We start from the raw sequence: 55,971 nt of genomic DNA, 5'->3' as shown, positions 1-55,971 counted from the left end.
CTTCTGGTGGCCCAAGTTCACCGGGAAGATGCTGGACGAGCGGCTCGGCAAGATCACCTTCTGGACGCTGTTCGTCGGCTTCCACGGCACCTTCCTGGTGCAGCACTGGCTGGGCGTCGAGGGCATGCCGCGCCGTTACGCGGACTACCTCGCGGCCGACGGCTTCACCGCTCTGAACACCGTCTCGACCATCAGCTCCTTCCTGCTCGGACTGTCGATCCTGCCGTTCCTCTACAACGTCTGGAAGACCGCCAAGTACGGCAAGAAGATCGAGGTCGACGACCCCTGGGGCTACGGACGTTCACTCGAATGGGCGACCTCCTGCCCGCCGCCGCGGCACAACTTCACCACCCTGCCGCGGATCCGTTCCGAATCGCCGGCCTTCGACCTGCACCACCCGGAGATCGCGGCTCTCGAGCAGCTCGAGAACCACGGTGCCGGTGACAAGGTCCTCGCCGGTGGCAAGGAGACAGGCAAGTGAAGATCCAGGGAAAGATGTTCCTCTGGCTGAGCCTCTTCATCCTCGCCGTGGCGATCGTCTACGGCGTGTGGTCGAAGGAAGCGGCCGGAACGACGGCGCTCTTCATGGCCTTCGGGCTGAGCGTGATGATCGGCTTCTACCTGGCCTTCACGGCCCGGCGGATGGACGCGATCGCGCAGGACGACAAGGAGGCCGAGGTCGCCGACGAGGCGGGCGAGGTGGGCTTCTTCGCCCCGCACAGCTGGCAGCCGCTCTCGCTGGGCGTCGGTGCCGCGCTGGCCTTCCTGGCGGTGGCCATGGGCTGGTGGCTGCTGTACTTCTCGGCGCCGCTGATCGTGGTGGGGCTGTACGGCTGGGTCTTCGAGTTCTACCGCGGTGAGAACCAGAACCAGTAACGCGCATTTCGCACGTCGAACGAGGGGCCCGGACGCCATTCAGGTGTCCGGGCCCCTCGTTTGCAGTCATCCGGCGTGCCGCTGCCGGGCCCTCTTCATACCGTGTGCTCATGAGCCAAGTACCCCGATTCCGTACGGTCCTGAGCTGCTCGCTGCTGGTCGTCTCGCTGGGAACAGCGGCAGCCGCCTGCAGCGGATCCGACAGCAATCCGCTCGCCTCGACGCCGTTCGACGCGGGAGGCCAGATATCCTTCAGCGGCTCCAAGGGCCACGGCAAGGCCGACCCGAACAAGCCGCTGGAAATCACCACCAAGAACGGATCCGGCCGGATAACCGACGTGACGGCCACGGACGCCTCAGGGCGCCGACTGGCGGGCGAACTCTCCGCCGACGGCACCCGGTGGCACAGCACGGCTCCGCTGGCGGCAGGCGCGCACTACACGTTGCGGGTCGCCATCGAGAACGGCCGCGGCCGGCCGGGCAACCGCAAATTCACCTTCGACACCAAGTCGTCGTCCCATCGGCTCAACGCCACCTTCGGCCCCGAGGCCGGTGCCTACGGCGTCGGCCAGCCCATCACGGCGAAGCTCTCCGCCCCGGTCAAGGCCAAGGCGGACCGCGCCAAGGTGGAACGTGCCCTGAAGGTCGACTCGGTGCCGGCGGTGGTGGGGTCCTGGTACTGGGTGGACAGCAAGACGCTGCACTACCGCCCCAAGGAGTACTGGCCCGCGCACTCGAAGATCAACGTGCACAGCAACCTCAACGGGATAAAGATCACCGACAAGCTTTACGGCGGCGCCGCCAAACCCCTGAAGATAACCACCGGGGACCGCCTCGAGGCCCTCACCGACGCCGGCTCCGACGTGATGACGGTCAAGCGCAACGGAAAGGTGATCAACACCATTCCGGTCACCCTGGGCAAGCCGGGCTTCTCCACCCGAAACGGCGTCAAGGTCGTGCTCGGCAAGGAGTACTACGTCCAGATGAAGAGCACGAGCATCGGGATAGCCGCCGGCAGCTCGGACTCGTACGACCTGCCGGTGTACTACGCGACCCGCGTCACCTGGAGCGGTGAGTACGTCCACGCGGCGCCCTGGTCCGTGGGATCCCAGGGGGTCGCCAACACCAGCCACGGCTGCACCGGTATGAGCACCGCCAACGCCACCTGGTTCTTCAACACCTTCCACAAGGGCGACCTCGTCAGTGTCGTCGGAAGCGCCGGCGACACGATGACGCCGTTCGACAACGGCTTCGGCGACTGGAACCTGTCCTGGGACAAGTGGCGCAAGGGCAGCGCGCTGGTGGCCGGCAAGCAGGCGGAAAGCAGCCCGACCGACACGGCCCGGCTGCGGCCCGTCGCCTTCTGACCGTCAGGCCCGGGTGGAACCGGAGGCCGACGCCAGCCGGCTGCGCAGCAGGGCGGCCAGCGCGTCGGCGAACTCCACCGGCTCGACCGGCAGCGTCACCGCGGTCTCCGCGCGGCTCCAGGTGGCCAGCCAGGCGTCCTGCGGCCGACCGATCAGCAGCAGGACGGGCGGACACCGGAAGATCTCGTCCTTGATCTGCCGGCAGACGCCCATGCCGCCCGCGGGGACCGCCTCGCCGTCGAGCACGCAGACATCGACGCCGCCGTTGTCCAGGGCCCTGAGCACGGCGTCCAGGGTCGCGCACTCCAGGTACTGCACCGGCGGCACGTCCGCGGCGGGCCTGCGGCCCGCCGCGAGCCGTACCTGCTCCCGGGTGTTCGCGTCGTCGCTGTAGACCAGGACCGTGGCGCTCGGCTGCATTGTTCCTCCGTGACGACTGTGTCTTCGGGGTCTGAGGTGGCTTGCACCCTGGCGCGGATGCTACTCCGTCCGACACCACGTCAACACCGTTGAGCGACCCCCGGCGATGGGCTGTTCGGGCAGGACACGGGGTGCTGACACACCGAACGGCACCCCCCGAGGTGAGGGCCGGATAAGCGACCGACATAATGTCGGTCGTGGCGACAGCAACGACAGTAGAAACCGGGCACGCGCACCCGTCGGTCAATCGGCCGAACCTCACCAGCGTCGGAACCATCATTTGGTTGAGTTCCGAGCTGATGTTCTTCGCGGCCCTCTTCGCGATGTACTTCACCCTGCGATCGGTGACGGGTCCCGACCACTGGAAGGGTATGGCCGACGCGCTGAACGTTCCGTTCGCGGCGTCGAACACCACCATCCTTGTGCTCTCTTCTCTCACGTGCCAGCTCGGCGTCTTTGCCGCCGAGCGAGGCGATGTGAAGAAGTTGCGCTCGTGGTTCTCGATCACGTTCGTGATGGGTGCGATCTTCATCGGAGGCCAGATCTTCGAGTACACCAACCTGGTGAAGGAAGACGGCATCTCGCTGTCCTCCGACCCCTACGGTTCGGTGTTCTACCTGACGACCGGCTTCCACGGCTTGCACGTGACAGGCGGCCTGATCGCCTTCCTGTTCGTTCTGGGCAGGACGTACGCAGCCAAGAGATTCACCCACCACCAGGCAACCGCCGCCATCGTCGTGTCCTATTACTGGCACTTCGTCGATGTCGTCTGGATCGGCCTCTTCGCGACGATTTACCTGATCCAGTAAGCGGGCCCGAAGCCCCACTCATCCAGCAAGCACCGACGCAGAAGATCCTGACACCGGGGTAATCCGTGAAAAAGCTCTCCGCACGACGACGCCACCCGTTGGCGGCGGTCGTCGTCCTACTCCTCGCGCTGGCGGCCACCGGGGGGCTGTACGCCGCGTTCGCACCCGCGGGCAAGGCACAGGCCGACGACACCGCCCAGTCCCTCTCCATCACGGAGGGCAAGAAGCTGTTCTCCGTGGGCTGCGCAAGCTGCCACGGCATGGGTGGCCAGGGCACGACCGACGGGCCGAGCCTGGTGGGCGTCGGCGCGGCCGCCGTCGACTTCCAGGTCGGCACCGGCCGGATGCCCGCTCAGCAGCCCGGCCCGCAGGTGCCGAAGAAGAAGGTCATCTACACGCAGGCCGAGATCGACAAGCTCGCCGCGTACGTAGCCTCCCTCGGCGCCGGCCCCTCCGTGCCGACCGCGGAGCAGTACAGCGTCGACGGTGCCAACATCGCCAAGGGCGGCGAACTGTTCCGCACCAACTGCGCGCAGTGCCACAACTTCTCGGGTGAGGGCGGCGCGCTGACGCACGGCAAGTTCGCCCCGAGCCTGGAAGGCGTTGACCCGAAGCACGTCTATGAGGCCATGCTGACCGGCCCGCAGAACATGCCGTCCTTCCCCGACACGACGATGAACCAGCAGAACAAGCAGGACATCATCGCTTACGTCAAGACCGTCAATGGCGACAAATCCGCAAACCCCGGCGGCTTCAAGCTGGGCGGCCTCGGTCCGGTCAGTGAGGGCCTCTTCGGCTGGGTCTTCGGACTCGGTGCGCTGATCGCAGTTGCCATCTGGGTCGCGGCCCACACCGCTAAGGCCAAGAAGTCATGAGTAGCAATAAGAATTCCGAAGAGACCCTGCCCAGTGAGCAGGCCGCCGACCAGGCGGGTGCCGGTGCGGTGGAACACGCGGACGATCCGTTCGCCGATCCGGGCCTGCCGACCCACCGGCCACGCGTCCAGGACATCGATGAACGGGCAGCCAAGCGCTCCGAGCGGATGGTCGCTCTCCTGTTCACGATCTCGATGCTGGCCACGATCGCCTTCATCGCGTCCTATGTGATCTTCCCGATCGACAAGCTCATCTACATCTTCCCGTTCGGCCATGTGAGCGTGCTGAACTTCTCCCTGGGGCTGACCCTGGGTATCGCGCTCTTCTCGATCGGCGCGGGCGCGGTCCACTGGGCCCGCACGCTGATGTCGGACGTCGAGGTGGCGGACGACCGTCACGCGATCGAGGCCCCGCCCGAGGTCAAGGCGAAGGTGCTGGCCGACTTCGCGGCCGGTGCCGCCGAGTCCGGCTTCGGCCGCCGCAAGCTGCTCCGCAACACGCTGTTCGGTGCGATGGCCATGGTGCCGCTGGCCGGCGTGGTGCTGCTCCGTGACCTCGGCCCGCTGCCGGAGCAGAAGCTCCGCAAGACCCTGTGGGCCAAGGGCAAGGTCCTCGTCAACATGAACACCAACCAGCCGCTGCGTCCCGAGGACGTCGCTGTGGGTTCGCTGACGTTCGCCATGCCCGAGGGCCTGGACGAAAGCCAGGAGGACTTCCAGAAGCAGATCGCCAAGGCCGCCCTGATGATCGTCCGCATTCAGCCGGAGGAGATCAAGGACAAGCAGGAGCGCGAGTGGGCCCACGAGGGCATCGTCGCGTACTCGAAGATCTGCACCCATGTCGGCTGCCCGATCAGCCTGTACGAGCAGCAGACGCACCACGTGCTCTGCCCGTGCCACCAGTCCACCTTCGACCTGTCCGACGGCGCACGCGTCATCTTCGGCCCGGCCGGCCACCCCCTTCCGCAGCTGCGGATCGGTGTGAACGGCGAGGGTAACCTCGAAGCGCTCGGCGACTTTGCCAAGCCCGTCGGTCCTGCATTCTGGGAGCGCGGATGAGCACCGTGACGGATCCACAGCGCAAAGCGCCCGCCGGCGAGCGGGTGGCCGACTGGGCGGACGGCCGCCTGGGCATCTACGGCCTGGCCAAGACCAACATGCGGAAGATCTTCCCGGACCACTGGTCCTTCATGCTGGGTGAGATCTGCCTCTACAGCTTCATCATCATCATCCTCACGGGTGTGTACCTGACGCTGTTCTTCCACCCCAGCATGAACGAGGTCGTCTACGACGGTCCGTACGTGCCGCTGCAGGGTGTGCGGGTGTCCGAGGCGTACGCCTCGACGCTGCACATCAGCTTCGAGGTCCGCGGCGGTCTGCTCATCCGGCAGATCCACCACTGGGCCGCGCTGATCTTCCTGGCCGGCATGCTCGTGCACATGATGCGGGTGTTCTTCACGGGCGCCTTCCGCAAGCCGCGCGAGATCAATTGGCTGTTCGGCTTCCTGCTGCTGGTGCTGGGCATGTTCACCGGCTTCACCGGCTACTCGCTCCCGGACGACCTGCTCTCCGGTACCGGTGTGCGGTTCATGGAGGGCGTGATGCTCTCCATCCCGGTGGTCGGCTCGTACGCCTCGATGTTCCTGTACGGCGGTGAGTTCCCCGGCGGTGACTTCGTCGCCCGGTTCTACTCGGTCCATATTCTGCTGCTGCCCGGCATCATGCTGGGTCTGCTGGTCGGCCACCTGATCCTGGTCTTCTTCCACAAGCACACGCAGTTCGCGGGCCCCGGCAGGACGAACAAGAACGTCGTCGGTATGCCACTGCTGCCGATCTACATGGCCAAGGCCGGAGGCTTCTTCTTCCTGGTCTTCGGTGTCATCGCCGCCGTCTCCGCCATCGCCTCGATCAACCCGATCTGGGAGATCGGCCCCTACCGTCCGGACCAGGTGTCGACCGGCGCCCAGCCCGACTGGTACATGGGCTTCTCCGAGGGCCTGGTCCGCATCATGCCGGGCTGGGAGATCAGCGCCTGGGGTCACACCCTGGTACTGGGCGTTTTCGTGCCCATCGTGATCTTCCCGCTGGTCCTGGTCATGATCGGGGTCTATCCGTTCATCGAGTCCTGGATCACCGGTGACAAGCGCGAGCACCACATCCTGGACCGCCCGCGCAACGCCCCGACCCGTACCGGCCTCGGCGTCGCCTGGATCACGCTCTACGCGATCCTGCTGGTCGGTGGCGGTAACGACATCTGGGCCACGCACTTCCACCTGTCGATCAACGCGATCACCTGGTTCGTGCGGATCGGTATGTTCGTCGGACCGGTCATCGCCTTCATCATCACCAAGCGGTGGTGCATCGGTCTGCAGCGCCGCGACCGGGAGAAGGTGCTGCACGGCCGCGAGTCCGGTGTCATCAAGCGCCTGCCGCACGGTGAGTTCGTCGAGATCCACGAGCCGCTCAACCACCGTCAGCTGCACTCGCTCACCGCGCACGAGCAGTACAAGCCGTTCGAGATCGGCCCGTTGGTCGACGAGAACGGTGTCGAGCGCAAGGTGTCCCGTCTGACCAAGCTGCGCGCCAAGCTGAGCAAGGGCTACTACGGCGAGCACAACCAGATCGAGAAGCCCAGCGCGGAGGAGTACAAGGAGATCACCAGCGGCCACGGCCACCACTGATGCCTTGGCTCGGAACAGCCTGACCTGAACGGGTCGCCACGGCGGGAGCCCCGTCCATCTCCTCTGATGGACGGGGCTCCTTGCCGTCCGGGGGGATGGATAAGGTGGAGGCATCCCTATTGGCTGTGGACCCAGGAGCGGACCATGAACGTTGTGACCCCGGTTGGCGGCGACAGCGTGGCGGCCTACTCCTGGCCGGTCGTCCTCGACTCCCTGCTCGGCGGAACCGACCAGAGCGCGGAGGCCACCGCCTGGGCGATGGACCGCATCATGCGCGGCGAGGCGACCGACGCGCAGATCGCGGGTTTCGCGGTGGCGCTGCGGGCCAAGGGCGAGACGGTCGCGGAGATCACGGGTCTGGTGCGGAGCATGTACGAGCACGCCCGTCTGATCGAGGTGCCCGGGGACACCGTGGACATCGTCGGCACAGGCGGTGACGGCGCCAAGACGGTGAACATCTCCACCATGTCGGCGATCGTGGTGGCCGGCGCGGGGGCGAAGGTCGTCAAGCACGGGAACCGGGCGGCCTCGTCGGCGAGCGGTGCGTCCGATGTGCTGGAGAAGCTCGGCGTCAATCTGGAGCTGACCCCGCGACGGGTGGTCGAGGTCGCCGACGAGGCCGGCATCACCATGTGTTTCGCGGTGAAGTTCCATCCCGCCCTGCGGTATGTGGCGGCGGCCCGGCGCGAGTTGGGCATCCGCACCACGTTCAACGTGCTGGGCCCGCTCACCAACCCGGCGAGGGTGAGGGCGCAGGCGACCGGGGTCGCAGACGCCCGGATGGCACCCATCATGGCCGGCGTGCTGGCCGAGCGCGGCTCGTCCGCGCTGGTGTTCCGGGGAGACGACGGGCTCGACGAACTGACCACCACGGCCACCTCACGGGTGTGGATCGTGGCCGACGGTGCGGTCCGCGAAGAGGCCTTCGATCCCCGCGACGTGGGCATCCGGCTGGTGCCGGTGGAGGCACTGCGCGGCGCCGACGCCTCGTACAACGCCGACGTCGCCCGTCGGCTGCTGGCCGGTGAAACCGGACCGGTGCGCGATGCGGTGCTGCTCAACTCCGCGGCGGCGCTGGTCGCGCTGCGGCCGGGCACCGGCTCGCTGACCGAGCAGATCGCGGCCGGTATCGAGCGCGCCGCGGAGTCCGTGGACTCCGGAGCGGCGCGCGGCGCGCTGGACAGATGGGTCGCGGCGAGCAACGCCTGATGCACCCCGCGCCACCCGGTGTGACGTACGGCGCGGTCCGGAATCCGGACCGCGCCTTGCGCATCCCGCATCTTGTGGCAAGCTACTTGCCAGGTCATGAGTGACAGCGACTACGGCCCCAGCCCGCTGTCCGGCAACCCTCCGTCCGTGGCGGGGTGCCCTGGGTGAAGACCGGGCCGCAGACAGCACAGTCCGCGGCAAGCGCGGATCCCTCGCCAGGGATCCTGGTCATCGAGGGAGTTCTTCCATGGTTCAGCGAATGCGATAGGGCAGTAGCCCCCCTCTCCGCACACCCCTTTCCGCACTGTCCGGTGCTGCCCCGATGCGCGGCGCCCCCAGTGAATTCGCCTGCCCTTTCCGGGAGTTCGCCATGTCTGTTGCCACCGCTGCCTTCACCTCCGCCGCTGCTACGGACGCCTGTACGGGTGCCCCGCTGCCGGTCCTCGGGCGGGATGTCTCGGTGCCGCTCGTCACCGGCGGCGAGGTCGGCTACGCCGCGCTCGACTACGCGGCCAGCGCCCCCGCCCTGCAGCGGGTCTGGGACGACGTGGCCGCCTATGCGCCGTACTACGGCAGCGTGCACCGCGGTGCCGGCTACCTGTCGCAGCTCTCCACCGACCTTTTCGAGAACAGCCGGTCCACCATCGCCGCGTTTCTCGGCTGCCGCGAGGATCATCAGGTCGTTTTCACCCGGTCGACCACCGACTCCCTCAACCTGCTGGCCGCTGCGCTGCCGGCCGGCTGTGAGGTCTTCGTCTTCGAGACCGAGCATCACGCCTCGCTGCTGCCCTGGCGCGACGCCACCGTCACCTACCTGGACGCACCGCGCACCCCGCAGCAGGCCGTCGAGACCCTGGAGCGCGCCCTCGCGGCCCGTGCCGCCGCCGGTCCTGCTCTGGTGTGCGTGACCGGGGCATCGAACGTCACCGGTGAGCTGTGGCCGGTGGCGGAGCTGGCTGCCGCCGCCCACGCGCACGGCGCGCGGATCGTGCTGGACGCCGCGCAGCTCGCCCCGCACCACCCGGTGGACATCGTGGCTCTCGACGTCGACTGGGTCGCTTTCTCCGGGCACAAGCTGTACGCACCCTTCGGCTCCGGCGTCCTCGCGGGCCGCTCCGACTGGCTGCAGGACGCGGAGCCGTATCTGGCCGGCGGCGGTGCCTCCCGCCAGGTGAGCAGGCGCGCCGACGGCGGTGTGGACGTCGAGTGGCACAGCACGGCCGCCCGGCACGAGGCCGGCTCGCCCAACGTCATCGGGGCCTACTCCATCGCTGCCGCCTGCAAGGCGCTCACCGAGGCCGGTTTCGACTCGCTGGTCGAGCGGGAGCAGGCACTGATCGCCAAGGTCCGCGAAGGCCTCGCCGAGGTGGACGCGGTGCGAGTGCTCTCGCTCTTCGGTGACGAGGCCCCACGCGTCGGCGTCATCTCGTTCGTGGTGGAGGGCTGGAACAGCTCGCACTTCGCCGCCGCGCTCTCGGCCGAATACGGCATCGGGGTGCGGGACGGCCTCTTCTGCGCCCACCCGCTGGTGCGCACCCTGCTCGGTGGCGACCCGCAGGACCAGGGGGAGTGCGGCGCGCCCGAGGGCGCGCCCGGCGCCTCGCTCAACGCCATCCGGGTGAGTTTCGGCGCCGGTACACCGGACGAGCACGTGGAGCGTTTCGTCTCCGCGGTCAAGGAGCTGGTGCGGGACGGCGCCCGCTGGAACTACCGCACCGAGAACGGCCGTTGCGTGCCGGCCGTGTGAGACCGGTGCCACCCCGCCCTCGGCCGGCCGCGCGGCCGGGGGCGCCGGCCGCGCGGACGGGGATGCCGCCCTACGCGTCGAGCCCGATGGCGAAAGCCGCTTCCAGATCGTGCTGCGAGTACGTCCGGAACGCCACGTGGGTGTCGGTGGCCTCGACGCCGGGGATCTTGCTGATCCGGCCGGGGATGATGTCCGCGAGATCGTCGTGCCGGGCCACCCGGACCAGCGCGATCAGGTCGTACGTTCCGGTGACGGAGTAGACCTCGCTGACGTTCTCCAGCGAAGCGAGTGATTCGGCGATCTCGGGGATCCGGTCCACGCTGGTCTTGATGAGCACGATCGCGGTGATCACGGCTTGCGTTCTCCCTCGGTGGCCGTCGCTGGGGTCCTCACTCTAGTCGCATGCCAGTACCGCGCCGTGGCGTAGAGGAAGCCGAGCGAGAACCCCGCCAGATGTGCCGTGTAGGCGACCCCCGGGCCGGTCCCGTGCTGCTGCCGGGCGGCCAGCCACTGCAGGGCGAACCAGAAGACCAGCACGATCCAGGCGGGGAAGCGCAGTGGCAGGAACAGCAGGAACGGGAAGATGCTGGTGACCCGGGCCTTCGGGAAGAGGCTCAGGAAGGCACCGAGCACCGCCGAGATCGCGCCCGACGCACCGACCAGGGACTGGTCGGACGAGGGGTGCGTCAGCGCGTAGGCGAACAGGGCGGCATAGCCGCCGACGAGATAGAAGACCGCGAAGTGCAGCCGGCCCATCCGCTCCTCGGCCATCGCACCGAAGACGTACAGAAACAGCATGTTGCCGAGCAGATGCACCCAGCCGGCATGGACGAACAGCGCGGTGAGCGGGGTGAGCAGGGCCGGCCCGGTGCCGCTCATCAGTTCGGTGGGAACGACCCCCCAGCGTTCGAAATAGGCGCTCTGGGCGGCGAGGAGATCGTCGCCCGTGCCGTAGCCGGTGTTGAACCCCGAGGCCGGGCTGATCAGGAAGATCAGGCAGCAGAGGCCGATCAGGCCGTAGGTCACCACCGGGCCGTCGAACGCTTCCCACCGCTTGCGCATGGACCGAGCATGGCCCAACAGGGGCGAATGGGGCAGAGTGCCTCGCCGGAGCCCCGGGGGGCCGACCGGTCGCCTCCGGCGGTGAGTGCGAGGCCGTAGGGTTGCGGGGAGGACATCCGCAGTTCGATGACGCACCGCGACCCAGGTACACGAACGTAGAGGACGGCATTATGACGACGGTTCCCATGCCGACCGCCGGCACCCGGTGGCGCTGCACGCTCTGTGGCAATCTCACCCGCTTCGATGTGACCCGCTCGTCGAAGGTTGTCGAGTACATGCATCTCGACCTGGCCGGTGAGCCCAAGGTCGAAGAACGCGAGGTGGTCAGTGAGAGCATCGAGTCGGTGCGCTGCCGCTGGTGCAATGCGGTGGACCAGATCGAGCTGGTGGACAGGCCGGGCAGCGGCTCCTGAGGGAGCCCGCCGAAGAGCGACAGTGGGGTGACGGATCGTGGAGCCTGAAAGCGGCACGGAGCCGGCCGGTGGGGCCGGCGACGCCGCCGAGGCACTCGACCGTCCGCTGCCGGAAGGGGTGCGGCGCCGGGTCGTCGCGCTGGTGTCCGACGCGTTCGGGGGTCTGACGGTCGCCGAGCTCCCCGCGCAGCTCCGGCAGTACGCCCGGTTCACCCCGACCCGGCGGGCCAAGTTCGCGGGCACCGCGATGGCGGCCGCGCTGGAGAGCGATCCGCTGTTCCGCCAGCGCATCGGGGAGCGGCTGAAGGAGTCCCAGGCCGAGCTGGCCGGGGCGCTGGAAGCCGGTTCGCCGCCCGCCGCCGCGGATCCCGTGGATGTGGCCGCCGCCGCCTATGTGCTGCGTCCGGTGGGCTGGGTGAAGCTGGTCGCCGCCGCGGGCGAGGAGGCCCAGCGGGTCGACGCCGAGCGGGCGGGCGATGCCGCCAGGCGGGACATGGAGCGGCTGCGCGAGGAACTCGCCGAGGCGCGGGCGCATACGAAGACCGAGAACGAGCGGCTGCGTACGGAGCTGGACGCGGCCCGCAAGGAAGCGGAGTCGCTGCACCGCAAGCTGCGCAGCGCGCAGAGCGACGTCAAGCGCGGTGAGGCCGCACTGCGCCGGACGCGCTCCGAGATCGATGTCATCAAGTCCGAAGCGGCGGCCAGGGTGGCGGCCGCGGAGAGCGAGTCGCGCCGGCTGAAGGCGCGGCTCGGCGAGGCCGAGGCGGCGGCCGAGGCCGGTCGCCGCGCGGTACGCGAAGGGCGCTCGGTCGAGGACATGCGGCTGCGGCTGCTGCTCGACACGGTGCTCGAGGCCGCCCAGGGACTGCGCCGCGAACTCGCCCTGCCCCCCGCGTCACTTCGGCCCGCCGACTCCGTCGACGCGGTGGAACCCGGCCGGATGTCTCCCAAGGACGTGGCGGCCAGGGCGCTTTCGGACACCGACCCGGCGCTGCTCGACCAGTTGCTCTCGCTGCCGCAGGCGCATCTGGTGGTGGACGGATACAACGTCACCAAGACCGGCTATCCGCAGATGCCGCTGGAGAAGCAGCGGCTGCGCCTGCTCGGTGGTCTCTCGATGCTCGCCGCCCAGACCGGCGCCGAGATGACCTGTGTCTTCGACGGTGCGGAGCTGGCGGCGCCGGTGCTGCTCGCGCCACCGCGCGGGGTGCGGGTGCTGTTCAGCAAGCCGGGCGTCACCGCGGACGAGCTGATCCGTCAGCTGGTGCGCGCGGAGCCCTCGGGGCGTCCGGTGGTGGTGGTCTCCACCGACCGCGAGGTGGCGGACGGGGTGGCCAGGTCCGGAGCGAGACCGGTCGCGTCCGTCTTGTTGCTGAAGCGGCTTTCGCGCGTCTAGTAACTGCTGTGCACCTTGCCCGACTTCGGGAGATGCGAGGGCGAGCAGAGGGTCAAGTCCCCATCACTGCGCGTGTTATATATGTGAAGAAACCACTGGCGACCGTAATTTTTGCCATTCAGAATTTGAACTGATCACAAGAAGGTCACTAAGGTTTGGCCTCGAACCTTCGCGCGGTTGATCACTCATCCGGGGTGTCAGCGGAGGAACCGCCGAGGACCACGTGGCCCGCCATGTGGTCGGCGGCTCGAGGAAGAAGGAGCTCGCCTTCGTGGCGTCCCACCGTCGTCCCAAACAGCCGAGCCGCACTCGCGTGACCGTGCTCACCGCAACCGCCGCCGCAGCCGTGGTCCTGTCCTCCCAGGCCGCGCACGCCGATCCGAAGCCGACCAAGAGCGAGGTCAAGGCCAAGGTCGACAAGCTCAATCAGGACGCGGAGAAGGCCACCGAGCATTACGACGGGGCCAAGGAACAGCAGCAGAAGCTCAAGAAGGAGGTCGACGACCTCCAGGACAACGTCGCCCGGGGTCAGCAGGACCTCAACAAGCTGCGGGACCAGCTCGGTTCGCTGGCGAGCGCCCAGTACCGCTCGGGCGGTATCGACCCGTCCGTACAGCTCTTCCTCTCGTCGGACCCCGACAACTTCCTTGACAAGGCCACCGCGCAGGACCAGCTGAGCAGTCAGCAGGCCGACGCGATCAAGAAGATCCAGGCCAAGCAGCGGTCACTCGCGCAGCAGCGTCTGGAGGCCCAGGACAAGCTCAAGGACCTGTCCGCGACCCGTAAGAAGCTCGGCGAGAACAAGAAGCAGGTCCAGAGCAAGCTGGCGGCCGCCAACAAGCTGCTCAACAGCCTCACCGCCGCCGAGCGCGCCGCGCTGCAGGCCGACGACGCTCGCGCCAACCGCGCCAGCGACCGTGCGAACCTCGGCAACGCGCTTCCCGCCTCGGCCCGCGGCGGCGCCGCCCTCGCGGCGGCGAAGACGCAGCTCGGCAAGCCGTATGTCTACGGCGCCACCGGCCCCAACTCCTTCGACTGCTCCGGCCTGACCTCCTGGGCCTACGCGCAGGCCGGCGTCACTCTCCCGCGCACCTCGCAGGCCCAGGCCAACGCGGGCACCCGGATCTACTCGTCGAGTGCGCTCAAGCCCGGCGACCTGGTCATCTTCTACGGCGACATGCACCATGTCGCTCTCTACGCGGGCAACGGCATGGTGCTGCACGCCCCGCGCACCGGCACGAACGTGCGGTACGAATCGATGGGCAACATGCCCTTCCAGTTCGGCGTCCGTATCTGATCCGGTCCGGCCCGCACCGTGGTGTGCCGCCCATTCGGGCGAATTACCGCGCCGCATACTGACACTCCGCCCCGTCGGTGACCTTGTGGTCTCCGGCGGGGCGTCACTTTGTGCGGCTGCCGGGGCTTTTGGCCGGTGCGTGGTCGCCCGGCTACCCTCCGTCGACGCAGTTCCCGGCAAGGGTCCGCCATCGGGGCGGGGCAGGGGCTGCGCGCAGCGGAAGGAGCGCGGCTGCTGTGGCGTCCCATCGCCGTCCCACCCAGCCCGGCCCCACCCGGAGTGCCCGGGTCACTGTTCTGTCCGCCGCACTGGCCACAGCGGCGGCAGCCCTGGGGGCTGCCCCGGCGGATGCCGAGCCGGGGGCCACGGTCACCCCCAGGGCCGCACGGAGCACGGTGGACGGGTTGTTCGACCAGGCGGAGCAGGCCACCGAGTTGTACGACAGGGCCACCGAGCGCGCGGACCTGCTGCGCGCCCGGCTCGCGCGCACCCAGGACGGCATCGCCCGCGGCCAGCAGCGTCTCAACCTGCTGCGCGGTGCACTGGGCGCGCTGGCCGGTGCGCAGTACCGTGCCGGAGCCATCGACCCGTCGCTCGCCCTGCTGCTCTCCTCGGACCCCGACACGTACCTCGACAGGGCGGCGACGCTGGAGCAGGCAGGTGTTCTGCAAGCCGGTGATCTGCGCCAGGTCCGGCAAGCCCAGCGCGCGCTGGCGCAGCAGCGCGCCGACGCCCACCACGACCTCGACGAGCTGCGCCGCAGCCGCACCCAAGTCGCCCGCCACAAGCGGGCCGTCCAGGAGAAGCTCGACCGGGCGCGCAAGCTGCTGAAGACGCTGCCCACGGCGCAGCGCGCCGTCTACGACCGGGCCTCGCGCTCGGGCGGAGGCGGGCTGCCTCCGCTGGGCGCCCTGCCGGTCTCCGGCCGGGCCGCCGCCGCTGTGCTGGCGGCCCGCGGCGCCGTCGGCCGGCCGTACGTCTGGGGCGCCAACGGGCCGCACGGCTTCGACTGTTCGGGGCTGATGCAGTGGGCATACGCGCAGGCGGGCGTCGCGCTGCCCCGCACCTCGCAGGAACAGCGGTACGCCGGCCGGCAGATCCCGCTGTCCCAGGCCAGGCCCGGCGACCTGGTGGTGTACCGAAGTGATGCCGGCCATGTCGGGATGTACATGGGCAACGGCCAGGTGGTGCACGCTCCGTATCCGGGCGCGCGAGTGCGCTACGACCCGGTCGACATGATGCCGATCTCCTCGGTGACACGCGTCTGAGAGCGGTGCACCCGGGCCACGTACGATCGGCGGCGTGGCAGGCCGGCGGTGTGCGAGGGGACGAAGGCGGGTGGCGGGATGCGGCCTGGCCGTGCTGCTGCTTGCGTCCGGGTGCGCGGCGCCCGCGACGACCGGCATCACGGACCGCGGCATCCAGCAGACCCTCGACCGCCGGGCCGCCGCCGTCCTCGGCCATGACGAGAGCGGATACCTGTCGGCGACCGACCCCGGGGCGACGGGACTGCGGGTCGCGCAGCGCAAGGAGTTCGAGAACCTCGCCGCGGTGCCGCTGCGTTCCTGGACGTACCGGCTCGGCCAGGTACGCCGCCGGGGCGCGGTGGCCACGGCCGAGGTCGAACTCCGGTACCGGATCGCCGGTTACGACAGCGTCCCGGTGATCGCGGCCCGCAGGATGGAACTGGCCGAGCACGGCCGCCGCTGGTACCTCACCGCCGACGGCCCGGGCCGGGGCGCCGGGCAGCAGCTGTGGCAGCAGGGCAAGGTCCAGGTCGTCAAGGGCGAGCACAGCCTGGTACTGGGCGTGCACCGGCCCACCCCGCTGCTGCGGCAGGTGGCGTCCGTGGCCGACCGCGCCGTCCCCGAGGTCCAGTCGGTCTGGCACGGCCCGTGGGCGGGGCGGGTGGTGGTGCTCGTACCGTCGTCGGTGAACTCGATGGCAGCGCTCCTCGGCTCGCCGCCCGCCTCCTATCGGGGTATCGCGGCGGTCACCACCGGGGAGGCGGGTGGCTCGGACACGGCCCCGGCGGACCGGGTGATCATCAACCCGGCCGCCTACGCGATCCTCGGCGACCTGGGAAAGCGAGTGGTCATCACGCACGAGACCACCCACGTCGCCACCCGCGCCCAGACCTCACCGGGCACCCCGCTGTGGCTGTCGGAGGGTTTCGCGGACTGGCTGGGATACCGCGGCACCGGCACCGGCGTGCCGGAGGCGGCCCCGGAGCTCCAGCAGGCGGTGCACAGCGGCGACCTGCCCGGCACGCTGCCCACCGACGCGGACTTCGGCTTCGGCGGGAACGCCGACACCCTCGCGCGGGCCTACGAGGGCGGCTGGCTGGCCTGCCGGATGATCGCGGAGAAGTGGGGCGAGCGGAAGCTCACGGACTTCTACCGCGCGGTCGGCACACACGGCCGACGCGACGGCGCAGTCGAGGCGGCCATGAACGACGTGCTCGCCACGACACCGGAGGACTTCACCGCGCAGTGGCGCGCGTACCTCAGGGCACAACTGGGCTGACCGGCCGGACGGGCACCGGGCCACCGCCGTTCGGTACTGTCGGCGGCGATGCACAAGACCCTGATCGTGACCAATGACTTCCCGCCGCGCCCCGGCGGGATCCAGGCGTTCCTGCACAACATGGCGCTGCGGCTGGATCCCGGACAACTCGTCGTCTATGCCTCCACCTGGAAGCGCGGCAGCGAGGGCGCCGAGGCGACCGCGGCGTTCGACGCGGAGCAGCCCTTCACGGTGGTACGCGACCGGACCACGATGCTGCTGCCGACCCCGCGGGTCACCGCGACCGCGACCCGGCTGCTGCGCGAACACGGCTGCGGCTCCGTGTGGTTCGGGGCGGCCGCTCCGCTCGGTCTGATGGGGCCGGCGCTGCGCAGGGCCGGCGCCGAGCGGCTGGTGGCGACCACCCACGGCCACGAGGCCGGCTGGGCTCAGTTGCCCGCTTCGCGGCAGTTGCTGCGCCGGATCGGCGAGGGCACGGACACCCTGACGTATCTGGGCGAGTACACCCGGTCGCGCATCGCGGCCGCGCTGACCCCGGCCGCCGCGGCGCGCATGGTGCAGTTGCCGCCGGGCGTCGACGAGAAGACCTTCCACCCCGCATCGGGCGGCGACGCGGTGCGCGCGAGGCTCGGGCTCACCGAGCGGCCGGTGGTGGTCTGTGTCTCCCGCCTGGTGCCGCGCAAGGGCCAGGACACCCTGATCCGTGCGATGCCCCGGATCCTGCGGCGGCTGCCCGACGCGGTGCTGCTGATCGTCGGCGGCGGACCGTACGCCGGTGCACTGAGAGAACTGGCAGCCGAGACCGGTGTAGCTGACTCGGTGCGCTTCACCGGGCCTGTCCCGTGGGCGGAACTGCCCGCCCACTACGGCGCGGGTGACGTCTTCGCCATGCCGTGCCGTACTCGCAGGGGTGGGCTCGACGTCGAGGGTCTCGGCATCGTCTACCTGGAGGCGTCGGCGACCGGACTGCCCGTCGTCGCGGGGGACTCGGGCGGCGCGCCCGACGCGGTGCTCGACGGCGAGACCGGCTGGGTGGTCCGGGGCGGCTCCGCCGAGGACACCGCGGACCGGATCGTGACGCTGCTCCAGGACCCGGAGCTGCGGCGGCGGATGGGGGAGCGGGGCCGGGCCTGGGTCGAGGAGAAATGGCGCTGGGACCTGCTCGCGGAAGAACTCAGGACGCTGCTCTGATGATCGGTCCTCGCCCACGGGCGAACGAGTGAGGGGCCCGCGCCTGGGCGCGGGCCCCTCACCGGTACGGCGCGGACTCAGCCGCGGTAGATCGCCTCGATGTCGTCCGCGAAGTCCTTGGCCACCACACTGCGCTTCAGCTTCAGCGACGGTGTGATGTGCCCCGCCTCCTCGGTGAACTGCGCCGGCAGCACCCGGAACTTGCGGACCGACTCGGCCTTGGAGACCGCGGCGTTCCCGTCGTCCACCGCCCGCTGGATCTCGGCGATCAGTTCGGCGTCGTCGCGCAGGCTCGCCGCGTCGGCGCCCGCCGGTTTGCCGTGCTCGGCGGCCCAGCGCGCCAGGAATTCGTCGTCCAGGGTGACCAGCGCACCGACGAACGGCCGTCCGTCACCGACCACCATGCACTCCGCGACCAGGGCGTGCGCCCGGATCCGGTCCTCGATCACCGCGGGGGCGACGTTCTTGCCGCCGGCAGTGACGATGATCTCCTTCTTGCGGCCGGTGATCGCCAGATAGCCGTCCTCGTCGAGGGTGCCGATGTCGCCGGTGTGGAACCAGCCGTCGGCCAGCGCCTCCGCGGTCGCGCCGGGGTTGTTCCAGTACCCGCTGAACAGGTGCTCACCGTGCAGCAGCACCTCGCCGTCGTCCGCGATCCGCACCACCGAACCGGGTAGCGGCTGGCCGACCGTGCCGATCTTCTGGCGGTCCCACGGGTTGAAGGCGGTCGCCGCACACGACTCGGTGAGGCCGTAGCCCTCCAGCACCGTGAAGCCGATGCCCCGGTAGAAGTGGCCGAGGCGCTCGCCCAGCGGAGCGCCACCGGAGATGGCGTACTCACCGCGGCCGCCGAGCACCGCCCGCAGCTTGCTGTAGACCAGCCGGTCGAAGACCTTGTGCTTGAACTTCAGCCCGACGGACGGGCCCTGCGGGGTGCCCAGCGCCCGACTGTAGGCGATCGCGGTGTCCGCGGCCTTGTCGAAGACCTTGCCCTTGCCATCGGCCTGCGCCTTGGCGCGCGCCGAGTTGTAGACCTTCTCGAAGACGCGCGGCACTCCGAGGATCAACGTCGGCCTGAACGCGGCCAGTTCATCGGTGAGGTTCTTGATGTCCGGTACGCAGCCGATCTTGATCGGCGCCATCACGGAGGCCACCTCGACCAGTCGGCCGAAGACGTGCGCGGCGGGCAGGAAGAGCAGCACGGAGCACTCACCGGTGCGGAACAGCGGCCTCAGCCGCTCGACGATGTTTCCGCACTCGGCGAAGAAGCTGCGGTGGGTCAGCACGCAACCCTTGGGGCGGCCGGTGGTTCCCGAGGTGTAGACGATGGTGGCCGGGTCGTCGGCCGTCGCGCGGGAGCTGAGCTCGTCCACGGTGGCGTCCGGGACCCCGGAACCGCCGGTCCGCAGGTCGACGACGGCTCCCCGGTCGATCTGCCAGACGTGCTTCAGCGTGGGCAGCGCGTGCCGTACGTCCTCGATGGCGGCGCTGTGCGCGTCGTTCTCCACGATCACCGCGACCGCGCCGGAGTCGCCGAGGATCCACTGCACCTGCTCGGCCGAGCTGGTCTCGTAGACCGGCACGGTGATCGCACCGGCGCTCCAGATCGCGAAGTCCAGCTGGATCCACTCGTAGCGGGTCCGGGACATCAGGGCGACGCGGTCGCCGGGCTGGACGCCCGCGGCGATCAGTCCCTTGGCCGCGTCGCGCACCTCGGCGAGGAACTGCGTGGCGGTGACGTCGGTCCAGACTCCCGCCACTTTGCGGCCCATGACCGCGACATCGGGATGCTGAGCGGCGTTGCGGCGGATGAGATCCGTCAGATTGCCGTCCGAAGGGACCTCGTACAGAGCCGGAAGGCTGAACTCGCGCAAGACTGCTGCTCCTCTGGTCGACATCGCTGCCGCCACGACTTGACCTGACTGCCCGGACGTTACCCATGAGTAAGCCGTTCCCGATAGGGGGGTCCGGTCAGATGTTCCATGCGTCACACGACACGGGCGTACTTCGCGCAGACTAGTCCACGGATGTCGGGACCCGACGGAAATCGCTGGTCCGGCCGCCCCTATCCAGTCCGGCATCCGGCGTCCTAGGGTGATCGTTATGCGTGTGCATGTGATCAGCGACGTTCATGGCAACACCGAGGGTCTCGCGCGAGCGGGCGAGGGCGCCGATGCGCTGGTCTGCCTCGGCGACCTCGTGCTGTTCCTCGACTACGCCGATCACTCGCGCGGCATCTTCCCCGAGCTCTTCGGCGTCGAGAACGCCGACCGCATCGTGGCGCTGCGCACCGCCCGGCGCTTCGAGGAGGCGCGTGAACTGGGACGCGGGCTCTGGGCGGGGATGGACCGGGACGCCGCGATCCTGTCCGCGGTGCGCAAGCAGTACGCCGCGATGTTCGCGGCTTTCCCCACCCCCACCTACGCCACCTACGGCAATGTGGACGTTCCGCCGCTCTGGGCGGAGTACGCCGAACCGGGCACCACCGTCCTCGACGGGGAGCGGGTGGAGATCGGCGGCCGGGTCTTCGGCTTCGTCGGCGGCGGCCTGCGGACTCCGATGAGGACCCCTTACGAGATCAGCGACGAGGAATACGCCGCCAAGATCGAGGCGCTGGGCGAGGTCGACGTGCTCTGCTCGCACATCCCGCCCGAGGTTCCCGAGCTGGTGTACGACACGGTGGCCCGTCGGTTCGAGCGCGGCAGCCGCGCCCTGCTCGCCGCGATCCGGCGCACCCGGCCCCGGTACTCCCTCTTCGGCCATGTCCACCAGCCGCTGTCCCAACGGGTCCGGATCGGTTCGACGGAGTGCGTCAACGTCGGGCACTTCGCATCCACCTCGCAGCCCTTCGTCCTGGAGTGGTAGTGGCGGTCGGCGCCCCGGTGTACACGCGATAACCTTCACAGCGCATGCACACCGGATCCCGCACTGGAGGAGCCACGGCGATGGCTGAACACACCAGCTCGAGCATCACGATCGAGGCCGCACCGGCCGACGTCATGGGCGTGATCGCCGACTTCGCCCGCTACCCGGAGTGGACCGGCGAGGTGAAGGAGGCCGAGGTGCTCTCCACCGACGCCGAGAACCGCGCCGAACAGGTCCGCCTGGTCCTGGACGCCGGAGCGATCAAGGACGATCACACCCTCGCGTACACCTGGACCGGCGAGAACCAGGTCAGCTGGACGCTGGTGAAGTCCCAGATGCTGCGCGACCTGGACGGCTCGTACACCCTCGTCCCGGCCGGCGCCGGTACCGAGGTCACCTACCGGCTGACCGTCGACGTGAAGATCCCGATGCTCGGGATGATCAAGCGCAAGGCGGAGAAGGTCATCATCGACCGCGCCCTGGCCGGCCTGAAGAAGCGCGTCGAGTCCGGCGCCGCGGCGTCCGACGCCGCCTCGCTGTCCAAGGACTGACGCCGCGATGCATACGGTCCTCGTCACCGGCCTCGGCGGCGCGGGCCGCACCACCGTCGCGGCGGCGACCGCACTCGCGCGCGCCCGCGACGGCGAGCGCGTACTGCTGCTCACCGCCGACCGGGACCCCGGAGAGATCCTGTCTGCCCTCGGGGATGACGGACCGGGGGGCGGGAGCGGCCGGCGCGGTGAGAACGGCCTGCGGGCCGAGCGGATCGACTCGGCGGCCCACTTCCGCAACGAGCTGCTGGCCTTCCAGGAACGCAGCACCGCCGCCCTGGACCTGCTCGGCGCTGCCCGACTCGACGAGGAAGAGCTGACGGAGCTGCCGGGCGCCGAGCAGTTCGCCCTGCTGCACGCGCTGCGCGGCATCGACAGCGCCGCGTGGGACCTCGTCGTCGTCGACCTGCCGCCCGTCCAGGAGGCACTGGCGCTCCTCGCCCTGCCGCAGCAGTTGCGCCGCTACCTGCGGCGGCTGCTGCCGCCCGAACGGCAGGCCGCCCGCGCACTGCGACCGGTGCTCGCCCAGCTCGCCGGCGTACCGATGCCCGCGCCGTGGCTGTACGCGACCGCTGCCCGCTGGGAGGGTGAACTCGCCGCCGTTCAGGACAGGATCGAGGATCCGTCCACCACATTGCGGCTGGTCGTGGAACCGGGGCCCGCCGCGACCCGTGCCCTGTGTACCGCTCGGACCGGAATCGCCCTGCACGGCCACCGCCTCGACCTGGTGGTGGCCAACCGGATGCTGCCCACCGGTTCGCCGGACCCCTGGCTCGGCTCGCTGGCGGCCGAGCAGCAGGACCACGTCAAGGAACTCTCCGAGGCGTTCGAGGCGGTGCTGGAAGTGCCTCATCTCGGCCGCGCCCCGCGCACCGCCGACGACCTGGCACCGCTGGTACCGCTGCCGGCCTGCTCCGGTGAGCCGTCCGCGGCCGCCCCGGCCTGGCGTGTCGAGGACCGGCTGGCCGAGAGCAATGTGCTGGTCTGGCATCTGCCGCTGCCCGGCGCGGTCAAGGAGGACCTCGGATTGGTCCGCCGGGGCGACGAACTCCTGCTCACCGTGGGCCCGTTCCGCAGAACCGTCACCCTGCCGTCGGTGCTGCGCCGTTGCACGGTGGACGGGGCCGGACTGGCCGACGGGGTCCTGAGCGTCCGGTTCACGCCGGATCCCGGTCTGTGGCCGCGGACCAGGTGAACGTGGTATGCCCGTTCGGGTAACGTCGTGAGTACGCATCGCAGCCCTCACCGGCCGCCCCGCCCGCCCGTCCCGTCGCAGGAGTCCGTCATGAGCGAAGCCACCGAGCAGCCCGCAACCGACTCGGACGCCTGGGCGAAGGCGTGCGCCGAGGATCTGGCGGCGGAGAAGGCCCGCCGCCGCGCGGAGTACGGGACACCCCCGGGCTCCGCGGCCGACGAGCTGCGCAAGCTGGTCGACGCGGTCTCCGAGAAGGTCTCCGAGTTCCAGTCCTCACTGCCCGGGATGGCAGCGCAGGGGGCGGTCCAGCAGTTCCTGAGCCAGGCCAGGGCCGCCGTCGGACCGGTCGTCGAACGCAATCCCGACGTCTTCGATCACCTGGCCGCGGCGGGCGGCGAACTCCTGGCCGCCTACCGCTCCGCGGTGCAGAACCACGAGCAGCGCTGGACCGGAGCCGGTGACACCCGGCGGACCGGCGACGCGAAGCGGACCGGCAACAACCGGCCCGGGGACCCGGACGCGAAGAAGGACAACGGCGACGAAGGTCCCGGACCTGCCGAGCACATCGACCTGGACTGACAGGGCACTGCCAGCCCTCGGGTACGGTTGGCCGTAGCGGGGCTCGACCGAAAACTGAGGGACTCATGGGACTCACCATCGGCGTCGACATCGGCGGCACAAAGATCGCGGCTGGAGTGGTCGACGAAGAGGGCGCCATTCTCGATGTGCACAAGGTGCCCACCCCGCCGACCGCCGAAGGCATCGTCGACGCGATCTGCTCGGCAGTCTCCGAGGCCGGCAAGGGACACGACATCGAGGCCGTCGGCATCGGCGCGGCCGGCTATGTGGACGACAAGCGGGCGACCGTTCTCTTCGCGCCGAACATCAACTGGCGGCACGAGCCGTTGAAGGACAAGGTCGAGCAGCGGGTCGGCATGCCGGTCGTCGTCGAGAACGACGCCAACGCGGCGGCCTGGGGCGAATACAGGTTCGGCGCGGGCCAGGGACACGACGACGTCATCTGCATCACCCTGGGCACCGGCCTCGGCGGCGGCATCATCATCGGCAACAAGCTGCGCCGTGGCCGCTTCGGGGTGGCCGCCGAGTTCGGCCACATCCGGGTCGTGCCGGACGGACTGCTGTGCGGCTGCGGCAGCCAGGGCTGCTGGGAGCAGTACGCATCCGGGCGGGCGCTCGTCAGGTACGCGCGGCAGCGGGCCAACGCCACCCCCGAGAACGCGGGGGTCCTGCTCGGTCTCGGCGACGGCACGCCCGAGGGCATCCAGGGCAAGCACATCAGTGCCGCGGCCCGTCAGGGCTGCCCGGTGGCGATCGACTCGTTCCGCGAGCTGGCCCGCTGGGCCGGTGCCGGTCTTGCCGACCTGGCCTCGCTCTTCGACCCGTCGGCGTTCATCGTCGGCGGCGGCGTCTCGGACGAGGGCGAGCTGGTACTCGACCCGATCCGGAAGTCCTTCCGCCGCTGGCTGATCGGCGGCGCCTGGCGACCGCACGCCCAGGTGCTCGCGGCCCAACTGGGCGGTGAGGCCGGCCTGGTGGGCGCGGCGGACCTGGCCCGCCAGGGCTGACTCGTACGACGCGGGCGCCCGCTGTTCCCTCCGGGAGCGGCGGGCGCAGCCGTGTGCCGGGCCGGGGCAACAGCGTCGTAGGGTGGCGGCCATGGCGATCACTACGCTGCCCGAATCCCGTACGGAGAGCGGCTCGGCCGTGATTCGGGTGCTCAGCTACAACATCCGCTCGATGCGCGACGACCGTGCGGCGCTGGCCCGGGTGATCCGCGCCTGCGCCCCCGACCTGGTGCTCGTCCAGGAGGCCCCGCGCTTCTTCCGCTGGCGCAAGGCCGCGGCCTGGCTGGCCTCGCACACCGACCTGGTGGTGCTGAGCGGCGGGGCCACCGCGGCGGGGCCGCTGCTGCTCTGCTCGCTGCGTGCCACGGTGGAACGCACCCAGGACGTCCTGCTGCCGCGCACCCCGGGTCTGCACCGGCGGGGCCTCGCCACCGCGGTGGTCCGGATCGGCGGCGCCAGGCTCGGGGTGCTCAGCTGTCACCTGAGCCTTCAGCCCGACGAGCGGGAGACGCAGGCCGGCCTGCTGCTGGACCGTCTCGACGCGCTGGACGTCCCGCACGCGATCGTGGCCGGCGATCTCAACGACCGCCCCGGCGGCCGAACCTTCCGCCGCCTGGCCGGGGCACTGCAGGACTGCTGGGCGGTGAAACCGTGGGGCGGCGAACACACGTTCCCGGCCGGCCGCCCGCAGCAGCGCATCGACGCCGTCTTCGCCACGGCCGGGGTGGAGGTGTTGGGCTGCGGGGTGCCGCTGACGGTGCCTTCGGCCGATCTCTTCGCCGCCTCGGACCACTTGCCCGTACTGGCCGCGCTGCGGGTACCGGCGTCCGGTAGCCCTCAGGACGGCACCGGGCGCTCGGCGGAAAACGGCTCGAGCCCCGCGTGACACCGTTCCCGGTGCTAGACCACCGCGCCCCGCCCGGGATCATCCTCGCCGTCGTCGTCCGAGCCCATCCGCGCCACCAGTGTCGCGAACCCGCCCACGAACCCGCCGATGCCCAGCGTCGTCAGCCACCACGTCATGTCCCAGCCGAGCAGCACCGCGACCAGTAGCAGCACGGGGCCGCCCACCGCGGCGAGCCAGGCGAACTTGGCCGTGACATCGGCCTCCGGGAGGTCCGGGTCCGGGGGCACGAAGTGGCCCTCGTCCGCCTCGCCCAGGTCGTCGTCCTTCGGTTCGTCGACGCTGTAGTCGCGCGGTCCGCCGACGCCCGGGGCGAAGACGACCGAACTGCCCAGCGGCTTGCCGGTCCCGGTATCCGCTTCCGGATCCTGCTCGGCCGACTCGGACGCCCCGGCGTTGACCTCGTCCTCGAGCAGCGCCAGGTCCTCGACCGACTTGAACGGCTTTGCGCCGACCGGGTCCGCGGGCTGCTCGCCGTAGGCCGCGACGATCGCCGCCCAGGCCGCTTCTTCGTCGATCGGCTGCGGTTCGCGCTCCGCCTCGTTCTCAGCCACCGGTGGTGCTCCCCTTCATCCCGACGCTCGGAGCGAGGCGGCCGATGAACGCGTGGCTCATGTCGAAGATCCGCTCCGCATCGTGGTCCAACGTCGCCACGTGGTAGCTCTGTTCCAGCAGGATCTCCTCGATATCCGTCGACGAGACACGGCTGAGGATGCGCGCCGAGTCGGCCGGCGGGACCACATGGTCCTGCGGGCTGTGCAGCAGCAGCATCGGCTGGGTGACCTGAGGCAGATCGTGGTCGACGAGCCGGAAGAAGGTGCGCAGCGAATGGGCGGAGTGCAGCGGCACCCGGTCGTATCCGATCTCCGCCGAGCCCTCCTTGGCGATGTCGCTGGCGATCCCCTTGGTCGTCCGCACCAGATGGCGGACCACGGGCAGGGCGTGCGCCGCGACGCCGTGCACCTTGTTCCCCGGATTGACCAGAACCAGGCCGGTGACCGCGTCACCGTGCTTGGCGGCCAGCCGCAGCGCGAGTGCACCACCCATCGAGAGGCCGAAGACGAAGACCCGGTGGCACCGGTCGAGCAGCACCCGCAGCTCCTTGTCGACCTCTGCATACCAGTCCTGCCAGCCGGTGACCTGCATGTCCTGCCAGCGGGTGCCGTGACCCGGCAGCAGCGGCAGCGACACCGTCAGCCCGCGTTCCGCCAGGTACTCGGCCCAGGGTCGCAGCGACTGCGGCGATCCGGTGAAGCCATGGCAGAGGAGGACGCCGACATCCCCGCCCTCATGGCGGTACGGCTCGGCTCCAGGAAGCACCGGCACCGGGGACTCCTGTTCGTGAGGTCTCGAATGCGTCAGGTCTCGAATGCGTCAGGTCTCGAAAGGTGTACTTCACCGTACGCGACCGGACCGACACCGACCAGGGCCGTCACCGACGCCGGCCAGGGATGAGAACGATAAGCTCGTACGACAGTCACAGGAAGGCACCCGAGTTGATCTACGGCGCAATGAAGTTCGCCATCGGGGGATCGCTGAAGGTCGCCTTCAGGCCCTGGGTGGAGGGCCTCGAGAACATCCCCGCCGACGGTCCCGCGATCCTGGCCAGCAACCATCTCTCCTTCTCGGACTCCTTCTTTCTGCCCGCGGTGCTGGACCGCAAGGTCACCTTCATCGCCAAAGCCGAGTACTTCACATCGCCGGGGGTGAAGGGCAAGCTGACCGCGGCCTTCTTCAAGGGCGTGGGTCAGCTGCCGGTGGACCGCTCGGGCAGCCGCGGGGCGGGTGAGGCAGCCGTCAAGAGCGGCGTGGACGTGCTCGCGCGCGGTGAGCTGTTCGGTATCTATCCGGAGGGCACTCGCTCACCCGACGGCCGTCTCTACCGGGGCAAGCCCGGCGGACTGGCCCGGGTGGCGCTCGCCTCAGGGGCGCCGGTCATCCCGGTCGCGATGATCGACACCGAGAAGATCCAGCCCCCCGGTCAGGTGATGCCCAAGCTCATGCGCCCGGGCATCAGGATCGGTCAGCCGCTCGACTTCAGCCGGTACCACGGTATGGAGGGCGATCGCTTCATCCTGCGGTCGGTGACCGACGAGGTCATGTACGAGATCATGAAGCTCTCCGGCCAGGAGTACGTGGACATCTACGCGACCGCCGCCAAGCGACAGATCGCCGAACGGGACAAGGCCGAGAAGGCGACGAAGGCGGCGGCAGAGGAGGCGGAAGGTCCCGGCAACTAGCCGGGCCGTCCGTTCGGGTGGGACAGCGGGGGGAAGCATGGCGAAGGAGCGGCGCGAGCGCGCCGTACGGATGTCGGTGGAGCAGCCGCTGTGGCGCGCCCTGACCGGGTACCGCCTGCTGACCATGGTGTACGCGCTCCTGCTCTTCGGTTTCGCCTACCAGAAGTTCCACCGCCCCTGGGTGGCCATCGGCTATCTCGTGGTGCTGTCCGGCTGGACACTGGCCACGATTCCCCGGGTGGCCAACGCCGCCAGTTGCACCAAGCGCTTCCTCTGCGCCGACCTCACCGTCGCCCTCGCCGGCATCCTGCTCACCCCGGTCGCGGACTCGCACAGCCGGGTCATGCACGGTGCGACGACACTGCCGTCCATCTGGACAGCGGGCTCCGTGATCGCCTTCGCCATCAAGGGCGGCTGGCGGTGGGCGGCGTTCGCGTCCTCCCTGGTGGCCGTCGCCGATCTCGTCGAGCGTGGCTCACCGACCCGGGACACCGTGCACAATGTGCTGCTGGTCTGGATCGCCTCCATCGCCATCGGCTACATCGTGGAGGTGGCCCGCGCCTCCGAGCGCACCCTCGCGCGTGCCCTGGAGATCGAGGCGGCGACCCGGGAACGCGAGCGGCTGGCCCGCGGCATCCACGACAGCGTGCTGCAGGTCCTCGCCATGGTGCAGCGGCGCGGCGCCGAACTGGGCGGCGAATCGGCCGAGCTGGGCCGGCTGGCGGGGGAGCAGGAGATCGCCCTGCGCACCCTGGTCACCAGCGGCCTCGTGCCCGCCCAGCGGGGACGCACCGAGGACCAGCCACTGCCGGCCGGTCCTTGTGATCTGCGTACGCTGCTCGCCCCCTTCGCCGGGTCGAGGGTCAGCTTCGCGGAACCCGGGGCGCCGGTGCTGCTGGCAGCCGCGGTGGCGAACGAGCTGACGGCCGCTGTCAGTGCCGCCCTGGAGAATGTGCGCAGACACGCGGGGGAGAATGCTCAGGCCTGGATCCTGGTGGAGGACGAGCCCGCCGAGGTGACGGTGACCGTGCGGGACGACGGCCCGGGCATCCCGGCGGGGCGGCTCGCGGTGGCCGAGGGGGAGGGCCGCCTCGGCGTTGCCCAGTCGATCCGCGGCCGGCTGCGGGATCTGGGCGGCCGCGCCGAGCTGATCTCGGTGCCCGGCCAGGGCACGGAAGTAGAACTGACGGTTCCCCGGGGGAAGGCAGTACGGACATGAAGGCAGTACGGACATGAAGGCAGTACGGACATGAACGAGCAGCCGACGGTCAAGGTGATGGTGGTCGACGACCATCCGATGTGGCGGGACGCGGTCGCCCGGGATCTGGCCGCCGCCGGCTTCGATGTGGTCGCTACCGCGGGGGACGGCCCGCAGGCGGTGCGCCGTGCCCGTGCCGTCACACCCGATGTGCTGGTCCTCGATCTCAACCTGCCCGGGATACCGGGCGTTCAGGTCTGCAAGGAGCTCGTCGGGGCGGACCCGAAGCTGCGGGTGCTGGTGCTCTCCGCGAGCGGCGAGCACGCCGACGTACTCGAAGCGGTGAAGTCCGGCGCCACCGGCTACCTGCTGAAGTCGGCCAGTACCCAGGAGCTGACCGATGCGGTGCGCAGCACCGCGGTCGGTGACCCGGTCTTCACCCCCGGCCTGGCCGGACTGGTGCTCGGTGAGTACCGCAGGCTCGCCTCCGACCCCGCGCCGGCCGCCTCCGACGAACCCGGGGCCCCGCAGCTCACCGAGCGCGAGACCGAGGTGCTTCGGCTGGTCGCCAAGGGGCTGAGCTACAAGCAGATCGCCGAACGCCTGGTCATCTCGCACCGGACCGTCCAGAACCACGTACAGAACACCCTCGGCAAGCTCCAGCTGCACAACCGGGTCGAGCTGGTCCGGTACGCCATAGAGCGTGGCCTGGACGACGCCTGACGGACTCAACGCACCGTTCCCGGACGGGAATTGACCGTACGCACTATCCCTTGGTGACCTGGGTCACCGTAGCGTGGTCGGCAGGGCTTCTTCCACTGCGAAGGGACGTGCTTCCATGCGGGTCGGAGTACTGACCGGGGGCGGCGACTGCCCCGGTCTCAACGCGGTCATCAGGGCTGTCGTCCGCAAGGGCGTGCAGGAGTACGGCTACGAGTTCACCGGATTCAAGGACGGCTGGCGCGGCCCCCTGGAGGGCGACACCGTCCGGCTCGACATCCCGGCGGTACGCGGCATCCTGCCCCGGGGCGGCACCGTCCTCGGGTCGTCGCGGACCAACCCCTTCCAGGTCGAGCACGGCGTCCGCCGGGTCAAGGAGAACCTCGCCGCCTACGAGGTCGACGCACTGATCGTGATCGGCGGTGAGGACACACTGGGCGTGGCCGGCCGGCTCTGGGACGAGTACGGAGTCCCCTGTGTCGGCGTGCCGAAGACCATCGACAACGACCTCTCGGCCACCGATTACACCTTCGGCTTCGACACCGCCGTCGGCATCGCCACCGAAGCCATCGACCGCCTGCACACCACCGCGGAATCGCACATGCGGGTCCTGGTCGTCGAGGTGATGGGCCGGCACGCCGGCTGGATAGCCCTGCACTCCGGACTGGCGGGCGGGGCCAACGTCATCCTCATCCCCGAGCAGCGCTTCGACGTCGACCAGGTCTGCTCCTGGGTCACCTCCCGTTTCAAGGCGTCCTACGCCCCCATCGTGGTCGTCGCGGAGGGCGCGATGCCGAAGGACGGCGAAGCGGTACTGAAGGACGGCACCCTGGACTCGTTCGGGCACGCGCGCCTCTCCGGGGTGGGCGAATGGCTCGCCACACAAATCGAGAAACGCACCGGCAAGGAGGCCCGCACGACGGTCCTCGGCCACGTCCAGCGGGGCGGCACCCCCAGCGCGTTCGACCGCTGGCTGGCCACCAGGTTCGGGCTGCACGCGATCGATGCGGTACGGGAGGGGGACTTCGGGGCGATGGTGGCGTTGCGGGGGACGGACATCGTGCGGGTGCCGATCGCGGTCGCGACCGCGGAACTGAAGACGGTGGACCCGGGCCTGTACAAGGAGGTCGGCGTCTTCTTCGGCTGACCCGGAGGGTGGCCTCGAGCGCCGGCCGGGCTGTATGGGCCCCCGCGGCAGCGGCGACCCCCCGCTGCCTACACCCGCACCGCGGCGAGCACCCCCTCCAGAACCCCCGCACCGTCCAGCGTCAGCACCGACTCCGGGTGGAACTGAACCCCGGCGAACCCCGGCCCCCGCACCGCGTGCACCTCGCCGCTCACCGCATCGCGGCTCACCTCGATGCGGTGCATCGCCAGCTCCGCCGCCGCCCGGTCGTCGCACCGGGCGGTGTACGAGTTGTAGAAGCCGACGGTCTCCGGCCGGCCGAAGAAGTCGATCCGCTCCTGGGCGCCCTGGTAGGGGACCTCCTTGCGGACGATGTCCAGGCCCAGTTCGGCCGCGATCAGCTCGTGGCCCAGGCAGACCCCGAGCAGCCCGTGCCGGTGCTCGCGGAGCAGCTCCGCGGTGAGGCCGCGCAGAAAGCTCATCTTGGGGTCGGCCGCGTCCCGGGGATCGCCCGGCCCGGGCCCGAGTACCACCGGGCCCCGGTGGGCGCTGACCGCGGACCGCAGACCGGGTTCGTCGTAACGCCGTACCGTCACGTCCAGGCCGGAGGCCCGCAGCAGATGGGCGAGCATCGAGGTGAAGGTGTCCTCCGCGTCCACCACCAGCGCGCTTCCGGTCAGCACGGCACCCTGTGCGGCGGGCGCACCGTCCCGCATCCGCAGCCAGAACGGCGCCAGATCGCCGCGCCGGGACTCCAGCGCGGCCTGCACCCGCGGGTCGTCGCCGAGGCGTGCGGCCGCGGCGGCAGGCCGGGGACGGCCGGACCGTACGCCGAGTGCCGCGAGCACTCCGGCCGCCTTGGCATGGGTCTCGGCGACCTCGCTCGCCGGGTCCGAGTGGCGTACCAGCGTCGCGCCGACCGGCACCCGCAGCCCGCCGTCGGCCGCGATGTCGGCGGTACGGATCAGAATCGGCGAATCCAGCGTCCGGGCGCCGCCGGCGTCCCGCCCGATCAGCGCCAGCGCGCCCGCGTAGTAACCCCGCCCTCCCACCTCGTGCCGTTCGATCACCCGGCAGGCGTTCTGCACCGGCGACCCGGTGACGGTCGCCGCGAACATCGTCTCCTTCAGCACCTCGCGCACATCCAGCGAACTGCGCCCCCGCAACTCGTACTCGGTGTGGGCGAGATGGGCCATCTCCTTGAGCCGCGGCCCGACGACGACCCCGCCCATATCACCTACGGTGCACATCATTTTGAGCTCCTCGTCGACCACCATGGAGAGCTCCTCGGTCTCCTTGCGGTCGCCGAGGAAGCCCAGCAGCGCCTCGGCCGTCGGTCCCTCGGGCGGATAGCGGAAGGTGCCGCTGATGGGGTTCATCACCACCGTTCCGCCGGACATCCGGACATGCACCTCCGGACTGGCACCGACCAGGGTGCGTTCCCCGGTGTGCACCACGAAGGTCCAGTACGCGCCCCGCTCACCGGCGAGCAGCCGACGGAAGAGGGCCAGCGCGTCCGCCCGGCCGAAGCCAGGCACCGAGCCGGTGTAGGTGCGGCGGATGACGAAGTTGGCCCCTTCGCCCTGCCCGATCTCGTCCTCGACGACCCGCCGCACGATGTCCTCGTAGGCGTCGTCGGTGACGTCGAACCCGCCGTCCTCGACCCGTACGGCGTGGTCCGGCAGGGTGGCGAGCGCCTCGGCGAGCGGCAGCTCGTACGTTTCGTCCGCGACCAGCACCGCCAGCGGAGTGCCGTCGTCGCGGACGTCGAAGCCGCGCTCCCTGATCTGCCGGAAGGGCACCAGAGCGAGAACCGGCCGGTCGCCGTCGGCCGGGATGTCGGCGAGCCGCTCGACCTCCCGCACCTCACCGATCAGCAGCTCGACGATGGCGTGGTCGTGACCGGGGGTGCGCCGGCGCAGCAGCGCGAAGGGGCGGTGGTCGTTCAGCAGTCCGCTGACAAGCATCGATGGTGTTCCTTCCGAGTTCCCCGGGGGCCCGGGGCGGGTGGGGAGGAACGGCCGGTGAAAACACGGAAGGCCGCCCCTCGGGCGGCCTTCGCTTCGTCTGTGCGCGCGATGTCAGTGGGCCGCCGGATGAGCGGTCCACCACCAGTTTCGAGTCGTCGTCGCGAACATGTGCAGGACTCTAGCCGATCGACCGGGCTCCGGGGAGGTGTCTCAATGGATGGGCGGAGGGCCGCACGCACCGGGCAAGGCCGTAATGTTGTGCGGGTGACCGTGAACGTGAACACCTGGCGAGACCTTCCCGCGGCGCAGCAGCCCCAGTACCCGGATGCCGAGGCCCTGCGCGACGCCATCGGGGACCTCCGCACCTATCCGCCGCTCGTCTTCGCGGGCGAGTGCGACCAGCTGCGCGACCGGCTGGGCGCCGTGGCCAGGGGCGAGGCGTTCCTCCTCCAGGGCGGCGACTGCGCCGAGGCCTTCGACGCGGTGTCCGCCGAGCACATCAGGGCGAAGCTGAAGACGCTTCTCCAGATGAGCGCCGTGCTCACCTATGCCGCCTCCGTCCCGGTCGTCAAGGTCGGCCGGATCGCCGGTCAGTACTCCAAGCCGCGCTCCAAGGACACCGAGACCCGCGACGGCGTGACCCTGCCCACCTACCGTGGCGACTCGGTCAACGGCTTCGACTTCGACGAGAAGTCCCGGGTCCCCGACCCGGAGCGGCTGAAGCGGATGTACCACGCCTCCGCGTCGACGCTGAACCTGGTCCGTGCCTTCACCACCGGTGGCTACGCCGACCTGCGTCAGGTGCACGCCTGGAACCAGGACTTCGTGAAGTCGTCGCCCTCGGGTCAGCGTTACGAACAGCTCGCCCGCGAGATCGACAGCGCCCTCAACTTCATGAAGGCCTGCGGTACCGATCCCGCGGAGTTCCGCGCGGTCGAGTTCTACGCCTCCCACGAGGCGCTGCTCCTCGACTACGAGTCCGCGCTGACCCGTACCGACTCGCGCACCGGCAAGCTCTACGACACCTCCGGCCACATGGTCTGGATCGGCGAGCGCACCCGGCAGCTCGACCACGCGCACATCGAGTTCGCCGCGCAGGTCCGCAACCCGGTCGGTGTGAAGCTCGGCCCGACGACCACCCCGGAGGAGGCGCTCAGCTACATCGAGCGGCTCGACCCGGACCGCGAGCCCGGACGGCTGACGTTCATCGTCCGGATGGGCGCCGACAAGGTCCGCGACAGGCTGCCGAACCTCGTGGAGAAGGTCACCGCGTCCGGCGCCCAGGTCGTCTGGGTGACCGACCCGATGCACGGCAACACCTTCGAGGCCGCCTCGGGCCACAAGACGCGCCGCTTCGACGACGTGCTCGACGAGGTCAAGGGGTTCTTCGAGGTCCACAAGAGCCTCGGTACGCACCCCGGCGGCATCCACGTCGAGCTGACCGGTGACGACGTCACCGAGTGCGTCGGCGGCGGCGACGAGATCTTCGTCGACGATCTGCACCAGCGCTACGAGACGGCCTGCGACCCGCGGCTCAACCGCAGCCAGTCGCTCGACCTGGCGTTCCTGGTGGCGGAGATGTACCGCGACCAGTAGGCCGGCCGGATTGCGACGAGCGGAGCGAAGCACGGGCCGTGGGGCGCGGATCACATCGATCCGGACTCCACGGCCCTTTTGCGACACTCGACCGGGCGGGTAAGGTTAGGTTAGCCTCACCGAGAGACATCGGGATGGCGGCCGCCAGCGATCCCGCCCGGGAGGTGAATCCACGTGTTTGTCTGCTCATGCTTCGGAGTGACCGAGCAGCAGGTCAAGGAACACGCGGACGCGGGCGCGTGCACACCGCGCCAGATTGCGTCGGCCAGCAAGGCCGGTACGGACTGCGGCGGTTGCGTACGCAGCATCCAGGCGCTGCTCGGCCGGGGCAACTGCCCCCGCCGCGAGTTGCTCGACCAGGGGATGCCCGCCCTGGCGTCGCCCGTCCCGGCACCGGCGGCCACCGGAGCTCCGCCGCCGCTCCCCGAAGCGGCGTGAGCGGCGTCATCCGCCGCCCGTCGGCCGCCGGTCAGCTGTCCGGCTGCTCGATCAGCTGGGCGATGTAGAGCGGCTCGCCGAGCTTCTCCACCAGCTCCAGCTGGGTGTCGAGGTAGTCGATGTGGTGCTCCTCGTCGGCCAGGATCGACTCGAAGATGTTCGCGGACGTGATGTCGCCCTTGTTCCGCATGACCTCGATGCCGCGCTTGAGGCGATCGACGGCCTCCGCCTCGACCTGCCGGTCCGCCTGGAACATCTCGGTGACGGTCTGGCCGACCCGGACATGGAAGAGCCGCTGGTAGTTCGGCAGGCCCTCCAGGAACAGGATCCGGTCGGTGAGGATCTCCGCGTGCTTCATCTCGTCGAACGACTCGGACCGGGTGTACTTCGCCAGCTTGGTCCAGCCGAAGTTCTCCTGCATCTTCGCGTGCAGGAAGTACTGGTTGATCGCCGTGAGCTCGGCGGTCAACTGTTCGTTGAGAAACTCGATGACCTCGGGGTCGCCCTGCATCGCAGAGACTCCTTCCAGGCGTGGGTCCGGGCTGGTCCCGGGCATCCTCGCACCGCCTCGGAAGAGCGTCCAGTAAGTGGAGGCTTAGTATGAGTTGCCCGAATCGGCGCCTGCCTGGTCATGACCACCCTGCGCGGTCTGTCACCATGGAGTCATGGGTCAGCCGGAAAGCCGGGAGCAGCAGGGGGCGGCACAGTCGGAGCTTCCACCGGGGCAGCGGCTGCAGCGCGGCTGGCCGGTCACCCACTACGGGCCGGTCCCCAAGTTCAAGCCCGACCGCTGGGAGTTCCGGGTCTTCGGCGCCACCGCGGACGGGGACAAGCACTGCTGGAACCACGAGGAGTTCTCGGCGCTGCCGTTCTCCACCGTGACCGCCGACCTGCACTGTGTCACAAAATTCTCCATGCTCGGGGCTGAATGGGGTGGGGTGCAGGCCCGTACGGTCGTCGAGCTCGCGCCGCCGGCGCCCCAGGTCACCCATGTCATGGTCTGGGCGGAGTACGGCTACAGCGCCAATCTGCGGCTCGCCGACTTCACCGACGAGCGGGCGCTCTTCGCCACCCACAAGGCCGGTGAACTGCTCACCGCCGAGCACGGCTTCCCGCTGCGCCTCATCGTGCCGCATCTGTACGCCTGGAAGGGCCCCAAGTGGGTTCGCGGCATCGAGTACATGACCGCGGACCGGCGCGGCTTCTGGGAGGAGCGCGGCTACCACAACCTCGGTGACCCCTGGCGGGAGCAGCGCTATTCGTACCAGGAGGAGCCGGGCGACGGCCCGGAGCTCTGACCTGCGTCCGTGCCGGCCGACCGGATCAGCGGCGGAGCGACTTCAGCCGCTTGACGTCCGCGATGTGCCCTTCCTTGGCGCCCGGCGTCTCGATCACCAGCGGTACGCCTTCGGCCGCCGGATGCGTGAGCAGCTCCCGGAAGGGCTCCTCCCCGATGTAACCGGAACCGATGTTCGCGTGGCGGTCCCGGTGCGCGCCGGCCGCTTCCTTGGAGTCGTTGGCATGGATCAGCTTCAACCGGCCTTCGCCGACCGTGCCCACCAGCAGATCCAGCGTCTGTTTCATCCCGCCGGGTCCGGCGAGATCATGGCCCGCCGCGAAGATGTGACAGGTGTCGAGGCAGACGCCCAGCCGGGGGTGCGCATCGAGCGCATCGAAGTACGGGCCGAAGTCCCAGGTGCGCGAGCACAGTGAGGCGCCCTGGCCCGCCGTCGACTCCAGGAGCAGAAACGGGTCGTCGTCATGGGTGAGCTCGTCGAGCAGCGGCAGCATCCGCTCACGGACCTGAGCCAGCGCCTCCGCCCGCGGACGGCCGCCGGTCGCCGAGCCGGTGTGCACCACCACGCCCAGCGCGCCTATGTCCCGGCCGCGGCGCAGCGAATGCCGCAGCGAGTCCACCGACTGCTGCACGGTCGCCTCGGTGTGCGAGCCGAAGTTGATCAGATACGGGGCGTGCACATAGGCCACGATCGACTCGGCCGCGCATTCCTCGCGGAACCGCTCGTCCTGCGCCGCGTTGCCGGCCGGTAGCGCCCAGCCGCGCGGATTGGCCACAAAGACCTGCACGGCTTCCGCGCCGAGCTCACGGGCATAGGCGAGCCCGGTCCTGGCCAGGCCGCCGGCGACCGGGACATGCCCGCCGATGGGGTTGCGCACGTCCTTCAGAGCCCCTTGGTCGTGATGGTGATGGTGCCGCCCTCGGGAGCTCGGTCGCCGCCTTCTACGGACTGGCTCTCGACCGTGTCGCTGAAGGAGAGGAACGGACGTTTGACATGGACCTTGAAGCCCTTGTCGGTCAGCGTCTTCTTCGCGTCGTCCACGTTGTCGCCCGTCACATCGGGCACGTCGATCATCCGGGGTCCCTTGGACACCGTCAGCGTGACCGTGTCGCCCTCGGCCGCCTGCGCGCCCTCCGCCGGCGACTGCTTGGCGACATCGCCCGCGTCCTGCTCGGAGTTGATCTGCTCCGTCGCGACCCTGACCTTCAGACGCAGCTTCTGCAGGTCCGCGGTGGCCTCGTCCACGGACTCCCCGGTCACATCCGGCACGTCCACCGGGGCACCCTTGGAGACGACCAGGGCGACCGCGGAATCCGCATGGCGCTCCGTGCCGGAGACCGGGTCCGTCCGGATGACCTCACCGCGGTCGATTTCTTCGCTGAACTCCCTGGTCGCCATGCCGGCGCCCAGCCCCGCCTTCGCCAGATCACGCTTCGCTTCGGCCAGTGGCTCGCCCGCGACGTCCGGAATCTTCACCATCTCGGGGCCGCGGGACACCACGAGCGTCACCGCGTCGTGGTCGCGGATCCGGGCGCCCGATGCGGGATCGCTGTCCATGACCGTGCCGCGCTCGAAGGCGTCGCTGTATGCCCGCTTGGTCTTCTTCACGTCGAGGCCGGCCGCCGTGAGCCGTGACTTCGCCGTCTTCTCCGTCTGCCCGAGCAGCGAAGGCACCCGGGTGAACTGCCCCGAGTTGATGTACCAGACCCCGGCCCCCACTCCCAGCACCAGCAGCACGGCGACGACCGAGGCGATCAGCCCGCGGCCGGCCCGCCGGTTGCGCCGCCCGGGCGGCCGCTGCGGCTCCGGCGGCGCGGGCATCTCCAGCCTGCTCGTACGGTTGACGCCCGCGGCGGGCAGGGCACGCGGGATCACGTTCGTACGGTCCTCGGAGCCGCTCGCCGGACGCTGCCCGGCCTCGCTGTCCAGTGCCTGCGGCGGCACCGTGTCGAGCTGCTGGTCGCTGAGCGCCGCCCGGCTCTCCCGGACCTGGCGGAGCAGCGCCACCGCGTCGTGCGGCCGCGCGTCGGGGGTGCGGGCGGTGGCGCTCGCCACCAGCTCGTCCAGCGCGGCGGCCAGCCCGGGCACGACCTCGGACGGCGCGGGCACACCGTCATTGAGGTGCTGGTAGAGGACCTGCGCCGGGGTCTCGCCGGAGTGCGGCTTGGCGCCCGTCAGCATCTCGTACAGCACCACGCCGCAGGCATAGACGTCGGAACGGGTGTCGGTCGTGCCGTGCTCGATCTGCTCCGGGGCGAGGTAGGAGACGGTGCCCAGAATCGTCCCGGTGCTGCTGGTCTCGGTGCCGACGGCCCGCACCAGGCCGAAGTCGGCGACCTTGACCCGGCCGTCGTCCCCGATCAGTACGTTCTCCGGCTTCATGTCGCGGTGCACGAACCCGGCCCGGTGCGCGGCGCCGAGCGCGGCCAGCACCGGCTCCAGGATGTCCAGAGCCGCCCGGGGGCGAAGTGCGCCGCGCTCACGCAGCACGTCACGGAGGGTGCACCCGGCGACGTACTCCATCGCGAGATACACATACGCGCCGTCCGCGCCCTGATCGAACATGCCGACCACATTGGGATGGTCGAGCCGCGCGACGGACTTGGCCTCACGGATGAAACGCTCCACGAACGTGGCGTCCACGGCCAGTGCGGGGTGCATCACCTTGAGTGCGAGCACCCGGTCCAGCCGGGTGTCGACGGCCCGGTAGACCGTGGCCATGCCACCGACGGCGATACGCGCCTCCACGCGGTAGCGGCCGTCGAGCAGCTGCCCGACGAGGGGGTCCTTGAGGGTCGTGTCCACGAAGCGAGTGTACGAGCTGGGGCTGACAGGGTCCGGACGGTCGGAAGGCTGGTGCGGGACTGAAGCCGAGCTGTGACAGCGCGGCTCCCGGCGCACCCGCCTCAGAACGCCGGCCGCTCCGGATCCAGCACCGCCCGCCCCTCACCCGGCGAGGAAGCGCGGGCGAAGTGCCGCCGAGGAATCCGCCCGGCCCGATACGCCAGCCTTCCGGCCTCCACCCCGCGGCGCATCGCCTCGGCCATCAGTTCCGGCTCCTGAGCCCGGGTCACCGCGGAGGCCAGCATCACCGCATCGCAGCCCAGCTCCATCGCCAGAGCCGCGTCCGAGGCCGTGCCGGCGCCCGCGTCGAGGATGACCGGTACGCGTGCCTGCTCCACGATCAGCTGGAAGTTGTGCGGATTGCGGATACCGAGACCGGAGCCGATGGGGGAGCCGAGCGGCATGACCGCCGCGCAGCCGACGTCCTCCAGCTTGCGGGCGAGCACCGGATCGTCGTTGGTGTACGGGAGGACCGTGAAGCCGTCGTCCACCAACGTCTCGGCGGCGTCGAGCAGTTCGACCGGATCCGGCAGCAGGGTGTGCTCGTCCGCGATCACCTCCAGCTTGATCCAGTTGGTGGACAGCGCCTCACGGGCGAGCCGCGCGGTCAGCACCGCCTCACCCGCCGTGAAGCAGCCCGCCGTGTTCGGCAGCACCCGGACGGAGAGCTTTTCCAGCACCGAGAGGACCGAGCCCTGGACGGTGGGGTCGAGGCGGCGCATCGCGACCGTGGTCAGTTCGGTGCCCGACGCGATCAGCGAGCGCTCCAGTACCTCGAGACTCGGCGCACCACCGGTGCCCATGATCAGGCGGGACGAGAACGTGCAGTCGGCGATGGACAGAAGATCGTCTGCCATGGCGGGGTCAGCCTCCTTGGACTGCGGTGAGGATTTCGACGCGGTCGCCGTCGCCGAGCGGGGTGCTGGGCCACTGGCCACGCGGCACCACCGCCTCGTTGAGCGCGGCGGCCACTCCGGCCGGTGCCCGGGTCACGGTGGCGACCAGCAGATCGAGGGTGGTGCCCGGTGCGACGCGTTGCGCGGCACCGTTCACGGAGACCGAGACGGAAGCGTTCGGAGCGGTCATACGGGCTGCTCCTGCCGTGCGGATGAGAAACGCCGCGGCGTGAAGGGACCGGCCTCGGCGGGGAGTTCGCCGGTGGTGAGGAACTCGGCCATCACATCGCCTGTCACCGGAGTCAGCAGCACGCCGTTGCGGTAGTGGCCGGTGGCCAGGTGGAGTCCGGGCAGCGCCGTCGGGCCGAGCAACGGGGCGTTGTCGGGCGACGCCGGACGCAGACCCGCCCGGGTCTCGGTGAGCGGTAGCTCGGTGATGCCGGGAACCAGTTCATGCGCGTCGCGCAGCAGTTCGTACACGCCGCCCGCGGTGACCGTGGTGTCCCAGCCGAGCTCCTCGCTGGTGGCGCCGACGACGAGTTCGCCGTTCTCCCGGGGCACGAGATAGAGGTGGCTGCCGCGTACCACCGCGCGGACCGTACGGCTGAGGAAGGGCGCGAAAGCCTCCGGCACAGTGAGCCGCAGCACCTGGCCCTTGACCGGGCGGACGGGCGGCAGCACGTCGTCCGGTACCCCGGCGAGCTTCCCGCTGAGGCTGCCCGCCGCCAGCACCACCTGGCCGGCGCCGAGCGCACCGCCGGCCGCCAGCACCACACCGGTGGCCCGGCCCCCGCGCACGGTCAGTTCGGCCACGTGGTCGCGCCGGAAATCCACCCCGGCCCGCTCGCACGCCGTGACCAGAGCTGCCGCGAGCCGCCGCGGGTCGATCTGGTGGTCGCCGTCGACCCGCAGACCGCCGCGTACACCCGGCGCCAGCATCGGCTCCAGACGCCGGCATTCGCGCCCGGTGAGCCACTCGGAGGTCAGCCCCGAGCGCTGCTGCAGGGCGTGCAGTTCACGCAGGTGCGCCCGGTCGTCGGCATCGAGCGCGACGGCGAGGGTACCGCAGGTGCGATAGCCCAGATCCTGACCGGACGCCTCCGCCAACTCGGCGGCGAACGCCGGATAACGGCGGGCGGACTCCAGATTGAGGCCGAGCAGCACCTGCTCGCCGTAGTGCAGTTCGGTGACGGCGGCCAGCATGCCGGCGGCGACCTGCGCCGCTCCGCCGCCCGGTGCCGGATCGACGACAGTGGTGCGCAGTCCGCGCTGCGCCGAGCGCCAGGCGGTGACGAGACCGATGATCCCGCCCCCGACGATCAGCACGTCCGGCAGTACGTCCGGAACCGTGTCTGCAAAAGCTCTGTCCGCGTGCATGGGCGTCCAGCCCCTCCCTTCGCCGGCATGACCCGGATCAGGTTCGTACGGTCGGAGGCCGTCGCAGCCTCCCTCTCAGCCCGGTGCGCCCGGACTCCCGCGAGTGGTTTAGCTTGGCCAGCCTAACCCCAGGTTTCCGTCGGCCGTAAGACCGGCCGCCCCCCACGTGCCGGCCGGTCCAGGGGAGCAGGCGCTGGGCCCGCGGTTCTGACGGTATTCGGCTGATTGAGGTAACGGGTGAGTGAGCAGAGGCACGTCGTCATCGTCGGCGCCGGCATGGCCGGCGTGCAGACCGCGGTCGCGCTGCGGGACCAGGGCTTCACCGGCGCTGTCACGCTGGTCGGCGACGAACCGCACCAGCCGTACGACAGGCCGCCGCTGTCCAAGGCCGTGCTGCTCGGCAAGGCCGACGGATCCGCCTTCGACGTGGACTTCGACGCACTCGGTGTGACCCTGCTGCTGGAGCGCGAGGTGACCGGGCTGCGGGCATCGGACCACCAACTGGACACCACGCAGGGCCCGGTGGCGTACGACGTCCTGGTCGTCGCCACCGGCGCCCGCCCGGTCACGCTGCCCGGCAGCGAGCACCTCCCCGATGTCCATCTGCTGCGCACCCTCGACGACGCGACCCGGCTGCGGGCGGTCCTCGCCGCCCAGCACGACGTGGTGGTCGTCGGTGCTGGCTGGATCGGCGCGGAGTTCGCGACGGCCGCCCGCGAGGCCGGCTGCGCCGTGACCGTCGTCGAGGCGACCGGGCAGCCCCTGGCCGGAGCACTGCCCGCCGGGATCGCGGCGCCCATGGCCGACTGGTACGCGGACAGCGGCGCCGAACTGCTCACGCACGCCCGGGTGTCCCGGGTCGAGCCCGGTGCCGTGGTGCTGGAGTCCGGACGCAGGCTGACCGCCGGGGCCGTGCTCGTCGGCATCGGCGCACGGCCGGCCACCGGCTGGCTCGCCGGCTCCGGAATCGAACTCGGCGCCGACGGCTCGGTCACCGCCGACGCGTGGCTGCGCAGCTCACTCCCGGGGGTGTACGCGGTGGGAGACTGCGCCTCCTTCCCGTCCCGCCGATACGGTGAGCGACTGCTGATCCACCACTGGGACAACGCGCTTCAGGGCCCCCGTACGGTGGCCGCCGATATCGTCGGCGAGGCGCCGCCGGCCTACGACCCGGTGCCGTACTTCTGGTCGGAGCAGTTCGGCCGCTTCGTCCAGTACGCGGGTCACCATCCGGCCGCCGACACCCTGATCCGGCGCGGCGACCCGTCCCCGGACCCCGGCCCCGGCACGACCGACGGTGCTTCCGCGGCTCCCGCCTGGTCCGTCTGCTGGCTGCGGGAAGGACGGCTGGTCGCGCTGCTCGCCGTGGGGCGGCCCAGGGACCTGGCCCAGGGACGCAAGCTGATCGAGTCGGGTGCACCGCTGGATCCGGTGCGGGCGGCTGACCCGGGCATTCCGCTGAAGGCGTCGGTACTGCCGGCCGGGGGCTGAACGCCGTAGTCCGGGGTGCTGATTGTCGGTGCGGGATGGCAGGCTGGGTGCCGTGACCGAGATTGACGCAAACATCGATGCTCTCGTCCCCGCCTGGCTGCACCTGCCCGACATCGCCGAAATGCTCGGTGTCGAGGTGACGCGTGTCCGTCAGCTGGTCAAGGAGGGGCAGCTGATCGCCGTGCGCCGGGGTGAGAACCGCGTGCTCCAGGTGCCTGCCGCCTTCATCGACGGCAACAAGGTGGTCAAGGGCCTGTCCGGCACTCTGACCCTGCTGCGGGACGACGGCTACAGCGACGAAGAGATGCTGGAGTGGCTCTTCACTCCGGACGAGACCCTGCCGGGCACCCCCGCGCAGGCACTGAGTGAGAATCGCGGGACGGAGGTGAAGCGCCGGGCTCAGGCGCTCGCCCTCTGAGCACAGTCCGAACACCTCGCGGTGCACGACGCCGGCACTCCGGCGCCGTGCACCGCACGCACCGAGCAGCACCCACCACCGCACCACCGCACGCACCAACGACCGGGGGGAACGTCCGATGTCCACCGCACCAGCACCGCTGTCCGATGCCCGGCTGTATCTCTGCACGGACGCCCGTAAGCGCCAGGGCGATCTTCCGGAGTTCCTGGACGCCGTCCTGGCACACGGCGTGGACATCGTCCAGTTGCGCGACAAGGGCATGGAAGCCGCCGAGGAACTGGAACACCTCGAGGTCTTCGCCGACGCCTGCCGCAAGCACGGTGCGCTGCTCGCGGTGAACGACCGCGCCGACGTCGCGCACGCGATCGGCTCCGACGTACTCCACCTCGGCCAGGGTGACCTCCCGGTCCCGGCGGCCCGCCGGTTGCTGGGCAAGGACGTGCTGATCGGCCGCTCCACGCATGCCCGGTCCGAGGTGGACGCGGCAGCCGCCGAGGTGGGCGTGGACTACTTCTGTACCGGTCCCTGCTGGCCCACCCCGACCAAGCCGGGCCGGCACGCCCCCGGACTCGACCTGGTGCGGTACGCGGCAGCGCTCACCACCGAGCGCCCCTGGTTCGCGATCGGCGGGATCGACGCGGGCAACCTCGACGAGGTGCTGGACGCGGGCGCGCGCAGGGTGGTGGTCGTCCGGGCGATAACCGAGGCCGACGACCCCGCGGCAGCCTCCGCGGCTCTCGCCGAGCGGATCCGCGAGCGGAGTGACGCGGGACCGTCCGAGAGTGTCCGAGGGGTGGACAAGTAACCGGCAATTCGGCCAAATAACCCCGGCTTGGTTGGGGGAGTGGCAAGCCCTGACTAACCTGCCCGTATGGCCCTCGGCACTTCCTCCACCAGAACCGATCACGCACGGACCGTGCGCGACATGCTTGCGACCGGCAAGACGTCGTACTCCTTCGAGTTCTGGGCGCCCAAAACCGAGAAGGGCGAGCGGAACCTATGGAACGCGCTGCGCCGAGTCGAGGCGGTGGCGCCGAGCTTCGTCTCGGTGACCTACGGCGCCGGCGGTTCGTCGCGGGCAGGCACGGTGCGGGCCACCGAGCAGATCACCTCCAACACCACCCTCACCCCGGTCGCGCATCTCACCGCGGTGGACCATTCCGTCGCCGAACTGCGCAACATCATCGGCCAGTACGCCGACGCCGGAATCCGTAACATCCTCGCCGTCCGAGGAGATCCGCCCGGCGACCCGATGGGTGAGTGGATCAAGCATCCGGAAGGCGTGACCTATGCCGCCGACCTGGTCCGGCTGATCAAGGAGTCGGGTGACTTCTGCGTGGGCGTCGCCGCCTTCCCGGAAATGCACCCGCGCTCGGAAGACTGGGACAGCGACATCCGCCACTTCGTCGACAAGTGCCGGGCCGGTGCCGATTTCGCCATCACTCAGATGTTCTTCGACCCGGCGAACTATCTGCGGATGCGTGACCGGGTGGCCGCAGCCGGCTGCGACACCCCGGTCATCCCCGAAGTCATGCCCGTCACCAGTGTCAAGATGCTCGAGAGGCTCCCCCAGCTGAGCACGGCGGAGTTTCCGCCGGAGCTGAAAGAACGGATCCTCGCGGTCAAGGACGACCCAGTCGCTGTACGCTCCATTGGCATCGAGTTCGCTACGGAGTTCTGTGCGAGTCTGCTCTCCGAGGGTGTCCCGGGGATGCACTTCATCACGCTGAACAACTCCACGGCGACCCTCGAGATCTTCGAGAATCTTGGGCTGCACAAGTAGTCCTGACCGGCCACACCCGCTCCCACCCCCAGGGCGGCGGCCGTACGAGAGGGGCGTACATGGGCTGGACGGTCCTCTATGTCGGCTTCGGGTTCGTCGCGTTGTGGCTGCTGGGTGAGGTACTGCTGCAGTACAAGGCGCGGCTCCGCTGGCGCATGCTCGCCTTCACCGGTTTCCTCGGTGTGGTCGCCGGGGTGCTGCTGCACTCGGTGCCGGTGATCGTGGCGGGCGCACTCGCCTTCGCGGTCGGCCAGACCTACGTGACGCTGTCCTTCCGGCGCGGCTTCTCGACCGGCTGGGCCATAGGCGGCTCCCCGGGGGCGAGCCGACGGCGCAAGGGCACCACCGAGGGCGCGGCCAGGGAGCCGGCCCTGGAGGTGACGGATCTCGAATACGTTTCCGGCGCACCGGACGAGGAGCCACCGCCCGGCGCAGGCGCCGGACACGGCGAGAGCGGCTTCGACACGACCGGCTCCCAGCAGGGCGACTACGAGGAGCCGGCGTACAGCCAGGGCGGCTACGAGCCGACCGGCTTCGACACGGCCGGTTTCGACGCGACCGGTTTCGACGCGACCGGTTTCGTCCCGAACGGCTACGACCCCAATGCCTACGACCGGCCCGCCTACGAGCCGGCCGGCGCCATGGCGTCGGACTCCACTGCCGTCTACGCTCCGCAGCCGATGCCGGACGACACCGGCCAGTACGGGATATACAGCGACACCGCCTACGGCACGGCCGCACAGTACGGCACCTACGACGCCACCGGCTACGACCAGAACCAGCAGCAGAACACCGGGCAGTACGACTACGGCAGCGGGCAGCAGCAGTACGCCCCCTACTCGGACCCGTACGTCGGTTCAGGACAGTACGACGCCTCCTACGGCGGCCAGCAGCAGTACGCCGACCCGTACGCCGGGCAGTACACCACCGACACCCCGCCCGGCGGGGTGTGGGTCCCGCAGCAGCGGGAGACCGAACAGCCGCCGTACGGCACACCCGAACAGCCCGCGTACGAGCCGCAGCCCAACGGCGGTGCCCACGGGTACGACAACGGCTACAGCGAGCAGCAGTACCGCTACTGACGCCGCGGCGCGCGAGGTCACTGCGAGCCGCGGAAGCCCTCGCCCTCCACGATCAGCCCGGCGGCCAGCGCACCGGACATCCCGGCGTGGGCGAGACCGCCGCCCGGGTGCGCCCAACCGCCCACCAGGAACAGTCCGGGCAGCGACGACCGATTGGGTGCGGGCAGCAGTTCCCCGCCCGCACCGGCCAGGGCCGGGCCCGGCACTGCGGCGCTGCCGGTCTCCCGCAGGGTGTCGGACGGGGTCCGCACCTCCCGCCACAGCGTCCGCCCGCGCAGTCCGGGCAGGGCCGCCTCGGCGGCCGCCACGACGCGGTCGGCGAAAACCCCCGCGGGCCCTGCGTCCCGGGAAGCGGCCGTGTCGGTCCAGTCCGCCACCGGCACCGTGACCGTCAGCGTGACCGACTCGTGGTCCCGGTCGGGGACCAGCGACGGATCATCCGGGCGCAGCACCGTCACCATCGGCAGATCGCCGTCCGTGCGGTGCACGACAGTGCGGTGCACCGCACCGGCCGGCCGGCCGCCGCGCAGCGCAAGGCACACCACGACCCGTCCGGTGCCCGTATCCGTCCTGCGGTGCGGGAGCGGAATCGCGGGCACCGGCGCGCCCGCGATCACCTGTTCCGCGTCGATCCGCCGCCCGTCGGCCAGCTCGACGCCGCGCGCCCTGCCGTCCTTCTCGCGCACCGCGATCACCTCGGCGGAGAAGACGAACTCGACCTTCCGCGCCAGGCACCGCCGGTACATCGCGTCGGCCAGCGCCCGCATCCCGCCGCGCACGTACCAACTGCCGAAGGTCTGCTCCATGTAGGGCAGTACGGCCGCCGACGCCGGCGCGTTCACCGGGTCGAAGCCGTAGGACAGCGCATAGCTGCCCAGCAGTGCCGCCAGCCGCGCGTCGCGCAGCTCCCGGACGGCCACCTCACCGAGCGTGGTCGCGGTGCGGCGCAGCAGCCCGGTCCGGAGCGCCGGGTACGGGTCGCGGCTCAGCGGCGTGGTGTCCGTGGGGAGCGGTTCCTCCAGGAGCGGGCGCCTGGTCCTGTCCCAGGTGTCCCGTGCCCGGTCCAGGAACGCTCCCCAACGCGGCCCGGCGCCGCCGCCCAGCGCGGCTTCGAGCGCATCGACCACCCCGGCGCGCGAGGCGTTCGGCAGCAGCACATCCGTGCCGTCGGCGAAGAGATGGCGGCTCGCGGGATCCACCTGGACCAGCTCGACGCACTGCTCCAGCGGCTCACGGCCCGTCTTGACGAACAAGTCGCGGTGGACGGCGGGAAGATGGAGGAGTCCCGGACCGGTGTCGAAGGCGAACCCGTCCCGCTCGAACCGGCCCACCGCTCCGCCGTACGTCGACGAGCTTTCGAACACCGTCACCAGGTGGCCCGCCACGGCCAGCCGGGCGGCAGCCGCCAGCGCGCCCGTGCCGGCTCCGATCACCGCAATCTGTGCCATGACAGGCACTTTATCGGTGCGGACCGACAGCGCCGACGTCTGAGTACCCGTACTCACGAGGCGAGATGAGTAATTGCGCGGATGGGCCGCCACCTGCGCGGACGGCAGAGTGTGGGACACGGAAGGAGCGCACCGCCGGTACCGCCGACACGGGGCTGCGGAACGGCGGGCTCTCCTGCCCAGTACGGGGATGTACGGGGGAGTACACCGGGGGAGTACGGGGGAAGCGTTGTTCCGGCAGGCCGCGCACGTCAGGGCCTGCCGGGACGGCGCCTCTTCGTTTCCGCCTCTTCGTTTCCGCCTTGTCGTTGCCGTCGCTTCCGTTTCCGTCGCTCTGCTCCGCAAAAGCGCAGGTCAGCGCCGATTGTCAGTGGTGTACCGCACAGTGGACACATACGGCCACTGTGCCGTCACACCACGACAGGAGGTTCGTCATGGCCAGCTCGAACGCCTCAGCCGCGCGCCGGCACCGTGTCACCGCCCCTGCCCCCACGTCCAGCGGCTCGGCGGCCGACATCCACCCCGTCCTGCGCCGCACCACGGCGCCGCCCGCCGCGCTGGATCTGCTCGCTCAGGCCCGCACCGGGCTGGACGAGGCAGCCGTGCTGGAGACGCCGAACGAACGCTATGCCACGGCCCACCTCGCGGCGCTGCGGACAGCCGCCGCGGTGCTCGCCGCCCGTGGCCGCCCCGACACCGTGCCGCGCCGCAGACAGCGCATCCGCAGTGCCTGGGAAGTCCTCACCGAGATCGCCCCGGAGCTCGCCGAGTGGAGCGCGCTCTTCGCTTCCGGGGCCCGCCGCCGGGCCAGGGCCGAGGCCGGCATACCGGGCGCGGCCGGCCACCGGGACGCCGACGACCTGCTGCGGGACGCGGCCATGTTCCTGCGCCTCGTCGAGCGGCTGCTGGTGCTCCAGCCGGTGCTTCCGCAAGCCAGGGCAGAGCACCCGAAGGCGGGCTGACCGGGCAACGGCTCACGCGGGGTGACCGGCGGCGGTTCCGGAGGCAATAGGGTGGGAGGCACGTCCCTGTTTCACGTGTCTCAGCCGCTGCCCGCGTCGCACCGTGGGCAGTGGCCCCGCGCCGAGGAGTCAACCGCCGTGCCGGACCAGCTGCGCCCCCGCGCCTCCCTTCGAACCGCCGTGGTGTGGGACGTACTCAAGGACGCCCTCGAGCGCCGGGTCAAGGCGACCGGGCGGGACACCCTGGACGTTCTGGACACCGGGGGCGGCACCGGTAACTTCGCGGTGCCCGTGGCTCGCCTGGGCCACCGGGTCACCGTGGTCGACCCCAGCCCCAACGCGCTGTTCGGTTTGGAGCGCAGGGCCGCAGAGGCAGGCGTCGCCGATCAGGTGCGCGGCGTGCAGGGCGATGTGCTCGGACTCTTCGACGTCGTGCAGCGCGCGGGATACGACGCGGTGCTCTGTCACGGCGTGCTCGAGTACGTCGAGGATCCCGCCGAGGGAGTCAGGAACGCGGTCGACGCGCTCCGCCCGTCCGGTGCGCTCAGTCTTCTCGCGGCCGGCCTCGGCGGAGCCGTGCTGGCCAGGGCACTGGCCGGGCACTTCGCCGAAGCACGACAGGCGCTGACCGACCCGGCAGGACGCTGGGGCGAAGGGGATCCGGTGCCCCGGCGGTTCACCGCGGAACAGCTCACCGGGCTGGTCGCGGCGGCCGGTGTGCACGTCGGCGCGGTGCACGGCGTGCGGGTCTTCGCGGACCTCGTGCCGGGCGCGCTGGTCGACACCGAGCCCGGAGCCCTCGACGCGCTGCTGCAGCTCGAGGCGGCGGCCGCCGAGCTGCCCGCCTTCCACTCGGTCGCCACCCAGCTGCACGTTCTCGGCGAGAAGCAGGGCTGATCAGCAACGCAGTGACGTACGTACTGGGCTACTGGCCCCCCGATCGGGGGCTAGTCCCCGTATGATCGGGGTAACCATCCGGCATGACGGTTCGGCCGTCGGGGCATGTGCGCCTCGGCAGCTGTTCCGCGTGGCGGCCCGGATGGTGAATTGGCGTAGAGGGCGGGTTTCACGGGGGCGATTCCCTGCCTATTCTGAAAGGGCCGCATCACGGTCGCCCCCCGCGACCGACGAGTAGGAGGACTCCGTGCCGCTCTCGGAGCACGAGCAGCGCATGCTCGAGCAGATGGAGCGAGCGCTGTACGCCGAAGATCCCAAGTTCGCGACAGCGCTCGAGGGAAGCGGGCTGCGTACGTACACCCGGCGACGGGTTTACCAGGCGGTCGCTGGCTTTCTGGTGGGTATCGCGCTCCTCATGGCGGGAATGGTCGCCCAGCAGATCTGGGTCAGCGTGGTGGGGTTCCTCGTCATGCTCGGCTGCGCAGTGCTCGCGATCACCGGGTGGCGGAAAGCGCCGAAGCCCGGTGAGCAGCAACAGGCCACCGGACAGGCGGCGGCGAGGCAGCCCAGGAAACAACATCGCTCGATGATGAACCGGATCGAAGAACGGTGGCAGCGCCGCCGCGACGGCGACGAACAAGGGCACTGAGCCCCACAGCTCACCGCCGCCCACGGTCCAGCGGCCCAGCACGATGAAAACAGCTGCACGATGACAACAGCTGAACGTACGGGTGAGGGGCGACCGCTTTCGAGGCGGTCGCCCCTCACCCGTTTCTCGCCGGCGAAGCGGTAGCCGGCCCGAACTCGCCCCGGGCGGCCGCCGATTGCTCAGAAGCTGTTGCTCAGCCGCGCTGCCGGGACGGCCGCCGCAGCGCCGATGGCCGGTGGCCCAGCCCCGCGAGGCGCCCCTTCAGCCGGTCCGCGGCCGTGTTCCAGCGCCGGGACAGCCCCCAGCGCACCCGAACGGCCGAACGCGGAGCTATCACCGCCCGGATCCGCGCGGCCCTCCCCGCACCGGCTCGCAGTCCTGCCCGGACCCGGCGAACATCCTCGGCGAGGCTGCTCGGCTCGCCCGGCTCCGGCGCGTACAGCACCCGCTCGACGGCACCCGCCGTCCGGTGCACCGCATCGGCGGCCAGCCCGGTCAGCTCACCGATCCGTACGATCCGTTCCGCCGCCGTCCGGGGGGTCCGGGAGGCATCGGGCTCGATGCCGTAATCCCACGCCGAGTCGGTGATCTCCCGCCATGCTGCCAGCGTCCGATGGGCGTCGTCCGTCGGCGTACGCCCCCCGGATCCCAGCCGTCGTGCCCGCGCCCTGACCCGCCACAGCAGCGGCAGCACCAGCAGCAGAACCAGCAGGGCCGCCACCACCACCCCGGCGATCGCCGGGGCCGGCGATGAGGCCGGGGCGGCGACGGCGCCGCCGTTGCGCTGCGCGGCGCCGTCGCAGTCGTTCAGCTTGCGCAGCTCCGGCGGGCAGGCCGCCGTCGCCGACGGCGTCGTGACCGGCGCGGCCGACGCGGTGCCCTCCGGCTGCGCCGGAGTCGTCGGGCTGTCGGGCGACGTGTCGGCCTGGGTGTACGAGGGCACCGACCCACGCGTCGGGGTGGGCTCGAAACGCGTCCAGCCCACCCCCGCGAAATAGAGCTCGGGCCAGGCGTGCGCATCGCGCAGCCCCACCGACATGCTCCCGTCCTGCTGCAGGGTGCCCGGGGTGAAGCCCACCGCCACCCGGGCCGGGATATCCAGCGTCCTGGCCATCGCCGCCATGGTGAAGGCGAAGTGGACGCAGAACCCCTGCTTCTGCTTCAGGAAGCGGGCGATCGCCGCGGATCCGGTACCCGACTCCACCTGGGTGTCATAGGTGAAGCCGCCGTCCGAAGCGAACCAGTCCTGCAACTTGACCGCGCGCTCGTAGTCGTTCGCCGCGCCGGCCGTCACCTGCTCCGCGGTCGACTTCACCACATCGGGCAGCGAGCCCGGCACCTTGGTGTATTCCTTCTGCAGGCTCTCCGGGGGAGCCGGGGCCGCGGCCAGCTGAGCCGCGCTCGGCTGCACCAGCAGACTGTTCACCCCGTACTGCGCACCGCGGGTGGTCTGTCCGCGGTCGCCCACCAGCGTCCGCCCGGCCGGCTCGAAGCGCCACCGGCCCTTGATGCTCACCTTCGTGGCCGGATAGGGCATCGGCAGCCAGTTCTGGGCGTACCATCCGGCGGCCGAGATGTTGGTGCGGATCTCGGTCCGGTCGACGTCGGGGCTCAGCCCCGGTGGCTGAGGCAGTTCGGCCGGCACATCCTCGATCCGCCGCTCCGAAGACTTCCACGCGGTGCCGTCGAACTGGTCGAGCGAGACGATCCGCAGGTAGAGGCCGTCGGTGTCGGTCGCGTTGGTGCGATACCGCATCACCTCACGGTCTTCGGACTGGGTGAGGCTGTTCTGCAGCGAGACCAGTGGGTTCACTGCCGAGATGGTGCCGCCCCCACCGGGGCCGGTGCCCGTCCCCGTACTGCCGAGCAGCCCGGTGTCCAGGGCGGGCAGCGCGGCGGGGACCACCAGGGCGAAGCCCAGCGCGACCGCGCCGATACGCCGGCCGGTGCGCACCGGGGCCCTCGGAGTGCTGCCGGCCTCGAACCCGGAGACGTTCCGGCCGCCGGCCCGGGGCGCGCCGCCGAAAACCCGTCCCCACTGCGAGAGCCGGTCCCTGCTCTCGGCGAGGAGAAGCAGCAGATAACCCGATGCGGCCAGCACGAACCAGAGCCAGGCCGCGCTGCCGCGCGCGATGCCGGCCGCGACGGAGTAGAGCGCCAGCAGCGGCAGCCCGGCAGGGGCCGCGCTGCGGAAGGTCACGGCGAGCGCGTCCACCAGCAGGCCGATCAGCAGCACCCCGCCGATCAGCATCAGCCGCAGGCTCGCGGTCGCCGGGGCCGGTATGGCGTACTGCCCGACGTCCTCGGTGCCCTGCCGCAGCAACTGCCCGAAGCGCACGATGACATCGGCGTCCGGCAGGACACCGACGATGGCCTGGCTGCGGGCGAAGACCATGGTGAGCAACAGGAACGCCGTCACGACCTGGGCCAGCACCGTCAGCGGCCGCGCCAGCGGCACCCGCCGGGCGAGCGCCCCGACCCCGCTCTGGATCGCCAGCAGAATAGCCGCCTGCACGATCCAGGACACCGGGTCGACCAGCGGCAGCAGGGCCGCGGCTGCCAGCATCGTCGCGATGAAGGCGCACAGCGCCAGTCTCGCGCGGCCGCTCATGACCATCCCCCCGATGCCCCGGCGACGGTAGAGCCGGTTCCGCCGTGCCACGCGGCGGGGCCCGTCGCGGTGCGCTCCTGCCCCGCCCGGCGCCACAGCTCGGCCAGCGGCACACCCGGCCGGGCCTCCAGTGCGGTCCAGCCCGCGTCCCGCAACAGCTGCAGCCGGTGCCCGGCACGGTCGACCGCGCCGCTCTGCGCCCACGTCTCGCTGCTCAGCACGAAGGCGAGGGCTACGCCGCTGCGTTGCCGCATACGGGCCGCCACCGCGGCCTGCTCGTCGTCCAGGTCGCCGAAGAAGGCGATCAGCAGCCCTTCGTTCCCGCCGCGCAGCACGTCGTACGCACGCGAGAGCCCTGCCTCATCGGAGTGCTCCACGACGGCCAGCGTCTCCATCATCAGGCCGGCCGAGTCCGCGGAGTCCTGGGTCGCCCCGGCGAACCCGCCCGAGCCATCGGCCGGCACCGAACTGCCGGTGTCCGTGAGCAGTCGCACCGAGAAGCCCCGCTCGAGCACATGCATCAGCGCGGACGCCGCTCCCGAGACGGCCCACTCGAAGGCCGAGTCGGGGCCCGCCCCCTGGTAGGCACCGCTCCGGGTGTCGAGCAGGACCGTGCAGCGGGCCCGCTGCGGCTGCTCCTCGCGGCGCACCATGAGCTCGCCGTACCGCGCGGTCGAGCGCCAGTGCACCCGGCGCAGGTCGTCGCCGTGCCGGTAGCCGCGCGGTATCACATCGTCCTCGCCGGCCAGCGCCGGCGACCGCTGCCGCCCGTCGCCGTACCCCGCGGCTTCGCCGGTCAGCCGCACCGGCGGCAGCGGTTCGGTCCTGGGGACGACGGTCAGGGTGTCCTGGGTGCTGAAGGACCTGGTCAGTTCGCACATCCCGAACGGATCGGCCAGCCGGAGCTGGAGCGGACCCAGCGGGTAGCGCCCCCGCAGGTCGGACCGGACCCGGTAGGACACCTCACGCCGGCCGCCCGCCTCCACCCGGTCCAGCACGAACCGGGGCCGCGGCCCGAGTACGTACGGCACCCGGTCCTGGAGCATCAGCAGGCCGGTGGGCATCCGCGAGACGTTGTCCATCCGCAGACGGACCCGGGCCTCGGAGCCCGCCGGCACCCGGGCCGGAGAGAGCCGCCTGCTGCCCGCTACCCGGTAACGCGTCCGGTGAAGCACTACCGCGCACGCCGGCGGCAGCACGGCGAGCAGCAGGCCGACCCGCAGCAGGTCCGGCTGCCCCAGGGCGTACGCGCACACCGAGGCCGCGACACCGGCCGCCAGGAACGAACGCCCGCGCGTGGTCAGCCCGGACAGCGCGGTTCGCAGACCGGCCTGCTCCTCCTCAACCGCGTGCGGGGACCCGCCGCCGGCGGCCATCACAGCCGCCGGGTGCCCGGCGGCTGCTGCCGGTACGCCGGGGCACCCGGCGGCGGGGACTGCCGCGTGGCCGGGTAGCCGTCGGCGGCCGCCTTGGCGGTGGGCACCGCGGTGCGCTGCAGGATGTCCTGGACGACCTGCTCGGCGGTACGCCGGTTCAGCTGGGCCTGGGCGGTGGGCAGCAGCCGATGCGCCAGCACCGCGACAGCCAGCGCCTGCACATCGTCGGGCAGGGCGTACTCGCGTCCGCTCAGCGCCGCCGAGGCCTTCGCGGCGCGCAGCAGGTGCAGGGTCGCGCGCGGTGATGCGCCGAGTCTGAGGTCGGGATGGTGACGGGTGGCCGAGACCAGCTCGACCGCGTAGCGCCGGACCGTGTCGGCGACATGGACCGAGCGGACCGCGTCGATCAGTTTCACGATCTCGTGCGCGTGCGCCACCGGCTGCAGGTCGTCCAGCGGGGAGACCCCGCCGTGCACGTCGAGCATCTGGAGCTCGGCCTCGGGGCTGGGATAGCCGATGGAGACCCGCGCCATGAACCGGTCCCGCTGGGCTTCGGGCAGGGGGTAGGTGCCCTCCATCTCCACCGGGTTCTGAGTGGCCACCACCATGAAGGGGCTGGGCAGTTCGTAGGTCTGCCCGTCGATGGTGACCTGGCGTTCCTCCATCGATTCGAGCAGCGCCGACTGGGTCTTCGGCGAAGCGCGGTTGATCTCGTCGCCGATCACGATCTGCGCGAAGATCGCGCCCGGTTTGAACTCGAAGTCGCGGCGCTGCTGGTCGAAGATCGACACGCCGGTGATGTCCGAGGGCAGCAGATCGGGCGTGAACTGGATGCGTCGTACCGAGCAGTCGATGGAGCGGGCCAGCGCCTTGGCCAGCATGGTCTTCCCCACGCCGGGAACATCCTCGATGAGCAGATGACCCTCGGCGAGCAGCACGGTCAGCGAAAGCCGTACGACCTCGGGCTTGCCCTCGATCACACCCTCCACCGACCGGCGGATCCGCTCCGCTGTGGTGGTCAGATCGTTCCCCACGCTCGGATTCGCTCGCGCGGGGGCACCCCCATGGCTCGCTCGATCGTCATAGGTCGTCACCCGGCCCTCCTCGGCCCATTCCAGCTCTTGCGGAGCACGGGGTACCCCACATAACGGGCCGGGGGCATGACACACGGCCCCGGCCCACCCCGAACAGCGGACGCCCCGCCCGGTGGACCGGACGAGGTGTCACCCCTGCATTCTGGTTGCCGTTACCGCTTCGTGTCACTCGACTGTGGACAAGTGGGCGGGATATGTCGCGGCTTGGTGTGCTTTCGGACAGCGGTGTCCGGGTGGCCGGGCCTCAGACGGCCGGGTCGATCTCCCGGAGCAGTCCCGTCTGCACGTCGAGGACAAAGCCACGGACATCGTCGGTGTGCAGCAGGAACGGAGAGGACCTGACCCGCTGCATCGACTGGCGCACATCCTGGTCCGCATCGCTGAAGGACTCCACGGCCCAGGCCGGCTTCTGGCCGACCTCTGTCTCCAGCTGCTGCCGGAAGTCCTCGGTGATCGTCTGCTGGCCGCAGCTGGTGTGGTGGATGAGGACGACGCTACGGGTGCCCAGGGCACGCTGGCTGACGGTGAGTGAACGGATGACGTCGTCGGTCACCACCCCGCCCGCGTTGCGGAGCGTATGGCAGTCACCGACCTCGAGGCCGAGGGCGGCCTGCAGATCCAGGCGGGCGTCCATGCAGGTGACCACGGCGACGCGCAGTGCCGGACGGGCGTCCCGGCCGGCGTCGTCGAACTTGTCGGCATAGCGATGGTTGGCCTCGACCAGCCGGTCGGTGACCGTACCGCCGTCATTGACGGCGAGGTGCGGCTGCGACGGGGCGGGCTCTGCGGAGCGGTGCGCAGGAGTCGACATGTGTATGACGGTAACCGGCGCTGATCGATCAGTCCCGTCCGGGGGGCGAAAAATTACGCCCATCCGTGGTTGTTGTGAGCTAAACCACAGACTGTCATCCGGTAATCAGTCCGAGTGAAAAGCCGGTCCGGCGGCGCGCTGGGCGGTTGATTGACCGGCGGGATCGGTGGACTAAAGTGACGCGGAGTGGGAGGCGCGGCGATGCGTCCCCGCGCAGTCCGTGTGGCCTGCATGTCGCATTCATGTTCCTGTCGTGCTCGTGGACATGCCGTGCTCATGGACGTAGTCCGCCACGCTTCGCACACCCCCGTATGCGCGGTGTACGTACGGCTCGGCCCTCTCCCGCTCGTCGGCCGGCCGACGCCCCTTCCGGCGCCGGTGGACCGTCCCCTTCCGAGCGGGCGGGGACCCGGCAGTACGTGCGATCGCGCCGTAACTGAGAGGGCGCATGAGCCAGTCCCGACATGTCCCGGTGATGCTCCAGCGATGCCTGGACCTGTTGGCCCCGGCGCTCGCTCAGCCCGGCGCGGTCGTCGTCGACTGCACCCTCGGCCTCGGCGGCCACAGCGAGGCGCTGCTCTCCACCTTCCCCGCGGCCCGGCTCGTCGCGCTCGACCGGGACAAGGAGGCGCTGCGGCTCTCCGGTGAGCGGCTGGCGCGCTTCGATGACCGGGTCA

General features: G+C 70.5%; 56 protein-coding genes and 2 riboswitches (2 of these 58 only partly in view). Of the genes, 37 read left to right on the top strand and 19 right to left on the bottom strand.

Features of this window, described 5'->3' with window-relative positions; translation table 11 throughout:
• The 3 genes from ctaD to AB0436_RS01655 all read left to right on the top strand — a co-directional run.
• Positions 1-481: the final stretch of a cytochrome c oxidase subunit I gene (gene ctaD, locus AB0436_RS01665; RefSeq protein WP_366465630.1), read on the top strand. The gene continues 1,259 nt to the left of window position 1, outside the view; the window shows 481 of its 1,740 coding nt (coding positions 1,260-1,740); its start codon lies beyond the left edge, outside the window; its stop codon occupies positions 479-481.
• The gene (locus AB0436_RS01660; RefSeq protein ID WP_366465629.1) at positions 478-876 is read left to right on the top strand and encodes a cytochrome c oxidase subunit 4; all 399 of its coding nucleotides are present in this window, start codon (positions 478-480) and stop codon (positions 874-876) included. The genes ctaD and AB0436_RS01660 overlap by 4 nt, the downstream gene beginning before the upstream one ends.
• Before the next feature lie 110 nt (positions 877-986).
• Complete coding sequence (locus AB0436_RS01655) at positions 987-2,243, top strand: Ig-like domain-containing protein (RefSeq protein WP_366465627.1); 1,257 nt, start codon at positions 987-989, stop codon at positions 2,241-2,243.
• A gap of 3 nt (positions 2,244-2,246) precedes the next feature.
• On the opposite strand, the gene AB0436_RS01650 is transcribed toward AB0436_RS01655, so the two are convergent.
• The gene (locus AB0436_RS01650) at positions 2,247-2,663 is read right to left on the bottom strand and encodes a hypothetical protein (RefSeq protein WP_366465626.1); all 417 of its coding nucleotides are present in this window, start codon (positions 2,661-2,663) and stop codon (positions 2,247-2,249) included.
• 188 nt (positions 2,664-2,851) lie between these two features.
• Here AB0436_RS01650 and AB0436_RS01645 point away from each other — a divergent pair, with 188 nt between their 5' ends.
• The 6 genes from AB0436_RS01645 (at position 2,852) to AB0436_RS01620 (ending at position 9,983) form a co-directional block, all read left to right on the top strand.
• On the top strand, positions 2,852-3,472 hold the full coding sequence (locus tag AB0436_RS01645; RefSeq protein WP_365857647.1) for a heme-copper oxidase subunit III: 621 nt from the start codon (positions 2,852-2,854) through the stop codon (positions 3,470-3,472).
• Positions 3,473-3,537: 65 nt separating this feature from the next.
• A complete protein-coding gene (locus AB0436_RS01640) occupies positions 3,538-4,347 on the top strand; it encodes a c-type cytochrome (protein WP_366465625.1) in 810 nt (269 codons plus the stop codon).
• On the top strand, positions 4,344-5,405 hold the full coding sequence (locus tag AB0436_RS01635; protein WP_366465624.1) for a Rieske 2Fe-2S domain-containing protein: 1,062 nt from the start codon (positions 4,344-4,346) through the stop codon (positions 5,403-5,405). Before AB0436_RS01640 ends, AB0436_RS01635 begins: the two co-directional genes overlap by 4 nt.
• Positions 5,402-7,027 (top strand): cytochrome bc complex cytochrome b subunit, encoded by a 1,626-nt coding sequence (locus AB0436_RS01630; RefSeq protein ID WP_366465623.1) that lies wholly within the window; start codon positions 5,402-5,404, stop codon positions 7,025-7,027. The genes AB0436_RS01635 and AB0436_RS01630 overlap by 4 nt, the downstream gene beginning before the upstream one ends.
• A 144-nt stretch (positions 7,028-7,171) precedes the next feature.
• Positions 7,172-8,236: an anthranilate phosphoribosyltransferase gene (gene trpD / locus AB0436_RS01625; RefSeq protein ID WP_366465622.1), complete on the top strand. Its 1,065-nt coding sequence runs from the start codon at positions 7,172-7,174 to the stop codon at positions 8,234-8,236.
• A gap of 92 nt (positions 8,237-8,328) precedes the next feature.
• Positions 8,329-8,446: riboswitch (SAM riboswitch) on the top strand.
• 160 nt (positions 8,447-8,606) lie between these two features.
• On the top strand, positions 8,607-9,983 hold the full coding sequence (locus AB0436_RS01620) for an aminotransferase class V-fold PLP-dependent enzyme (protein WP_366465619.1): 1,377 nt from the start codon (positions 8,607-8,609) through the stop codon (positions 9,981-9,983).
• A gap of 70 nt (positions 9,984-10,053) precedes the next feature.
• On the opposite strand, the gene AB0436_RS01615 is transcribed toward AB0436_RS01620, so the two are convergent.
• Both AB0436_RS01615 and AB0436_RS01610 read right to left on the bottom strand, forming a co-directional pair.
• Positions 10,054-10,335 carry an Lrp/AsnC ligand binding domain-containing protein gene (locus AB0436_RS01615; RefSeq protein ID WP_365857635.1) on the bottom strand — a complete coding sequence of 94 codons (282 nt, stop codon included), beginning with the start codon at positions 10,333-10,335 and terminating at the stop codon, positions 10,054-10,056.
• The gene (locus AB0436_RS01610) at positions 10,332-11,045 is read right to left on the bottom strand and encodes a rhomboid family intramembrane serine protease (protein ID WP_366465618.1); all 714 of its coding nucleotides are present in this window, start codon (positions 11,043-11,045) and stop codon (positions 10,332-10,334) included. The genes AB0436_RS01615 and AB0436_RS01610 overlap by 4 nt, the downstream gene beginning before the upstream one ends.
• Positions 11,046-11,215: 170 nt before the next feature.
• Here AB0436_RS01610 and AB0436_RS01605 point away from each other — a divergent pair, with 170 nt between their 5' ends.
• The 6 genes from AB0436_RS01605 (at position 11,216) to AB0436_RS01580 (ending at position 17,868) form a co-directional block, all read left to right on the top strand.
• Positions 11,216-11,458, top strand: coding sequence for a hypothetical protein (locus AB0436_RS01605; RefSeq protein WP_366465617.1), 243 nt, complete (start codon positions 11,216-11,218; stop codon positions 11,456-11,458).
• A 34-nt stretch (positions 11,459-11,492) separates the two neighbouring features.
• Positions 11,493-12,854, top strand: coding sequence for an NYN domain-containing protein (locus AB0436_RS01600; RefSeq protein ID WP_366466115.1), 1,362 nt, complete (start codon positions 11,493-11,495; stop codon positions 12,852-12,854).
• Between the two features lie 271 nt (positions 12,855-13,125).
• Positions 13,126-14,151: an NlpC/P60 family protein gene (locus tag AB0436_RS01595; protein ID WP_366466114.1), complete on the top strand. Its 1,026-nt coding sequence runs from the start codon at positions 13,126-13,128 to the stop codon at positions 14,149-14,151.
• A 236-nt stretch (positions 14,152-14,387) separates the two neighbouring features.
• Positions 14,388-15,419 (top strand): NlpC/P60 family protein, encoded by a 1,032-nt coding sequence (locus AB0436_RS01590; protein WP_366465616.1) that lies wholly within the window; start codon positions 14,388-14,390, stop codon positions 15,417-15,419.
• A 70-nt stretch (positions 15,420-15,489) separates the two neighbouring features.
• Positions 15,490-16,677 carry a hypothetical protein gene (locus AB0436_RS01585; RefSeq protein ID WP_366465615.1) on the top strand — a complete coding sequence of 396 codons (1,188 nt, stop codon included), beginning with the start codon at positions 15,490-15,492 and terminating at the stop codon, positions 16,675-16,677.
• 48 nt (positions 16,678-16,725) lie between these two features.
• On the top strand, positions 16,726-17,868 hold the full coding sequence (locus AB0436_RS01580; RefSeq protein WP_366465614.1) for a glycosyltransferase family 4 protein: 1,143 nt from the start codon (positions 16,726-16,728) through the stop codon (positions 17,866-17,868).
• A 77-nt stretch (positions 17,869-17,945) separates the two neighbouring features.
• On the opposite strand, the gene AB0436_RS01575 is transcribed toward AB0436_RS01580, so the two are convergent.
• Entirely contained in the window at positions 17,946-19,742 is a 1,797-nt protein-coding gene (locus AB0436_RS01575; RefSeq protein WP_366465613.1) for an AMP-dependent synthetase/ligase, read from the bottom strand.
• A gap of 229 nt (positions 19,743-19,971) precedes the next feature.
• Between AB0436_RS01575 and AB0436_RS01570 the strand changes: the two genes are divergently transcribed.
• From AB0436_RS01570 to AB0436_RS01545, 6 genes are all read left to right on the top strand, one after another.
• Entirely contained in the window at positions 19,972-20,733 is a 762-nt protein-coding gene (locus AB0436_RS01570) for a metallophosphoesterase (protein ID WP_366465612.1), read from the top strand.
• An 80-nt stretch (positions 20,734-20,813) separates the two neighbouring features.
• Complete coding sequence (locus tag AB0436_RS01565; protein ID WP_366465611.1) at positions 20,814-21,284, top strand: SRPBCC family protein; 471 nt, start codon at positions 20,814-20,816, stop codon at positions 21,282-21,284.
• A 7-nt stretch (positions 21,285-21,291) separates the two neighbouring features.
• A complete protein-coding gene (locus AB0436_RS01560) occupies positions 21,292-22,479 on the top strand; it encodes an ArsA-related P-loop ATPase (RefSeq protein WP_366465610.1) in 1,188 nt (395 codons plus the stop codon).
• Between the two features lie 90 nt (positions 22,480-22,569).
• Complete coding sequence (locus AB0436_RS01555; protein WP_366465609.1) at positions 22,570-23,058, top strand: DUF5304 domain-containing protein; 489 nt, start codon at positions 22,570-22,572, stop codon at positions 23,056-23,058.
• Between the two features lie 65 nt (positions 23,059-23,123).
• Complete coding sequence (locus AB0436_RS01550; RefSeq protein ID WP_366465608.1) at positions 23,124-24,065, top strand: ROK family glucokinase; 942 nt, start codon at positions 23,124-23,126, stop codon at positions 24,063-24,065.
• Positions 24,066-24,156: 91 nt separating this feature from the next.
• A complete protein-coding gene (locus AB0436_RS01545; RefSeq protein ID WP_366465607.1) occupies positions 24,157-24,951 on the top strand; it encodes an endonuclease/exonuclease/phosphatase family protein in 795 nt (264 codons plus the stop codon).
• 14 nt (positions 24,952-24,965) lie between these two features.
• Here AB0436_RS01545 and AB0436_RS01540 read toward each other — a convergent pair whose 3' ends face one another.
• Together AB0436_RS01540 and AB0436_RS01535 are read right to left on the bottom strand one after the other, a co-directional pair.
• Positions 24,966-25,523: a hypothetical protein gene (locus AB0436_RS01540; protein WP_366465606.1), complete on the bottom strand. Its 558-nt coding sequence runs from the start codon at positions 25,521-25,523 to the stop codon at positions 24,966-24,968.
• Positions 25,516-26,295, bottom strand: a complete 780-nt coding sequence (locus AB0436_RS01535; protein WP_366465605.1) for an alpha/beta fold hydrolase — start codon at positions 26,293-26,295, stop codon at positions 25,516-25,518. Before AB0436_RS01535 ends, AB0436_RS01540 begins: the two co-directional genes overlap by 8 nt.
• A gap of 170 nt (positions 26,296-26,465) precedes the next feature.
• Between AB0436_RS01535 and AB0436_RS01530 the strand changes: the two genes are divergently transcribed.
• From AB0436_RS01530 to AB0436_RS01515, 4 genes are all read left to right on the top strand, one after another.
• Positions 26,466-27,209 (top strand): lysophospholipid acyltransferase family protein, encoded by a 744-nt coding sequence (locus AB0436_RS01530; protein WP_366466113.1) that lies wholly within the window; start codon positions 26,466-26,468, stop codon positions 27,207-27,209.
• Positions 27,210-27,246: 37 nt separating this feature from the next.
• The gene (locus tag AB0436_RS01525; protein WP_366465604.1) at positions 27,247-28,428 is read left to right on the top strand and encodes a DUF5931 domain-containing protein; all 1,182 of its coding nucleotides are present in this window, start codon (positions 27,247-27,249) and stop codon (positions 28,426-28,428) included.
• A gap of 30 nt (positions 28,429-28,458) precedes the next feature.
• A complete protein-coding gene (locus AB0436_RS01520) occupies positions 28,459-29,130 on the top strand; it encodes a response regulator transcription factor (RefSeq protein ID WP_366465603.1) in 672 nt (223 codons plus the stop codon).
• Between the two features lie 115 nt (positions 29,131-29,245).
• Entirely contained in the window at positions 29,246-30,274 is a 1,029-nt protein-coding gene (locus AB0436_RS01515; RefSeq protein WP_366465602.1) for a 6-phosphofructokinase, read from the top strand.
• A gap of 68 nt (positions 30,275-30,342) precedes the next feature.
• Here AB0436_RS01515 and AB0436_RS01510 read toward each other — a convergent pair whose 3' ends face one another.
• A complete protein-coding gene (locus AB0436_RS01510) occupies positions 30,343-32,220 on the bottom strand; it encodes an anthranilate synthase family protein (RefSeq protein ID WP_366465601.1) in 1,878 nt (625 codons plus the stop codon).
• A 114-nt stretch (positions 32,221-32,334) separates the two neighbouring features.
• Positions 32,335-32,391, bottom strand: coding sequence for a trp operon leader peptide (locus AB0436_RS01505; RefSeq protein WP_353961846.1), 57 nt, complete (start codon positions 32,389-32,391; stop codon positions 32,335-32,337).
• Positions 32,392-32,487: 96 nt separating this feature from the next.
• Between AB0436_RS01505 and AB0436_RS01500 the strand changes: the two genes are divergently transcribed.
• Both AB0436_RS01500 and AB0436_RS01495 read left to right on the top strand, forming a co-directional pair.
• Positions 32,488-33,819, top strand: a complete 1,332-nt coding sequence (locus tag AB0436_RS01500; RefSeq protein WP_366465600.1) for a class II 3-deoxy-7-phosphoheptulonate synthase — start codon at positions 32,488-32,490, stop codon at positions 33,817-33,819.
• 174 nt (positions 33,820-33,993) lie between these two features.
• Positions 33,994-34,257, top strand: a complete 264-nt coding sequence (locus AB0436_RS01495; protein ID WP_366465599.1) for a (2Fe-2S)-binding protein — start codon at positions 33,994-33,996, stop codon at positions 34,255-34,257.
• A gap of 31 nt (positions 34,258-34,288) precedes the next feature.
• On the opposite strand, the gene bfr is transcribed toward AB0436_RS01495, so the two are convergent.
• The gene (gene bfr / locus AB0436_RS01490; protein WP_366465598.1) at positions 34,289-34,768 is read right to left on the bottom strand and encodes a bacterioferritin; all 480 of its coding nucleotides are present in this window, start codon (positions 34,766-34,768) and stop codon (positions 34,289-34,291) included.
• Positions 34,769-34,922: 154 nt separating this feature from the next.
• Here bfr and AB0436_RS01485 point away from each other — a divergent pair, with 154 nt between their 5' ends.
• Positions 34,923-35,555 (top strand): sulfite oxidase-like oxidoreductase, encoded by a 633-nt coding sequence (locus AB0436_RS01485; protein WP_366465597.1) that lies wholly within the window; start codon positions 34,923-34,925, stop codon positions 35,553-35,555.
• 25 nt (positions 35,556-35,580) lie between these two features.
• Here the strand turns inward: AB0436_RS01485 and AB0436_RS01480 are convergent, their stop codons facing one another.
• The 5 genes from AB0436_RS01480 to thiO form a co-directional block, all read right to left on the bottom strand.
• A complete protein-coding gene (locus tag AB0436_RS01480) occupies positions 35,581-36,432 on the bottom strand; it encodes a deoxyribonuclease IV (protein WP_366465596.1) in 852 nt (283 codons plus the stop codon).
• A 5-nt stretch (positions 36,433-36,437) separates the two neighbouring features.
• The gene (gene pknB / locus AB0436_RS01475; RefSeq protein WP_366465595.1) at positions 36,438-38,360 is read right to left on the bottom strand and encodes a Stk1 family PASTA domain-containing Ser/Thr kinase; all 1,923 of its coding nucleotides are present in this window, start codon (positions 38,358-38,360) and stop codon (positions 36,438-36,440) included.
• A gap of 101 nt (positions 38,361-38,461) precedes the next feature.
• The gene (locus AB0436_RS01470) at positions 38,462-39,256 is read right to left on the bottom strand and encodes a thiazole synthase (RefSeq protein ID WP_366465594.1); all 795 of its coding nucleotides are present in this window, start codon (positions 39,254-39,256) and stop codon (positions 38,462-38,464) included.
• Between the two features lie 7 nt (positions 39,257-39,263).
• Positions 39,264-39,485 carry a sulfur carrier protein ThiS gene (gene thiS, locus AB0436_RS01465; RefSeq protein WP_366465593.1) on the bottom strand — a complete coding sequence of 74 codons (222 nt, stop codon included), beginning with the start codon at positions 39,483-39,485 and terminating at the stop codon, positions 39,264-39,266.
• On the bottom strand, positions 39,482-40,672 hold the full coding sequence (gene thiO / locus AB0436_RS01460; protein ID WP_366465592.1) for a glycine oxidase ThiO: 1,191 nt from the start codon (positions 40,670-40,672) through the stop codon (positions 39,482-39,484). Before thiO ends, thiS begins: the two co-directional genes overlap by 4 nt.
• Positions 40,670-40,783: riboswitch (TPP riboswitch) on the bottom strand. (Overlaps the previous gene by 3 nt.)
• 165 nt (positions 40,784-40,948) lie before the next feature.
• Between thiO and AB0436_RS01455 the strand changes: the two genes are divergently transcribed.
• The 5 genes from AB0436_RS01455 (at position 40,949) to AB0436_RS01435 (ending at position 45,446) form a co-directional block, all read left to right on the top strand.
• The gene (locus tag AB0436_RS01455; RefSeq protein WP_366466112.1) at positions 40,949-42,163 is read left to right on the top strand and encodes an FAD-dependent oxidoreductase; all 1,215 of its coding nucleotides are present in this window, start codon (positions 40,949-40,951) and stop codon (positions 42,161-42,163) included.
• A gap of 52 nt (positions 42,164-42,215) precedes the next feature.
• A complete protein-coding gene (locus AB0436_RS01450; RefSeq protein ID WP_365855455.1) occupies positions 42,216-42,581 on the top strand; it encodes an Rv2175c family DNA-binding protein in 366 nt (121 codons plus the stop codon).
• Positions 42,582-42,699: 118 nt separating this feature from the next.
• On the top strand, positions 42,700-43,386 hold the full coding sequence (gene thiE / locus AB0436_RS01445; protein WP_366465591.1) for a thiamine phosphate synthase: 687 nt from the start codon (positions 42,700-42,702) through the stop codon (positions 43,384-43,386).
• A gap of 66 nt (positions 43,387-43,452) precedes the next feature.
• The gene (gene metF / locus AB0436_RS01440; RefSeq protein ID WP_366465590.1) at positions 43,453-44,364 is read left to right on the top strand and encodes a methylenetetrahydrofolate reductase [NAD(P)H]; all 912 of its coding nucleotides are present in this window, start codon (positions 43,453-43,455) and stop codon (positions 44,362-44,364) included.
• Positions 44,365-44,423: 59 nt separating this feature from the next.
• The gene (locus tag AB0436_RS01435; RefSeq protein ID WP_366465589.1) at positions 44,424-45,446 is read left to right on the top strand and encodes a hypothetical protein; all 1,023 of its coding nucleotides are present in this window, start codon (positions 44,424-44,426) and stop codon (positions 45,444-45,446) included.
• Positions 45,447-45,463: 17 nt separating this feature from the next.
• Here AB0436_RS01435 and AB0436_RS01430 read toward each other — a convergent pair whose 3' ends face one another.
• The gene (locus AB0436_RS01430; protein WP_366465588.1) at positions 45,464-46,894 is read right to left on the bottom strand and encodes an NAD(P)/FAD-dependent oxidoreductase; all 1,431 of its coding nucleotides are present in this window, start codon (positions 46,892-46,894) and stop codon (positions 45,464-45,466) included.
• A gap of 434 nt (positions 46,895-47,328) precedes the next feature.
• Between AB0436_RS01430 and AB0436_RS01425 the strand changes: the two genes are divergently transcribed.
• The 3 genes from AB0436_RS01425 (at position 47,329) to AB0436_RS01415 (ending at position 49,402) form a co-directional block, all read left to right on the top strand.
• Complete coding sequence (locus AB0436_RS01425; protein WP_366465587.1) at positions 47,329-47,856, top strand: SAV_6107 family HEPN domain-containing protein; 528 nt, start codon at positions 47,329-47,331, stop codon at positions 47,854-47,856.
• A gap of 138 nt (positions 47,857-47,994) precedes the next feature.
• Positions 47,995-48,753: a methyltransferase gene (locus tag AB0436_RS01420; protein ID WP_366465586.1), complete on the top strand. Its 759-nt coding sequence runs from the start codon at positions 47,995-47,997 to the stop codon at positions 48,751-48,753.
• Between the two features lie 247 nt (positions 48,754-49,000).
• A complete protein-coding gene (locus tag AB0436_RS01415; RefSeq protein WP_366465585.1) occupies positions 49,001-49,402 on the top strand; it encodes a DUF3040 domain-containing protein in 402 nt (133 codons plus the stop codon).
• 193 nt (positions 49,403-49,595) lie between these two features.
• On the opposite strand, the gene AB0436_RS01410 is transcribed toward AB0436_RS01415, so the two are convergent.
• The 4 genes from AB0436_RS01410 to AB0436_RS01395 all read right to left on the bottom strand — a co-directional run bounded on the left by AB0436_RS01410 (position 49,596) and on the right by AB0436_RS01395 (position 55,294).
• Positions 49,596-52,013, bottom strand: a complete 2,418-nt coding sequence (locus tag AB0436_RS01410) for a DUF3488 and transglutaminase-like domain-containing protein (protein WP_366465584.1) — start codon at positions 52,011-52,013, stop codon at positions 49,596-49,598.
• Entirely contained in the window at positions 52,010-53,389 is a 1,380-nt protein-coding gene (locus AB0436_RS01405; RefSeq protein WP_366466111.1) for a DUF58 domain-containing protein, read from the bottom strand. Before AB0436_RS01405 ends, AB0436_RS01410 begins: the two co-directional genes overlap by 4 nt.
• Complete coding sequence (locus AB0436_RS01400) at positions 53,389-54,423, bottom strand: MoxR family ATPase (protein WP_366465583.1); 1,035 nt, start codon at positions 54,421-54,423, stop codon at positions 53,389-53,391. The genes AB0436_RS01405 and AB0436_RS01400 overlap by 1 nt, the downstream gene beginning before the upstream one ends.
• 304 nt (positions 54,424-54,727) lie before the next feature.
• Positions 54,728-55,294 (bottom strand): carbonic anhydrase, encoded by a 567-nt coding sequence (locus AB0436_RS01395; protein ID WP_366465582.1) that lies wholly within the window; start codon positions 55,292-55,294, stop codon positions 54,728-54,730.
• A gap of 448 nt (positions 55,295-55,742) precedes the next feature.
• On the opposite strand from AB0436_RS01395, the gene rsmH reads away from it, so the two are divergent.
• Positions 55,743-55,971, top strand: partial view of a 16S rRNA (cytosine(1402)-N(4))-methyltransferase RsmH gene (gene rsmH, locus AB0436_RS01390; protein ID WP_366465581.1) — the start only. Its footprint extends 728 nt past the window's final position; only the first 229 of its 957 coding nucleotides appear in the window; the start codon lies at positions 55,743-55,745; the stop codon falls past the right edge of the window.

The organism is Streptomyces sp. NPDC051322 (assembly GCF_040689485.1).
GTDB lineage: Bacteria > Actinomycetota > Actinomycetes > Streptomycetales > Streptomycetaceae > Streptomyces.
The sequence above is the reverse complement of the archived record's forward strand: the minus strand, read 5'-3'. Positions and strand labels throughout refer to the sequence as shown.

What these genes read in the sequence shown, in the direction of transcription:
- AB0436_RS01455 (WP_366466112.1), top strand. Translation starts at nt 40,949, where the DNA reads ATGGCCGGCGTGCAGACCGCGGTCGCGCTGCGGGACCAGGGCTTCACC.
- AB0436_RS01650 (WP_366465626.1), bottom strand. Translation starts at nt 2,663, where the DNA reads ATGCAGCCGAGCGCCACGGTCCTGGTCTACAGCGACGACGCGAACACC.
- AB0436_RS01510 (WP_366465601.1), bottom strand. Translation starts at nt 32,220, where the DNA reads ATGCTTGTCAGCGGACTGCTGAACGACCACCGCCCCTTCGCGCTGCTG.
- AB0436_RS01610 (WP_366465618.1), bottom strand. Translation starts at nt 11,045, where the DNA reads ATGCGCAAGCGGTGGGAAGCGTTCGACGGCCCGGTGGTGACCTACGGC.
- AB0436_RS01550 (WP_366465608.1), top strand. Translation starts at nt 23,124, where the DNA reads ATGGGACTCACCATCGGCGTCGACATCGGCGGCACAAAGATCGCGGCT.
- AB0436_RS01470 (WP_366465594.1), bottom strand. Translation starts at nt 39,256, where the DNA reads ATGGCAGACGATCTTCTGTCCATCGCCGACTGCACGTTCTCGTCCCGC.
- AB0436_RS01515 (WP_366465602.1), top strand. Translation starts at nt 29,246, where the DNA reads ATGCGGGTCGGAGTACTGACCGGGGGCGGCGACTGCCCCGGTCTCAAC.
- AB0436_RS01555 (WP_366465609.1), top strand. Translation starts at nt 22,570, where the DNA reads ATGAGCGAAGCCACCGAGCAGCCCGCAACCGACTCGGACGCCTGGGCG.
- thiS (WP_366465593.1), bottom strand. Translation starts at nt 39,485, where the DNA reads ATGACCGCTCCGAACGCTTCCGTCTCGGTCTCCGTGAACGGTGCCGCG.
- AB0436_RS01565 (WP_366465611.1), top strand. Translation starts at nt 20,814, where the DNA reads ATGGCTGAACACACCAGCTCGAGCATCACGATCGAGGCCGCACCGGCC.
- AB0436_RS01570 (WP_366465612.1), top strand. Translation starts at nt 19,972, where the DNA reads ATGCGTGTGCATGTGATCAGCGACGTTCATGGCAACACCGAGGGTCTC.
- AB0436_RS01560 (WP_366465610.1), top strand. Translation starts at nt 21,292, where the DNA reads ATGCATACGGTCCTCGTCACCGGCCTCGGCGGCGCGGGCCGCACCACC.
- AB0436_RS01620 (WP_366465619.1), top strand. Translation starts at nt 8,607, where the DNA reads ATGTCTGTTGCCACCGCTGCCTTCACCTCCGCCGCTGCTACGGACGCC.
- AB0436_RS01525 (WP_366465604.1), top strand. Translation starts at nt 27,247, where the DNA reads ATGGCGAAGGAGCGGCGCGAGCGCGCCGTACGGATGTCGGTGGAGCAG.
- AB0436_RS01630 (WP_366465623.1), top strand. Translation starts at nt 5,402, where the DNA reads ATGAGCACCGTGACGGATCCACAGCGCAAAGCGCCCGCCGGCGAGCGG.
- AB0436_RS01545 (WP_366465607.1), top strand. Translation starts at nt 24,157, where the DNA reads ATGGCGATCACTACGCTGCCCGAATCCCGTACGGAGAGCGGCTCGGCC.
- AB0436_RS01605 (WP_366465617.1), top strand. Translation starts at nt 11,216, where the DNA reads ATGACGACGGTTCCCATGCCGACCGCCGGCACCCGGTGGCGCTGCACG.
- AB0436_RS01430 (WP_366465588.1), bottom strand. Translation starts at nt 46,894, where the DNA reads ATGGCACAGATTGCGGTGATCGGAGCCGGCACGGGCGCGCTGGCGGCT.
- AB0436_RS01405 (WP_366466111.1), bottom strand. Translation starts at nt 53,389, where the DNA reads ATGGCCGCCGGCGGCGGGTCCCCGCACGCGGTTGAGGAGGAGCAGGCC.
- AB0436_RS01655 (WP_366465627.1), top strand. Translation starts at nt 987, where the DNA reads ATGAGCCAAGTACCCCGATTCCGTACGGTCCTGAGCTGCTCGCTGCTG.
- metF (WP_366465590.1), top strand. Translation starts at nt 43,453, where the DNA reads ATGGCCCTCGGCACTTCCTCCACCAGAACCGATCACGCACGGACCGTG.
- AB0436_RS01410 (WP_366465584.1), bottom strand. Translation starts at nt 52,013, where the DNA reads ATGAGCGGCCGCGCGAGACTGGCGCTGTGCGCCTTCATCGCGACGATG.
- AB0436_RS01635 (WP_366465624.1), top strand. Translation starts at nt 4,344, where the DNA reads ATGAGTAGCAATAAGAATTCCGAAGAGACCCTGCCCAGTGAGCAGGCC.
- AB0436_RS01395 (WP_366465582.1), bottom strand. Translation starts at nt 55,294, where the DNA reads ATGTCGACTCCTGCGCACCGCTCCGCAGAGCCCGCCCCGTCGCAGCCG.
- AB0436_RS01485 (WP_366465597.1), top strand. Translation starts at nt 34,923, where the DNA reads ATGGGTCAGCCGGAAAGCCGGGAGCAGCAGGGGGCGGCACAGTCGGAG.
- AB0436_RS01645 (WP_365857647.1), top strand. Translation starts at nt 2,852, where the DNA reads ATGTCGGTCGTGGCGACAGCAACGACAGTAGAAACCGGGCACGCGCAC.
- thiE (WP_366465591.1), top strand. Translation starts at nt 42,700, where the DNA reads ATGTCCACCGCACCAGCACCGCTGTCCGATGCCCGGCTGTATCTCTGC.
- AB0436_RS01580 (WP_366465614.1), top strand. Translation starts at nt 16,726, where the DNA reads ATGCACAAGACCCTGATCGTGACCAATGACTTCCCGCCGCGCCCCGGC.
- AB0436_RS01435 (WP_366465589.1), top strand. Translation starts at nt 44,424, where the DNA reads ATGGGCTGGACGGTCCTCTATGTCGGCTTCGGGTTCGTCGCGTTGTGG.
- thiO (WP_366465592.1), bottom strand. Translation starts at nt 40,672, where the DNA reads ATGCACGCGGACAGAGCTTTTGCAGACACGGTTCCGGACGTACTGCCG.
- AB0436_RS01520 (WP_366465603.1), top strand. Translation starts at nt 28,459, where the DNA reads ATGAACGAGCAGCCGACGGTCAAGGTGATGGTGGTCGACGACCATCCG.
- bfr (WP_366465598.1), bottom strand. Translation starts at nt 34,768, where the DNA reads ATGCAGGGCGACCCCGAGGTCATCGAGTTTCTCAACGAACAGTTGACC.
- trpD (WP_366465622.1), top strand. Translation starts at nt 7,172, where the DNA reads ATGAACGTTGTGACCCCGGTTGGCGGCGACAGCGTGGCGGCCTACTCC.
- AB0436_RS01425 (WP_366465587.1), top strand. Translation starts at nt 47,329, where the DNA reads ATGGCCAGCTCGAACGCCTCAGCCGCGCGCCGGCACCGTGTCACCGCC.